Origin of the sequence: Variovorax sp. KBW07, from assembly GCF_003852515.1 — a bacterium.
In the GTDB taxonomy this organism is placed as follows: Bacteria; Pseudomonadota; Gammaproteobacteria; order Burkholderiales; family Burkholderiaceae_C; genus Variovorax.
In genome coordinates, this window is the sequence record NZ_QAJK01000072.1 from 1 (window position 1) to 45,613 (window position 45,613).

General features: G+C 66.6%; 31 protein-coding genes. 9 read left to right on the forward strand and 22 right to left on the reverse strand.

The features are described 5' to 3' along the window. Positions 1-81 precede the first annotated feature (81 nt). The 8 genes from DBV14_RS15675 to DBV14_RS15710 all read right to left on the reverse strand — a co-directional run bounded on the left by DBV14_RS15675 (position 82) and on the right by DBV14_RS15710 (position 12,177). Positions 82-1,041 (reverse strand): ABC transporter permease, encoded by a 960-nt coding sequence (locus tag DBV14_RS15675; protein WP_124460083.1) that lies wholly within the window; start codon positions 1,039-1,041, stop codon positions 82-84. A 40-nt stretch (positions 1,042-1,081) separates the two neighbouring features. Then, the gene (locus DBV14_RS15680) at positions 1,082-2,086 is read right to left on the reverse strand and encodes a sugar ABC transporter substrate-binding protein (protein WP_124460084.1); all 1,005 of its coding nucleotides are present in this window, start codon (positions 2,084-2,086) and stop codon (positions 1,082-1,084) included. Positions 2,087-2,281: 195 nt separating this feature from the next. Further along, a complete protein-coding gene (locus DBV14_RS15685; RefSeq protein WP_124460085.1) occupies positions 2,282-2,548 on the reverse strand; it encodes a hypothetical protein in 267 nt (88 codons plus the stop codon). Positions 2,549-2,573: 25 nt separating this feature from the next. Continuing rightward, positions 2,574-3,071 carry a pentapeptide repeat-containing protein gene (locus tag DBV14_RS15690; protein ID WP_124460086.1) on the reverse strand — a complete coding sequence of 166 codons (498 nt, stop codon included), beginning with the start codon at positions 3,069-3,071 and terminating at the stop codon, positions 2,574-2,576. 285 nt (positions 3,072-3,356) lie between these two features. Next, positions 3,357-3,887 (reverse strand): hypothetical protein, encoded by a 531-nt coding sequence (locus DBV14_RS15695; protein ID WP_124460087.1) that lies wholly within the window; start codon positions 3,885-3,887, stop codon positions 3,357-3,359. Positions 3,888-3,982: 95 nt separating this feature from the next. Then, positions 3,983-4,261, reverse strand: a complete 279-nt coding sequence (locus tag DBV14_RS15700) for a hypothetical protein (protein ID WP_124460088.1) — start codon at positions 4,259-4,261, stop codon at positions 3,983-3,985. Further along, entirely contained in the window at positions 4,258-9,108 is a 4,851-nt protein-coding gene (locus DBV14_RS15705; RefSeq protein WP_124460089.1) for an RHS repeat-associated core domain-containing protein, read from the reverse strand. The genes DBV14_RS15700 and DBV14_RS15705 overlap by 4 nt, the downstream gene beginning before the upstream one ends. A gap of 51 nt (positions 9,109-9,159) precedes the next feature. Next, positions 9,160-12,177, reverse strand: a complete 3,018-nt coding sequence (locus tag DBV14_RS15710; RefSeq protein WP_124460090.1) for a type VI secretion system Vgr family protein — start codon at positions 12,175-12,177, stop codon at positions 9,160-9,162. A gap of 217 nt (positions 12,178-12,394) precedes the next feature. On the opposite strand from DBV14_RS15710, the gene aspT (DBV14_RS15715) reads away from it, so the two are divergent. The 3 genes from aspT (DBV14_RS15715) (at position 12,395) to DBV14_RS15725 (ending at position 17,500) form a co-directional block, all read left to right on the forward strand. Beyond that, complete coding sequence (gene aspT, locus DBV14_RS15715) at positions 12,395-14,059, forward strand: aspartate-alanine antiporter (RefSeq protein ID WP_311732839.1); 1,665 nt, start codon at positions 12,395-12,397, stop codon at positions 14,057-14,059. 28 nt (positions 14,060-14,087) lie between these two features. Next, on the forward strand, positions 14,088-15,776 hold the full coding sequence (gene aspT, locus DBV14_RS15720) for an aspartate-alanine antiporter (RefSeq protein ID WP_124460092.1): 1,689 nt from the start codon (positions 14,088-14,090) through the stop codon (positions 15,774-15,776). Positions 15,777-15,844: 68 nt separating this feature from the next. Continuing rightward, positions 15,845-17,500: a bifunctional aspartate transaminase/aspartate 4-decarboxylase gene (locus DBV14_RS15725; protein ID WP_124460093.1), complete on the forward strand. Its 1,656-nt coding sequence runs from the start codon at positions 15,845-15,847 to the stop codon at positions 17,498-17,500. A gap of 27 nt (positions 17,501-17,527) precedes the next feature. Here the strand turns inward: DBV14_RS15725 and DBV14_RS15730 are convergent, their stop codons facing one another. The 7 genes from DBV14_RS15730 to DBV14_RS15760 all read right to left on the reverse strand — a co-directional run bounded on the left by DBV14_RS15730 (position 17,528) and on the right by DBV14_RS15760 (position 24,789). Next, on the reverse strand, positions 17,528-19,687 hold the full coding sequence (locus DBV14_RS15730) for a metallophosphoesterase (RefSeq protein WP_124460094.1): 2,160 nt from the start codon (positions 19,685-19,687) through the stop codon (positions 17,528-17,530). Positions 19,688-19,831: 144 nt separating this feature from the next. Continuing rightward, positions 19,832-21,007, reverse strand: a complete 1,176-nt coding sequence (locus DBV14_RS15735; protein ID WP_260397061.1) for an MFS transporter — start codon at positions 21,005-21,007, stop codon at positions 19,832-19,834. Positions 21,008-21,024: 17 nt separating this feature from the next. Then, complete coding sequence (gene aroC / locus DBV14_RS15740; protein WP_124460096.1) at positions 21,025-22,137, reverse strand: chorismate synthase; 1,113 nt, start codon at positions 22,135-22,137, stop codon at positions 21,025-21,027. 33 nt (positions 22,138-22,170) lie between these two features. Continuing rightward, positions 22,171-22,368 carry a hypothetical protein gene (locus tag DBV14_RS15745; protein ID WP_124460097.1) on the reverse strand — a complete coding sequence of 66 codons (198 nt, stop codon included), beginning with the start codon at positions 22,366-22,368 and terminating at the stop codon, positions 22,171-22,173. 47 nt (positions 22,369-22,415) lie between these two features. After that, the gene (locus DBV14_RS15750) at positions 22,416-24,020 is read right to left on the reverse strand and encodes an MFS transporter (protein ID WP_124460098.1); all 1,605 of its coding nucleotides are present in this window, start codon (positions 24,018-24,020) and stop codon (positions 22,416-22,418) included. Then, positions 24,017-24,412, reverse strand: a complete 396-nt coding sequence (locus DBV14_RS15755; RefSeq protein ID WP_124460099.1) for a YciI family protein — start codon at positions 24,410-24,412, stop codon at positions 24,017-24,019. The genes DBV14_RS15750 and DBV14_RS15755 overlap by 4 nt, the downstream gene beginning before the upstream one ends. Then, the gene (locus DBV14_RS15760; RefSeq protein WP_124460100.1) at positions 24,409-24,789 is read right to left on the reverse strand and encodes a YciI family protein; all 381 of its coding nucleotides are present in this window, start codon (positions 24,787-24,789) and stop codon (positions 24,409-24,411) included. The genes DBV14_RS15755 and DBV14_RS15760 overlap by 4 nt, the downstream gene beginning before the upstream one ends. A gap of 310 nt (positions 24,790-25,099) precedes the next feature. Here DBV14_RS15760 and DBV14_RS15765 point away from each other — a divergent pair, with 310 nt between their 5' ends. Then, the gene (locus tag DBV14_RS15765) at positions 25,100-25,522 is read left to right on the forward strand and encodes a cupin domain-containing protein (protein ID WP_124460101.1); all 423 of its coding nucleotides are present in this window, start codon (positions 25,100-25,102) and stop codon (positions 25,520-25,522) included. A 4-nt stretch (positions 25,523-25,526) separates the two neighbouring features. Here the strand turns inward: DBV14_RS15765 and DBV14_RS15770 are convergent, their stop codons facing one another. Genes DBV14_RS15770 through DBV14_RS15785 form a run of 4 tightly spaced genes read right to left on the reverse strand, consistent with a single transcriptional unit; the run spans position 25,527 to position 31,948 of the window. Further along, positions 25,527-28,511, reverse strand: coding sequence for a bpX6 domain-containing protein (locus DBV14_RS15770; protein ID WP_124460102.1), 2,985 nt, complete (start codon positions 28,509-28,511; stop codon positions 25,527-25,529). Next, positions 28,498-30,381, reverse strand: a complete 1,884-nt coding sequence (locus DBV14_RS15775) for a hypothetical protein (RefSeq protein WP_124460103.1) — start codon at positions 30,379-30,381, stop codon at positions 28,498-28,500. The genes DBV14_RS15770 and DBV14_RS15775 overlap by 14 nt, the downstream gene beginning before the upstream one ends. Continuing rightward, on the reverse strand, positions 30,378-30,824 hold the full coding sequence (locus DBV14_RS15780) for a hypothetical protein (protein ID WP_124460104.1): 447 nt from the start codon (positions 30,822-30,824) through the stop codon (positions 30,378-30,380). The genes DBV14_RS15775 and DBV14_RS15780 overlap by 4 nt, the downstream gene beginning before the upstream one ends. After that, positions 30,821-31,948 carry an AAA family ATPase gene (locus DBV14_RS15785; RefSeq protein WP_124460105.1) on the reverse strand — a complete coding sequence of 376 codons (1,128 nt, stop codon included), beginning with the start codon at positions 31,946-31,948 and terminating at the stop codon, positions 30,821-30,823. Before DBV14_RS15785 ends, DBV14_RS15780 begins: the two co-directional genes overlap by 4 nt. 329 nt (positions 31,949-32,277) lie before the next feature. On the opposite strand from DBV14_RS15785, the gene DBV14_RS15790 reads away from it, so the two are divergent. The 3 genes from DBV14_RS15790 to DBV14_RS15800 are packed head-to-tail and all read left to right on the forward strand — an operon-like array spanning position 32,278 to position 36,420. Further along, positions 32,278-34,599, forward strand: coding sequence for a TonB-dependent siderophore receptor (locus DBV14_RS15790; protein ID WP_260397062.1), 2,322 nt, complete (start codon positions 32,278-32,280; stop codon positions 34,597-34,599). A gap of 31 nt (positions 34,600-34,630) precedes the next feature. Continuing rightward, positions 34,631-35,317 carry a Fe2+-dependent dioxygenase gene (locus DBV14_RS15795; RefSeq protein WP_124460106.1) on the forward strand — a complete coding sequence of 229 codons (687 nt, stop codon included), beginning with the start codon at positions 34,631-34,633 and terminating at the stop codon, positions 35,315-35,317. Between the two features lie 53 nt (positions 35,318-35,370). Then, positions 35,371-36,420 carry a DUF2167 domain-containing protein gene (locus DBV14_RS15800; RefSeq protein WP_124460107.1) on the forward strand — a complete coding sequence of 350 codons (1,050 nt, stop codon included), beginning with the start codon at positions 35,371-35,373 and terminating at the stop codon, positions 36,418-36,420. A gap of 9 nt (positions 36,421-36,429) precedes the next feature. Here DBV14_RS15800 and DBV14_RS15805 read toward each other — a convergent pair whose 3' ends face one another. Next, entirely contained in the window at positions 36,430-37,221 is a 792-nt protein-coding gene (locus tag DBV14_RS15805; protein ID WP_124460108.1) for an enoyl-CoA hydratase/isomerase family protein, read from the reverse strand. 135 nt (positions 37,222-37,356) lie between these two features. Between DBV14_RS15805 and DBV14_RS15810 the strand changes: the two genes are divergently transcribed. Further along, positions 37,357-38,484 carry an AraC family transcriptional regulator gene (locus tag DBV14_RS15810; protein WP_124460109.1) on the forward strand — a complete coding sequence of 376 codons (1,128 nt, stop codon included), beginning with the start codon at positions 37,357-37,359 and terminating at the stop codon, positions 38,482-38,484. Here the strand turns inward: DBV14_RS15810 and DBV14_RS15815 are convergent. Together DBV14_RS15815 and DBV14_RS15820 are read right to left on the reverse strand one after the other, a co-directional pair. After that, positions 38,450-44,557, reverse strand: a complete 6,108-nt coding sequence (locus DBV14_RS15815; RefSeq protein WP_124460110.1) for an autotransporter-associated beta strand repeat-containing protein — start codon at positions 44,555-44,557, stop codon at positions 38,450-38,452. The genes DBV14_RS15810 and DBV14_RS15815 overlap by 35 nt on opposite strands. Positions 44,558-44,593: 36 nt before the next feature. Next, entirely contained in the window at positions 44,594-44,845 is a 252-nt protein-coding gene (locus DBV14_RS15820; RefSeq protein ID WP_124460111.1) for a hypothetical protein, read from the reverse strand. Here DBV14_RS15820 and DBV14_RS15825 point away from each other — a divergent pair. Then, positions 44,844-45,428, forward strand: a complete 585-nt coding sequence (locus DBV14_RS15825) for a GbsR/MarR family transcriptional regulator (protein ID WP_124460112.1) — start codon at positions 44,844-44,846, stop codon at positions 45,426-45,428. The two genes, DBV14_RS15820 and DBV14_RS15825, sit on opposite strands and share 2 nt — an antisense overlap. The last annotated feature ends 185 nt before the right edge of the window (positions 45,429-45,613 follow it).

Consider the following 45,613-nt stretch of genomic DNA (forward strand, 5'->3'; position numbering starts at 1 on the left):
CGGCGCGAGCGTCGCCCCGAACAAGCAGCGCAAAACACGCGCACAGCAACGATGCGAAGTGCGTAGAAGCGGTGCGTCATGCTAACGAGCCCCCCGGCGCGACAGCTGGTCCGCAGCCACGGCCAAAATCACGAGCACGCCCGTCACCAGCACCTGGTAGATCGACGACACGCCCATCAGCGTCAGACCGTTGCGGAACACGCCCACGATCAACACCCCGATCAACGAGCCCAGCACAATGCCGCGTCCACCGAACAGGCTGGTGCCGCCCAGCACCACCGCCGTGATGGCGTCGAGGTTCTCGGTCTGGCCCGCGTTCGGATCGCCCACGCCCGTGCGCGCCACCGACAGCAGCGACGCAATGCCGTACAGAACGCCCGCCGCCACGTACACGCCCAGCAGCACGCGCTGTGTCGGAATGCCCACCAGCCGTGTCGCTTCGGCGTTGTTGCCGACCGCGTAGATGTGCCTCCCCGCGGCCGTCTCGCGCAGCACGAACCAGGCGAGCGCATACAGCGCCACCATCAGCACCGAACCCCATGCCACTTCGGCGCTGCCGATGGCGAAGGTGGTGCCCAGGCCCGTGAGGCCGCTGGGCAGGTCGGTGATGGTCTGCGACGACGAATACAGCTGCGTGATGGCGAACGCGATGTTCAGCGTGCCCAGCGTCACGATGAACGGCGGCAGCTTGATGCGCGTCACCAGCAGGCCGTTGAGCAAACCGAACAACGTGGTCACGCCGATGCCGCAAAGAATGGCCACCGGGACCGGCAGGCCGAGCTCGGTCGCGAACTTGGTCATGATGATGCCGCCCAGCGCCATCACCATGCCGCACGACAGGTCGATGCCCGCCGTGAGAATGATCAGCGTCTGGCCGATGGCGATGACGCCGACCACCATCACCTGCTGCAGGATCAGCGAGAGGTTGCCGCCCGTCAGGAAGCGGTCGGACTGGGTCGCGAAGAAGATGCATGCGCCAAGCAGGGCCAGCCACGGCCCCAGGGCGCCCCACGGAATGTGGTGCGTTGCGGATTTCGCCATCGATGTGTTCTCCCTGGGGCTCTCTGTTCTGTTTGCCTGCTTACTTCTTGCCCCAGCACAGCTCGGCGCCGGTCTTGGTGTCCTTGCTCTCGACGCCGGCCACGCTCTTGCCGGCGATCAGCGTCACGCCGGTGTCGACATAGCCCGAGGCCTTCTTGCCGGTCTTGGCGAACTCCACGCCCGCTGCCACGCCCATCGCGGCCATCTTCAGCGGGTACTGCTGCGAGGTCGCGGCGATGATGCCGGCGTTGGTGTCCTTGATGCCCTGGCAGCCACCATCGACCGAGACGATCATCACGCCCTTCTCCTTGCCCGCGCGCTTGAGCGCGTTGTAGGCACCGGCCGCGGCGGGCTCGTTGATGGTGTAGACCAGGTTCACGTCGGGCGCCTTCTGCAGGCAGTTTTCCATCACCGTCTGGGCCTTGGCCTGGTCACCGAAGCTGTCGGCCATGCAGACGATTTCAGGTGCCTTCGACAGCTCGTTCGACTTGGCGTCGTTCGCCGCCAGCCCGAAGCCCTTCATGAAGCCGTTGTGGCGTTGCGCGCCCACCGGGTGGCCCGGCAGCAGGTCGAGCGCGACGATCTTCGGCGTCTTGCCGGCCATCGCGGCCTTGGCGTATTCGCCGATCAGCACGCCGGCCGTGTAGTTGTTGGTGGCGAACAGCGCGTCGGTCGCTTCCGGCGGATCGGCCGGGCTGTCGAGCGCGATCACCATGATGCCCTTGTCGCGCGCCTTCTTGATCGCCGGCACGATGGCCTTGGCGTCGCTCGGCGTGATGAGGATGGTCTTGGCACCGGCGGCAATCATGTTTTCCATCGCCGTGATCTGGCCCGCGTTGTCACCGTCGGCCTTGCCCGCGCCCGACAACAGCTTGGCGCCCAGCTTCTTGGCCTCTTCCTGCGCGCCCTCTTTCATCTTCACGAAGAAGGGGTTGGTCTCGGTCTTGGTGACCAGGCCGATGACCGGCTGGTCGGCCGCGAAAGCGGCGCCCGATGCGGCAAGGGACATGGCCGCCATGGCCAGGAGGGTGCGGGAGCTGAACATGGTTTGTCTCCGTGGGCAGGCGGCCATGCGCCTGCGGTCTGTTGAACCGGATGCGTGCCCTGCATGCAAGACAGGGCGCGGCCTCCGAACGCAGACGGACTATCGATCAGCGAAGCGACTAAATCAAGTGGCTTTAGTTATCGAAAACCCGGAGGCGGGAGACGCGAATCTGCAGAGGCGCGGCATCGTTCCGGCTCAGCGCGAGAAGTGCTGCTCGACGATGGCGCCGGAAGATTTGTCGATCTTGAATACAGGCTCGGGCAGCGCCGCCAAGGCGCCTCGATGGCCTTGCGGCTTGTCCTTTGCGATCAGTTGGACCACGTAGATCGCCGGGTTTTCTTCTTCCGTGATTTCGGCGCGATAGCGTGTGAGGTCGAGGCCCAGCGAAACAGCGCGCGCCTGGGCAATGGCCACCGCCGCCGCATGGGTTGCGGGGCCGGTGCTTCGCGCCTTGGAAGTCATCTCTCCCCTTCGCTCTGTTTATCTCTCAGTTGTTGATCACGGCGTTGCTGAACTCGAGGTCTTCGAATTGGCTGCCGGTGAAGTTCACGCGCTGGCCCCGCAGGTTGCTCGCGTTGATCCGTGTGCCACGGCAGTCGAGCACATCGACCTGCGACCACGAAGCGCTGTCGAAGCTGAGCCCGGTCCATATGCATTGCCTGAACGTCGAACCGCTGAGCCGCGCGGCATTGAACTTCGAATCGCTGAAGGTGCAGCCGACGAAGGTGCAACCGGTAATGCCGATGCTCTCGAAATCGCAGGCGCTGAAGGTGCAGTTGCTGAACTGGCAACCGGTCCAGCCCGCCTGCTTGAACGTGGTGGAGGCAAAGCTGCTGCCGGCGAAGGTGCTGGACGCAAATTGGGCGAGGTTCAGGTCGAGCCCGACATAGGCAAAGCTGTCGGCCTGCCCCGAGAGTCCGGCCGGTGCACCGCCCGCGCCTTTGCGCCAGCGGTCGTGGTCGAGGATGATGATTTGAGAAGTCACTGGCAGCTCCCATTCGTGTTATCTGGATATCGAAGGTATTCGAGACACTGTTCGTATTGCTCGATTTCCTGAAGAGGCTTTTTCTGAAGCTCTTCAGGACTTGCCAGTGTGCTTCGAACGTTGATGAAATCGCTTCCACTGACGGGAAATATCCCGAAATACCGGTACTGATTCATCTTGTTCGGGGTCCAGTTGCCCCAAAAATCAGAAAGCTCTATTTTTTGCAGCAGGAATCCCCGCCAACAGTCGATTGCGCACTCCTCGAGTCATGCAGGCATGACAACTTCACCCTGAAACTGCAAGACCCCAAGCAGACCAATCACTTATTTGCACAGCAAACTTTCGATCTTCCGCTTGAGCCGAAATCTCATCTTTTATCTCTTTACTTCCTTCTATCTCGTCCTCGTCTCGAGAAGAAAAAATCATCGCGCGACTGCCGCGAGAAACAAGATAGTCTTGGGCAACCTTGTACCGATATATCTCAACAACATCCTCCGTCGTCGCATTCAGGGATTCGACGTCGTTTTCCAAAAAGAATAAATTGAAACTGGAAAGAGCAAAGTACAGCTTGTTCTCAAGAGCCTGCTCAAAGCCAGCATCCTGCTCGTCAACGATGGATTCTTCGATATTTCTATCGAATTTCTTGAAGTCAAAGCTTGTGGCTTGACCTTGCAATAGCGCCACGCAACTTTCAAAGCAGGCATCAAGCTGCACGCGAGGCGACGCATTGCCGCTCAGCAAGAAATCCCTGCCACGAATCAATGCCTTCAGTGCAACATAAAAAGGCGGCTTCTGACTATCTTCCAGATGCATCACGCCTGATCAATTCCACCTGGCGGCCGTTCGGCAGTGCGCCCCTTGCGCGTCGCAGTCGAGGCTCTCGATCTCGTCATACGCCGTTTTGGGAGAAATCAATCGAAAACTCCGTCTTCAAAATGCATATGCTCCTGAGCCGCACTCGAAAATTTCCCAATGAATTCAGGTGTTGAATCCCTCTCCGACTTCACCTTGAAATTACCGCTCTCGACAGCCCAGTCGTAGACAGAAATTCCCACCGGATATTTTGTCAAAACACCGGTTAGTCCATGCTTTTCTATCCAGGCAAAAGCATCTTCCTTGGCCTCAAAAACCGCCGAAGGAAACTTCGAATTTGCCCCATTGAAAATCCAGACCTCCTTGATTTCTTTCATTTGCAATCCTCAGGTAAATTACTGTATCGATGCCACCGCTGAATCCTGTCGACGGATGATCTCAACTTTGCCTTGTTGTTTTCGATGAAACCACGTTGAGCAGCGGTCAATTCTTCGGAGTTGTTGATCGGCTTTCCGTTCTGCCCTATCTGGATATTCAAACCACCCTCGCCTCTCAAATGAAAATGAGCAGGCGCGTGATCTCCGCTCCTGACATAGTGCTCCAGCCGCAACCCGCCATCTTGAGCAATTATCTTTTCCGGCAGCTTTGGCTCAGTCGAGTTTCTCTTGCTTTGGCATGGCTTTGGTCCTTTTTTATTCAGCCCTAGCGGATCTACCCATTGATTGGGGTTCGGCGCGTATTGATGGAGATGATTCCCCCCCTCCAGGCCAATGGGATCACGACTTGCATACCGGCCACTGCTCGGGTCGTAGAAGCGATGGCGGTTGTAGTGCAACCCGGTTTCGACGTCGAAATATTGACCCTGAAACCGAATCGGACTGGAGATGCCCGCGCTTCGCCCCGCCTCGCTGATCGCCTGCCTGGCCTCGCCCCACGCCTTGTACTGCGCGGACCAGGCAATGCGCCCTTCATGGTCCGTCAGTTCCTGCGGCGTGCCAAGGTGGTCGCACTGGTAGAACGCCATCTCCCTTGGCTCGAAGGCCGCGGGCGCCGGCTGCTGCGCCTCGTTCCACAGCGGGTCCCGCTCGATGTCGTATCGCCCGCTGTTGCCGGCCATCAGCGCCTTCACATCCGTGGTCTGGTGCAACGCAACGGCCTGCGCCTGCCTGATCTGCATCAGCGGCACGAACGAGCCAGGCTCATGGATGTAGTGAACGCTCTCGCCGCGCCCTGCCAGCTCCTGCCGGCCCTCGATGCTCTGCGTGCTCTCGAACGCCAGCGTGTCTCCATCCCAGCCGAACGACGTGACCGCCTCGCGCGACCGCTTGGCAATGCGCCGCCCCAACGCGTCGTAGTCGAAGCGCGTGGTCTGGTCGTAGGTCGTGGCACTTCGCATGCGGTTGAAGCCGTCCCACGTGAACACGGTCTTCTCGCCGTTGCGCAGCCGCTCGATGAGGTTGCCGCGCTCGTCCCACTTGTAGTGGGTTCCCGCATAGTCCTTCAGCAGGTTGTCCATCAGCTTGCCGGCCATGCTGCGGCCATCGCCGTCGAGGCGAACGGCAACGCGGTTGGTGATGCGGCCCGCGGCCTGCGTGTCCGCGCCCGCCTCGTCGGAAGGATTGCCGATGTTCCCCGCCGGGTCGAACGCAAAGGTCTCGCGCCCCAACCGGCTGTTGGCTTCGAGCAGACGCCCGACGGGGTCATAGCGGTAGTTGAGGCTGCCGCGCCGGCTGTCGCCGATGGCAACCAGCTGGCCGGCCTTGTCGTAGGCATAGCTGCGGCGAATGCCCGCAACAGCCGCGGCCGAAGCCCCGGCCACCCCGGGCCCGGTCTGCGATATCTGCTGCTCGAGCAACCGGCCGGCCGGGTCGTAGCGCAGCTTCTGCGTCAGCCCGTTGCCCTGCTCTCGCGCGATCTCGCGGTGCAGGTCGTCGCGCTCGAAGCCGAGGATGTCCCGCCCATCGACGAGCAATCCGTGCACATGGCCTGAGCCGTAGGTGAGCCATTGGGTGGTGTGGCCATCGGGGCGGATGGTGCTCACGCGCTGGTTGAGTTCGTCGTACCCGTGGCGCCAGACGGCCGTGCGTCCGCTCTCCAGGTAGTGCTGGTGCTCGCGCGCCAGGTTGCCTGCGCGGTCGTAGAACCATTGCAATCGCGCATCGCCATTGACGGCTTCGACCAGGCGCCCGTTGCCGTCGTACGCGAAGCGCTCCGACTGCCCGGCGGCCTGGCGTTCGGCGAGGCGGCCCCGCGGATCGAATTCGAGCGTGGTGCCGTGGCCCGCATCGACCACCTCGGCCAGCACGCCGGTGCTTTCTTCATAGCGATACCGGGTGGCCTTGCGGTCGAAGCCGACTTCTTCGAGCAGCCTGCCGACGGGGTCGTAGCGGAAGTCGTAGCGGCTGCCGTTCTCGTTGTGCAGCTCGGTCAGCCGGCCCAGCAGGTCCCACTGGTAGCGCAGCGCGTGGCCGGCGGCATCGACGCGTCCGGCAACGAGGCCTGCGCGGGTGTAGCTGTAGCGCGTGCGGCGGCCCAGCGCATCGGTGTGCGCGAGCAGGCGGCCTTCGGCGTCGTGCGCGAAGTGCTCGCTGGTGTCGTCGGGCAGCACGATGGCTTCGAGCTGGCCTGCGTGGTTGCTGGCGTTGTTGTCGTCGTCGCTGCCATCGCCCTGCGCTTGCGCCGCCGCAACGGCCGCGCCCACCGGTGTGTAGCGGTAGCGCGTGGCATGGCCGGCTGCGTCGGTGGCCTTGACGAGCCGGCCGCGGCTGTCGTACGCCCAGCTGCTGACCTTGCCCGAGCAGTCGGTGTAGCTCGCCAGCTCGCCGGCCGGTGTGTAGGCGAGCGTTTTCACGCCGCCCTTCGCATCGGTGATGCGCACCGGCTGGCCGGCGTTGTCGTAGGCGTATTCGGTCTTGTGGCCGAGCGGATCGATCTCTTCGACGAGGTTGCCCGCGGCGTCGTGGTCGCGCTTCCAGACGCCGCCCTCGGCATCGAGGATGCCGGTCACGCGGTGGCGCGCGTCGTATTCGTAGTGAACGCTGCTGCCGTCGGCGCGCGTGTGGGTCTTCAGGTTGCCGTTGGCGTCGTAGACGTAGTCGTCGGTGGTGCCGTCGGTGTGGATGTGGCGGGTGATGTTCTTGTGGCTGTCGCGGAAGAACCATTCCTCCAGCTGGTCGGGATGAACGATGCGGTAGGTGTAGCCCAGGATGTCGCAGTAGTACCAGGTCTCGTGGCCAAGGGCGTCGGTGAGGTAGGTCAGCCGGATGTTCCTGTCCCACTCGAGCTTGAGCGCAAAACTGCCGTCGTCGCTCCACTCGCGCACGGCCCTGGCATCGACGCCGGTGCCGTCGTACTCGAGGTTCATGCCGCGCCCGGTGCGGTCGGTGTAGCGGGTCACCAAGTGATGGCTGTAGCTGTAGCTCCAGCGCGCGCCGTTCTCGTCCTGCGCGGAAACCAGATCGCCTTCGGCATCGTGCACGTAGGCGGCCAGCTGGCGCACGACCTGGCCTTCCTTGATCTCCCACAGGCTTTCGATGAGCCCGCTTTGCGCATGCGGGCGCGTGCCTGCATGGGCGAGCGTGACGTCGCCGAGCTTGCTGACGATGTCGCTGAGCACCTGCTCGCCGGTGGCGGCGATCACATGGTCGTAGCGCAGGCCGATGGCGGCGCCGCCGCTGGCGTGTTGGGCCACGAGGCGAAAGTGCCGCTTGCCATGCGTCGCGACCTTGGCGGCCACGGTCTCGACAAGCTCGTAGGTTTCGCGCCAGTCGGCGGGCGTGCCGGCCGGCAAGGGCTTGCCGAAATCGAGCGTCAGCAGGGCCTCGCTCGGGCGGGTGAGCGTCACTTCCTCGATGGGGTCGTGGTGGCTCTGCCCCACCGCCAGCAACGGGTACGCATGGCTGCGGCCATCGGCCCCGTGATAGATCAGGCTGGGCTGCCCTTGCCTGGAACCCTTGGTGGGCGTGCCGACATCCACGCGCGTGCTGTAGGGCGTGATCCAGCGTGCGCCGAGCGCGCCCTGGTCGAAGCGCCCCAGGTTGCTGCGGTAGGTGCGCGTCCAGGCAATCGGCAACGGCGCGGCCAGCTCGAAGTCGGCATGCGTGAAGCTCTCGCAGCCGGTGGCAAGGCTGATGGCCGCGCCCCTGGCGGAAGGTGCGGGGCAGTTCTTGCAGCCGGGGTCTCCGCCGGGTCCGGCCTGCGCGGACGACAGGCCCAATTCACCGCCCGGATTCCTGCTGTCGACCCGCGTGCCACCGGAGGCATGCAACAGACCGCCCTTGCGGTTCTTGCGCCGCAGCAAGGCCTTCTTCAGGACCATGAGCAGCGACTTGATGCTGTTCCGCTCGGCCTCGCTGGCCATCGCCTGCAGCTTGCCGCGGGCCACCCGCTTGATGTCGAGCAGGTTCCCCATGGTCTCGCGGACCATGGCCGCCGCCCAATCGGGGATCAGGCCCGAGAGCTTTCCGGCGGTGTAGTTGACGCCCGCCTTGGCGGAGTTTTGTACCGAACTGCCCCACGAGCTCAGCGTGGCGAGCAACCCGCCCATGGTGGTCTGGGTGTCGGGGTCGTAGGTCTTGGCCTCCATCTGCACGGTGATGGTGAGCAGCGGCTTGTCGCCGAGCCCGCGCTGCATGACATCGACCATGGCGTTGACCACCGAGTCGACCATGTCGGCGCAGTCGTTCAACATGCCGTCGAGCGTGGCGATGGCTTCGTCGACGAACTTGTCGATCGATCCCGCGATGGTGTCGTGCAGGTGCCCAACGGCGACGGTGACCATGGCTTCGCCTGCGTTGGCAAACGCGCGCCCGGCCTGGTCCTTGATGACGCGCCCGACGTTCTGCCGGATCAACGCCAGCATGGGCCGCAAGCTCATGCGCGCCGCCGCCATGGTCGGCGGAACCGGAATGACGCCGATCACGTTGATGGCCACGGAAACCCATTCGAGGAACTGGTTCCAGCTCTTCTTCTGGACCATGCGAACCACGTCCATGATGGCGTCGGCGAGCGCCATGATGTTGCCGACCACGGGAATGGCGCCCGCAACGGTCGACAGGCGCTCCAGCGTGATCCAGTCGTCGCTGATGCCTCGCAGCCAGGCGTCCAGCTTGGCCGCGCCGGCACCGATGTCTTTCTGGTCGATGGTGTTCAGGGGCGCGACCGCCACCTGGGGCTCGCGTTCCTCTTCCGCGAGTTGATTCTGCTGCGGCGTTTCGCCTGCCATGTTTTCCCCCTGACCTGAATGTCTTGTTGTTGATCCGGCCCCGGGCTGGGCCTAGCCTGCGAAGCCTGGTGTCCTGCCCGGCATGCGATCCGGCAGCCCGGCGACTGCGGACACAGCGGGCATTCCCGGCATGGCCGGCAAGGACGGCAAGGACGGCATGTTCGGCAGCAGCCTGGACGCCATGCCCGGCGCAGCCTGGGCGACCTGGCCGAGCAAGGCCTTGGCGCCGCCCTGCTGCAGGGCCTGCACCGCACCGACCGCCTGTTGGGCAGTGCCGACCGCCTGCTGCGCCGTGCCTGCAACCTGGCCGATTTGCCCCATGAGGCCGTTGCCCTGCCCCAGCAAACCGCCCGCACTGCCGGCAAGGCCGCCGAGCAGGCTTGCCGTGCCGCCACGCCCGCCGACCAGGCTGGCGGCAGCGCCACCGAGCCCCCCGGCCAGCGCGCCCGAGATGCCGCCACCGCCCGCCCCGTCGCCCTCCGCCGCACTCGCCGGCCGGGCGGGCCAGCGGTCGGGCTCGCCGAAATAACTGCCCCTCACCCACGGGTCGCTCGGGTCTTCGCCGAAGGTGACCTTGGCCTGCCCGATAGGCAGCCCGGCCAGCGATGCAAAGCCGTTGCCGTCGAGCTTGCCGCTGTGCGTCGCGCCTTCGGAATCGACCACGGTGTAGTCGCCTTGCCGCACGCCCTGCCGCGTGGCGCCGTCGCCCTTCACGTATTGGTGGTACAGGTCGAGCTGCCCCTTCGGCAATTGCGTCGGCTGCGGCAGCCTCGGCGGGCCGTCGCTGTTCGGGCCCACCATCGAGTGCGATGCCGCGTGCGCGCGCCACAGGCCGTTGGTGCCGCTCTCGACACCGCCCGCGCTCCATCGCGTGTAGCTGGAGCCCCCGTTGATGAGGATCTCTTCCTTCGCGGTGATGGTGATGCGGTTGGCCTCCATCTTGATGTCGAGCTTGGCCAGCACGTTGATGCTGTCCTTCAGCGCGGTGATGTCGATGTCGGCCGCCGCGGCCGCCATGCGGATGCCCTTGTTGAAGGCCACCATGCGCACCGCGTCCTTGGCGCTGACCAGGAAGCTGTTGCCCGCCGCAAAGCTGGCGTGCGCGCCGCTGGTGATGGCGGTGTGCTCCACGCTCACGATGTGGGTGGAGCCCTGCGCCGTGGCCTGGATGCCCGCCGGGCTGGCCAGCGTGAGGTGCGGCTCCTGGAACTCGGGGAACTGGCCCTGCTCCTTGTTGCCGCCCTGCCCCTTGATCGCGTCGGTCTGCTCCTTCAGGCTCTTCGCCACTTCGTCCTGGTCGCCGGCCTCGTGCGCCTTGGCCGTGCGCGCCGCTTCGCCCAGGCTCTCGTGCAGGTCGCGCCCCTGCGTGAGCCGCGCCACGGTCTCGGCCATGTCGGTGATGTGCGCCTGCGCGTTGGCGCGGGCCTCGGTGCTCACCAGCAGGCCCTTGGCCGCGCGCACCACGCCGTGCCCGTCGGTGCGCAACTCGAAGCCCTGGCCGCGCATGTCCTTGCGGCCCGCCGTGTCCTCGATGCGCGCGATGTGCCCCATGCTCAACTGGCTGGCCTGGTGGTCGCTGCGCAGTTGCGCCTGGATCTTTCCGTTGCTGTCGTCCAGCACCAGGTGGTTGCCGCGCCCGCCACCCAGTTCGCGGCTGCGGATGCCCGACAGGTGCTTCTGCTCGGGCAGTTGCCATGCCGGCATGGTGTCCGCGTTGTGCACGCAGCCCGTGACGATCGGGTAATCGGGGTCGCCATTCAAGAAGTCGACGATTACCTCCATGCCGATGCGCGGCACCGAGGTCATGCCGAAGGTGGACCCGGCCCATGCCGTCGACACGCGCACCCAGCAGCTGGAGTTTTCGTTGTGCTGGCCGATGCGGTCCCAGTGAAACTGCACCTTGATGCGGCCGTACTGGTCGGTCCAGATTTCTTCGCCCGACGGGCCCACCACCATCGCGGTCTGCGGCCCACGGGTGCGCGGCTTGTCGGTGCTGCGCGGTGGTCGCCATGCATAGCTGGTGGGTTGCACCTCGAACGCGAAGCGCTGCACCGAGCCTTCGGTGCCGTCCGCGCCTTCGCTGGCCTGCAGGTTTTCTTGCAGGTGATAGGCCACGCTCAACAGCAGGTACTGCTGGTTCTGGTCGGCCTTCGGATGGCCGGCAAGCCGCATCGTGTGGCCGGTGGCCAGCGTGCGCAGGTTGGCGCGTCCGGTGGCGCGGTTGCGCTGGCTCAGTTGCTCTTCGTTGCGGATGCGCGCGTAGGTTTCGCCGTCGCCGTGCTGCACGAAGCCGCCCGGCCACTCGTACTGCTCGTAGCTGTCGTGGTCGTGGCCCGGTGGCATCTGCCGCAGGTGGGACAACTCGGCCTTGGGCTTCTCGAAGTCGTAGTCGTCGTTGTAGTGATGGCCGGGGCGCACTTCCTCGGCAATTTCCCACGCATAGATGCGCTCGCGTTGGCCCATGCCGGATTTTTCAAGCGGGTGGTAGCGCACCTCTTCGCCGCCGGGCAACGGGCTGTGGGCATTGCCGATGTCGTCGGCAAACACCAGCACGTGTTGCGTGGCCTCGTGCCTGAAGTAGTAATAAATGCCTTCGAGCTCGCACAGGCGCGAGACGAAATTGAAATCGCTCTCGTGGTACTGCACGCAGTAGTCCCAGCGGCGGTAATCACCGCGGCTCAACTTCTGCTCGATCGGGTAGCCGTAGCTGCCCAGCACCTCCATCAATATCTCGGGCACCGTCTTGCCCTGGAAGATGCGGAAATCGCTGCGGCGCGTGGCCAGCCAGAGCCATGGGCGCAGCCTCAGGCTATAGAAGGAATGGCGCGCGTCTTCCTGTTCCAGCCCGAACCGGGTGGCAATGCCGCCCAGGTAGCGCACGCCGCCGCTTTCGGTTTCCACCGACACGGTGGACGCCTTGCCCAGCAGCGCCTTCGGGTCCAGGCTGTTGCTGTTGCCCAGCAGGTCGATGTCGAATGCGTACAGCTGGCTCAGCGCCTCTCGCCCCACCAGCTTGCGAAATTGCAACGCCTCGCCCATGGGCGTCTGGATGGTGACGCGGCGGTTCATCGCGGTGCCGCGCCCGGCTCGTAAGCCGAATTAATCAATTGAAATTGGTTGATTAAATATATTGTTTTAAGAATAAGTTTCATCGATACCTCCCCTTGCACATTTTCACAATTATTTTAAATGTTGATTTATCGTAAGAGCCAATGCGGAATCATCAACAAGCCAAATCAATTGCAAAAATAGGGGCCAGGCAGTGGTTGGCGAGCTGATTTCGGTATTGAAAAACCAGCCCGAAATAGCGCTCTTCCTGGTGCTCGCCATCGGCTACGCCGTGGGCCAGATCCGCTTCGGCCCGATCCAGCTGGGCGGCATCTGCGGCACGCTGATCGCCGCCCTGGTCGTGGGCCAGCTCGGCATCCGGCTCGACGACAGCGTGAAGAACGTGTTCTTCATGCTCTTCATCTTTGCGCTCGGCTATGCGGGCGGCCCGCAGTTCTTTGCCAACCTCGATGCCAAGGGCTTGCGGCTCGGGCTGCTGTGCCTGGTCGAAGTCGTCGCGGTGCTGGCGCTGGTGCTGGGCGCCACCTTCTTCATGTCGCTCGACCAGGGCACGGCCGCGGGCCTGATGGCCGGGGCCGCGACCGAATCGGCGGTGGTGGGCACTGCAACCGACGCCATCTCCAAGCTGGCCTTGCCGCTGGCCGACATCCAGCAGTTGCAGGCCAACGTGGTCACGGCCTACTCCATCACCTACGTGTTCGGCCTGATCGCCATCGTGGTGGTGACCAGCCAGGTCTTTCCGCTGCTGCTGCGCGTCGACCTGCGCGCCGAAGCCGACAAGCTCTGGAAGCAGATGGGCGGTGGCGGCGACGACCCCGACGCCGCCAGCGCCACGCCCGAAATGGTCGGCCGCGTGTTCCAGGTCACGGTGGGCCGGGGCCGCACGATCGGCGAGCTGACGGCCATCTTCGGCGGCCAGGCCCACATCGAGCGCGTGATGCGGCGCGGCCAGAGCCTGGCCGTCGAGCCGGCCTTGCGGCTGCAGGCCTTCGACCAGGTGCTGGCCATCGGGCGCCGCGCCGCGCTGGTCAACGTGGCCGAGCTGCTGGGCCGCGAGTTCGCGGACACCACGGCCTTCGATGCGGTGGTCGAGACCACCGAGGTGGTGGTCAACCGGCGCGAATGGTTCGGCCGTGACCTGCGCGCGCTCGACGCGGCCCTGCCGCCCGCCGTGCAGATCGTGGGGCTGGCGCGCGACGGCAACGCCATGCCGCTGCTGCACGACGTGACGCTGCAGCGCGGCGACGTGCTCAAGCTCTATGCGCCCGTGCCCGACATGAACGAGGCGCTGGCGCTGGTGGGCGACCGCGTGGTGGTTTCCACGCGCAGCAACATCAGCTTCGCGGCCATGGGCATCTTGCTGGGCGTGTTCATCGGCACCTTCAGCGTCAAGCTCGGCGGTATTCCGTTTTCGCTCGGTACTGGCGGCGGCGCCCTGCTCACCGGCCTGGCCTTCGGCTGGTACCAGGCCAGGAACCCGCACCGCCTGAGCGTGCCGCCCGATGCGCTCGCGCTGATGAAAGACCTGGGCCTTGCCACCTTCATCGCCTGCGTGGGCCTGGCCTCCGGGCCGCAGGCGCTGGCGCTGGTGAAGAAGTTCGGCATTGCGCTGCCGCTGGTCGGCGTGGCCGTGGCGGTGGTGCCGGCCAGCATCTCGCTGTTCATCGGCCACAAGCTGCTCAAGCTCGAAGCGCCGGTGCTGCTCGGCGCCATTGCCGGCCAGCAATGCAGCACGCCCGCGCTCAGCGCCGTGCAGAACGCGGCTGGCAACGCCACGCCGCTGCTGGGCTACACCATCACCTATGCCATTTCGAACGTGGTGCTGCCGCTGATGGGCCCGCTGATCGTGGCGCTGGCAGGGTTGGTGCATGCGGCGAAATGAGAACCGAAACCTGAAAGGACGTTGACCTATGGAATGGCTGCATGAACTGTTCAAGAAGTCGCCGGAGATGGCGCTCTTTCTTTCGCTCGCGGTGGGCTACTGGATAGGCAAGATCAAGTTCGGCAAGTTCCAGCTCGGCGGCGTGGCCGGCTCGCTGCTGGTGGCCGTGATCGTGAGCCAGGTGGGCGTGCAGATCGACGCCGGCGTGAAGGCGGTGCTGTTCGCCCTCTTCATCTACGCGGTGGGCTTCGAGAGCGGGCCGCAGTTCTTCAGCTCGCTCGGCAGGCAATCGGTGAAGGAAATCATCCTGGCCGCGGTCATGGCCGCCACCGGCCTGGCCACGGTGGTGGTCATGGCCAAGCTGTGCGGGCTCGACAAGGGCCTTGCCGCGGGCGTGGCGGCCGGCGGCCTCACGCAGTCGGCCATCATCGGCACGGCCAGCGACGCCATCGGCAAGCTCGGGCTCGCGGCGGCCGAAACGGCGCGGCTGCAGAGCAACGTGGCCATCGGCTATGCGGTGACCTACGTGTTCGGCTCCTTCGGCGCCATCATCGTGTGCGTCAACATCCTGCCCAAGCTCATGGGCCGCAGCATCCGCGACGACGCCATCGCGGCCGAGACGGCCATGCAGGCCGGCGTGAAGGTGCTCGGCCCCGACCAGGAAGAAGCCGCGCCCTCGCTGGTCGGCCGCATCTACGAGCTGACGAGCGACCCGAAGCACACGGTGGCCGACATCGAGAACGCGAACCCCGCGACCACCATCACCATCGAGCGCGTGAAGCGCGACGGCAAGTTCGTCGAGGTGAGCCCCGAGCTGGTGCTGCGGCAAGGCGACGTGGTGCTTGCCGTGGGCCGGCGCGACGCGGTGGTGGCCAGCGCGCCGCTGCTCGGCAAGGAGGTGTTCGCGGTCGATGGCATGGAGCTCACGCTGCACAAGCGCGAGATCGTGCTGACCAACAAGGAGTTCGACCACAAGACCGTCGACGAAATCCGCAAGGCCACCGCCGGCGGCGTGCGCCACGGCATCTTCGTGACGGGACTCAGCCGCATGGGCAAGGTGCTGCCGATGCAGCCCGACACCGTGGTGCAGGCCGGCGACCTGGTGTCGATCTTCGGCGCCGAGCAGGACGTGAAGCGCGTGGCCGCCCTTGTCGGCGACGTGATCGTGCCGAGCGCCAAGACCGACTTCGTGTACCTGGGCGCCGGCCTCGTGGTGGGCCTGCTGGTGGGCCTGCTGAGCGTGAAGATCGGCAACATCCCGCTGACGCTGGGCGCCGGCGGTGGCGCGCTGCTGGCGGGCCTGCTGTTCGGCTGGTACCGCGCCAAGCGCCAGACATTCGGCGCGCTGCCGCCGCCCGCGGTGCAACTGCTCAAAGACCTGGGCCTGGCGGGCTTCGTGGTGGTGGTGGGGCTGTCTTCGGGCCTGCAGGCGGTGGAAACGGTCAAGCAGCTGGGCCTGACCATCTTCGGCGTGGGCGTGGTCGTGACCATTGTCCCGATGCTGCTGACCATGCTGTTCGGCCGCTACGTGCTTCGCTACGGCAACACCGCCATCTTCGCGGGCGCGCTGAGCGGATCGCGCAGCGCCAATCCGGCCTTCGGCGAAGTGCTCGACAAGGCCGAGAACACCGTGCCCACCGTGCCCTTCGCCATCACCTATGCGCTGGCGAACGTGTTCCTTACCCTGCTCGGCCCGCTGATCGTCGCGCTCGTCTGAGCGCGGCGCCTGCGCGCCATTCCACTTCATTCATTGATTCGTTTTTCTCTCAACCAGGAGCTTTTGCAATGGATTTCAGCGACGTGAAAAAACTCGGCGGGCTGAGCCCCTTCGAACTGAAGGATGCCCTGATCCAGGTCGCCAAGCAGAGCGATCGCCTCATGCTCAACGCGGGGCGCGGCAACCCGAATTTCCTGGCGACCACGCCACGGCACGGCTTCTTCCAGTTCGGGCTGTTCGCCATGACCGAGAGCGAGCGCTCGTACATCTACATGGAAGGCGTGGGCGGCTTTCCGCAACGCGAGGGCATCGAGTCGCGCTTCGAGATTTTCGCCAAGGCCCATGCGGGCGAGCCGGGCGTGCGCTTCATCGAAGCGGCGGTGTCGTACGTGCGCGACCAGCTCGGGCTGTCGGCCGGCGACTTCATCTACGAGATGTGCGAGGCCATATTGGGTTGCAACTACCCGGTGCCCGACCGCATGCTGCGCCTGAGTGAAATCATCGTGGGCCAGTACATCCACAAGGAGATGATCGGCACGCATCCCTTCGTGGGCAAGTTCGACATGTACGCGGTCGAGGGTGGCACCGCCGCCATGACCTACCTGTTCAACAGCCTGCGCGAAAACCACCTGCTGCAGCCCGGCGACACCATTGCGCTGGGCATGCCGATCTTCACGCCGTACATCGAGATTCCGCACCTGAACGACTACCAGCTGATCGAGGCGCTGATCGATGCACCGCCCGAGAACAACTGGCAGTTCACCAAGAAGGAGCTGCAGAAGCTGCTCGACCCGAAGGTCAAGGCATTCTTCCTGTGCAACCCGAGCAACCCGCCGTCGGTGAAGATCAGCGACGAAGTGCTGGGCTACATCGCCGACATCGTGAAGCAGCGGCCCGACCTCATCATCCTGACCGATGACGTGTACGGCACCTTCGCCGACAACTTTCTCTCGCTGTTCGCGATCTGCCCGCGCAACACCATCCTGGTGTATTCGTTCTCCAAGTACTTCGGCGCCACCGGCTGGCGCATGGGCGTGGTGGCCACGCACGAAGACAACATCCTCGACCGCCAGATCGCGGCGCTGTCCGAAGCCAGGCTGAAGGAACTCGACGCGCGCTACAGCTCCATCACCACCGAGCCGCGCAAGCTGAAGTTCATCGACCGGCTGGTGGCCGACAGCCGCACCGTGGCACTCAACCACACGGCCGGCCTGTCGACGCCGGTGCAGGCGCAGATGGTGATGTTCTCGCTGTTCTGCCTGATGGACGAACCCGATGCGTACAAGAAGTCGATGAAGCACATCGTGCTGCGCCGCAAGGAGGCGCTGTACCGCGAGCTGGGCATTCCGCTGGAAGCCGACCCGAACTCGGTGAGCTACTACCACCTGCTCGACCTGCAGTCCATTGCCACGCAGATGCACGGCGAACGCTTCGGCCAATGGATCGTGACCAAGCTGCAGCCGAACGAGGCGCTCTTCCGCATTGCCGAAGAGACGAGCATCGTGCTGCTGCCCGGCCGCGGCTTCGGCGGCAAGCACGCTTCGGGCCGCGTGTCGCTGGCCAACCTCAACGAGTACGACTACGCGAACATCGGGCGCTCGCTGCGCAAGCTGGCGTCGGAATACTTTGCGTTGTTCGAAAAAGAGAGCGGGGGTGGGCGCGCGGCCAAGGGCAGCGCGGCACCTGCGAAGAGCAAATCTGCCAAGGGCGGGAAGAAGAAGTAGCTCCCCGCCCTGCCCCGTGGTGGCTCGTCAGCTCGCCTTGCGAGCCGTGAGCCACTGCGACGACGCCAGCGCCGCGGCGACCACGCGCACCTCGCCGATGTTGCCGAAGAAGCCATCGGCGCGGTTGCCATCCCACGAACCGCCGCCTACCACCCACGGCGAGGTGGCCCCCAGCGTGGCCAGGCCCTTCGCGCCCGCCACGTTGCGCAACACCGGCGCGCCTTCCACGTACATCGTGGTGTCGTGCGACACCGGATCGTTGACGATCGCGATGTGCACCCAGCGGTCGGCAATCACTTCGCCCGACCAGTTGGTCACCGGGTCGGTGGTTCCGGCCGGGCTGGGCACCACTTCCCACTGCACTTCGCGCAGGCTGGAGATGGCGAACAGCATCGGCGGTGCTTCGCCGTCGCCCCCCGTGTAGCCCGACAGGTCGCCGCGCCGGCCGTCGCGCGTCATGATGTTCATCCATTTCTGGTTGTCGCTGGTCCAGCTCTTGTCGATCTTCATGAAGACCTCGACCGTGTAGCCGTTGTCCAGCGTCTGCGCATTGATCGGCGCAGCCGCGTCGGTGAGAAAGTAGCTCATCCGCGCCGGATTGCCGTTCTTGTCCCGGATGGTGTTGAGAAAGCGCACCGAGCCCGGCGCAGCCGACAGGTAGTGGCGGTCGTCGGTCCACACCACGTCGCCATCGACAGCGCCCACGATGCCTCCCTGGTTCAGCGCATCGCGATGCAGCGGGTTGGTTCCCGTGACGTCCGCGATCACGGTGCCCGGCAGCACCGGCTGGTTGACCGTGCCACCGAAGAAGCGCCAGTGCGCCAGCGTGTTGGCAACCTTCGGGTAGTCCTCCGAATTCGCGGCGGGCCGCTGCTCGGTCACCGCGGGCTCCTTGTAGTTGGCAAGGATCATCGCGCGGGCCTGATCGACCAGCGAACTGGCGACGGTGGCGCTGCCCGTGCCGAAGCTCTTGTTGAAGCCCGCGAAGCGCTGCGCGAAATCCATCTCGATGGTGAAGGCTTCGTTGGGCGTGGTCAGCACGGCCTGGTCGAAGGTGTTCAGCGTGGCGGCCGGCTTCTGCGGCACCCAGGGCGAGAACGACAGCACCTTGATCTGCTTGTGCGTCAGGTCGAATTCGTACAGGCGCATCAGGCCGTTGCCGCCCTGGTAGGCCATCTGGTAGTCGACCACCATTTCCTCGACCTTGTGGCCGAAGTCGTTGGTCTTCGTGAGGTGCGCGGCGCCGTGGTGGTGGCCGTTCAGCGTCATGAAGATCTGGTCGTTGTCGCGGACCAGCTTCTCCCACAGCATCTTGCCGTAGTCGGTCTCCAGCGGGCTCACGGCGTCGGGGGCGATGTTGAGCAACTGGTGGTTGACCAGGATCACGGGCAGCGTCGGGTTCTTCGCGATCACCTGGCGGGCCCATGCAATGCCGGCATCGGACACACGCCACGACAGCGACAGCACCATGAACTTCTGGCCCTGCGCCTCGAACACGTGGTACTCGTGAAAGCCGCTGGCATCGCGCGCGCCGAAGGTGGCCTGGCGCTTGGCGCGCTCGGTGCCGAACCACTTCAGGTAGGGCTCGGCGGCGAGCGTGCGCGTGGCATCGGTGCCGCCCACCGGGTCGACGCCGTAGTCGACGTCGTTCAGCACGTCGTGGTTGCCGGCGAGGATGCTGTAGGGCTGCTTCGCGTCTTCGAGGAACTTCATGGCGGCGTCGGCCACCTTCCACTGGTCGGGCTTGCCGACCTGGTCGACCACGTCGCCCAGGTGAATGGTGAAGGGGATGTTCAGCGCCTTGGCGTTGGCCGCGATCCACTTCGTCTGCGCCGCGAAGGGCTCGCTGCCGAAGCGCTTGTCGTACTGGCTGCTTTCGTCGGTGGTGGCATAGCGCGCATAGAACTGCGTGTCGGGCATCACGGCGATGGCGAAGCTGGAGATCTTTGTGTCGGCCGGTGGCGGCGGTGCAGGCGGCACGCCGCCGGGCAGCAGCGGAAAGCCCGAGGCACCGCCGCCACCACCGCCGCAGGCAGCGAGCAAGGCGCTGCTGCCGCCGACGGTCAGCAGCGATGCGCCGAGCTTGAGCATCTGGCGGCGGGGAGAAGACGTCGACTCGGAATTCGATTCGGCCGGGGAAGGAGCGAGCGGCGCGCGTGCGCCGCGGGGGTCGTCGGAAACAGACATGGTCAAGGGAAACGTTGCGAAGCGCGCAGCGTAAAAACATGCGGTGACGCAGGCGTGTAAGACCCATGACACTTTCGGCACGCGCCCCATGCGCGCCGATGCACACCCTCGACAGACCCTCGCGATGGGCCCTCTGAATATCCGTCAGGCCGCGGCCATGCGCTCCTGCTTGTCCAGCCTCACCACCTGCCACGCGCACAGGCTGCCCACCACCGCCAGCATGGCCGCCAGCGCGAACATCGTGCGGTAGCCGAACTCCTGCGCCACGGCCCCGCCGAGCAGCACGCCGAGTACGCCGCCGAAGCCATAGCCGATGACCGTGAACAGCGCCTGCCCTCGACCACGCAGCTGGCCGGGGAAGCGGCGCGACACCACGGCGATGCAGGTGGTGTGGTGCGCCGCGAAGCTCAGCGCATGCAGCCACTGCGCCACGATCAGCGCCGCGATGAAACCGCCAAGCCCCGCCGTGAGGCCGAGCCGCGCCACCGCGGCAATGCCGCACAACAGCATCCAGCGCGGCATGGGCAGCAGGCCGATGAGCCGGCCCTGCAGGAAGAACCAGACGATCTCGGCCACCACCGACAGCGCCCACAGCAGGCCGATGGTGCTCTTGCCGTAGCCGATGGAATCCAGGTAGAGCGAGAAGAAGGCGTACACCGAGAAGTGCGACATCACCTGGAAGAACAGCGCCGCGAAGAACCACTGCACCGCCGGGTTGCGCAGCACCGGGCCGATGGGCACCTTGACGGCGTCATGCGCGGCCGGCGGCTCGCGCAGGTCGGGCAGCTTCATGGTCGCGACCAGCACCACCGCCAGCGTGCCGGCGGCCCAGAACGGAAAGTGCTTCATGCCGAAGCGCTCGAACCATTCGCCCGCCACGAACACCGTGACCAGGAACCCGGCCGAACCGCACAGCCGGATGCGCCCGTAACGGCCCCAGTCGCCGGCCACCAGTTGCGCCATGGCCGCTTCGGTGAGCGACATCATCGAGCTGGTGTGGGTGAACATCACGAGCAGCACCAGCGCCAGCCACCACGCGCCGCCGTGCCACCACAGGCCGAAGGAGCTGGCCAGCGCCACCGCCGCGCTGAAGCGCAGCAGCTTGACGCGCTGCCCGGTGTGGTCGCTGAGCGCGCCCCAGGCATAGGGCGCGAACACCCGCGTGATCGACTGCACCGAGGCCAGCAGGCTGATGGTGAAAATCGGCAGCCCCAGGTCCTTGAGCCACAGCGGCAGGTAGGGGTTGAAAAAACCGATGTGCGCGAAATAGCTGGCCGACAGACCAGCGAATGCCAGCAGGTGGCCGCGTCCGGCGGCCACTGGTGGCGGGGCGGACACTAGAGGAAAGACGCCTGGGGCGACGAGGCTTCGGTCTTTTGCGCGTCGGCCTGCGCGTCGCCGCACTGCGCGCGGTTGCGCATCACGTGCTCCATGACCACCAGCGCCAGCATGGCTTCGGCAATGGGCGTGGCGCGGATGCCGACGCACGGGTCGTGGCGGCCCTTGGTGACCACCTCGACCGGGTTGTTGTGGATGTCGATGGACTGGCGCGGGCTGATGATCGAGCTGGTGGGCTTGATCGCGATGGACACCTCGAGGTCTTGCCCCGAGCTGATGCCGCCCAGAATGCCGCCGGCGTTGTTGGTGACGAAGCCGGTCGGCGTGATCGAGTCGCCATGCGTGGTGCCGCGCTGCGTGACGCTGTCGAAACCGGCGCCGATTTCAACCGCCTTCACGGCGTTGATGCCCATCATGGCGTAGGCGATTTCGGCGTCGAGCTTGTCGAACAGCGGCTCGCCCAGGCCCACCGGCACCTTCGTGGCGGTAACGCGGATGCGCGCGCCGCACGAATCGCCGGCCTTGCGCAGGCAGTCCATGTAGTCCTCCAGCGCGCTCACGTCGGCCATGGGGGCAAAGAAGGGGTTGTTGGGCACGTGGTCCCAGCTCTCGAAGGGAATGGCGATTTCGCCGATCTGCGTCATGCAGCCGCGGAACACCATGCCGTACTTTTCGGCCAGCCACTTCTTGGCGATCGCGCCGGCCGCCACCATGGGCGCCGTGAGCCGGGCCGAAGAGCGCCCGCCACCGCGCGGATCGCGAATGCCGTATTTCTTCCAGTAGGTGAAGTCGGCGTGGCCGGGGCGGAACTGCTGGGCAATCTGCCCGTAGTCCTTGCTGCGCTGGTCGGTGTTCTGGATCAGCAGCGCGATGGGCGTGCCGGTGGTCTTGCCCTCGTACACGCCAGAAAGAATTTGCACCGCATCGGGTTCCTGGCGCTGCGTGACGTGGCGGCTGGTGCCGGGGCGCCGGCGGTCCAGGTCGCCCTGGATGTCGGCCTCGCTCAGGGCCATGCCCGGGGGGCAGCCGTCGATGACGCAGCCGATGGCCGGGCCGTGCGACTCGCCGAAATTGGTGACCGCGAAGAGTGTTCCGAAGGTGTTGCCGCTCATGGTGGGGATTATCCCCACAAAGGGGCGTCCCCCTCAGTTGGTCGTGCTTTCGGGCGTGTTTTCCATGCGCCGGGTGAGCGTACCCAGCTGCAGCTCGATGGAAAACAGCCGCTCGTTCAGCACGGCCGTCTGCAGCCGGATCGCCTCGACGATGGCCTTGGTCTGCGGGTCGGTGGTGTTGTCGGACAGTTCCGCCAGGTCATGCAGCTTCTTGCGCAGTTCGTTGCTCATGGAAGGCTCCGGTCATTGCGTCGTGGAAGCTGCAGTATGGGGTTTCGTCAGCGCTCCGGCAATGCGGCGGCACCCGGTGTGGCGGGCGGCGATGCGTCCTCCACGCCGGCACTGCTGGCCCCACCGGTCCCGACGGTGCGCAGCCGCACCGCCACCAACCCGCCCACCAGCAGCAGCACCGCCGCGCAGATGCCGGCCGTCAGGCGCATGCCGTGCAGCAAGGCGTCGCGGCCCGCGTCCAGCAGCTCGGCGCCCGTGCTCCCGGCGAGTTGCCCCGCCAGCGCGACCGCGCCGCCGAGCGTGCTGCGTGCCGCCTCCACTTCGGCCGGGCCCGCCAGGCCTGCCGGCACGGCGTCGGCCATGGTGCCGCGGTAGATGGCCGCACCGATGCTGCCGAGAATCGCGATGCCCAGCGCACCGCCGAACTCCGAGCTGGTTTCGGAAATGGCCGAAGCCACGCCCGCGCGCTCCGGGGGCGCGCTGCCCACCACGAGGTCGGTGGCCAGCGTGAACACCGGCGCCAGTCCGAGCGAAGAAATGATGGCGCTGCTCACCATCCAAGCCAGGCCGTCTTGCGCGGGCAGCACGACGAGCATGCCGAAGCCCAGCGCCGCCACGGCCAGGCCGCCGCCCATCACGAAGGCCGGCCGCATGCGCCGCGCCAGCGCCGGCACCACCATGGAACCGACGATGAAGGCGCCCGCGCTGGGCATGCTCCACAGGCCGGCATGCAGCGGCGAGAGGCCGAGCACCAGCTGCAGGTACTGGGCGTTGTAGAGAAAGATGCCGAACATCACGAAGCACGCGAGCATGTAGGCGCCCAGCGAAACGCTGAAGGCCGGCAGGCTGAACAGCCGCAGGTCGATCATCGGATTGGGCAGCCGCCCCTGCCGGCGCGCGAACACCCAGCCGAGCACCGCGCCCACGGCAATCGACAGCAGCGACACCGCGTCGGGCCCGTGCTCCGCCACCTGCTTGATGCCGTAAATGACGGCCAGCACCGCGCCCAGCGACAGCGCCACGCTGAGCAGGTCGAGCCGCGCGGCGTCGGGGTCCTTGTATTCCGGCAGCAGCATCGGCCCGAGCACCAGCAGCAGCACCATCACCGGCACCCCGATCAAAAACACCGAGCCCCAGGGGAAGAACTGCAGCAGCACGCCGCCCAGCACCGGGCCGATGACGGCGCCCGCCGAGTAGCTGGAAATCCACACGCCGATGGCCACGGTGCGCTGCGCCGGGTCGAGAAACATGTTGCGGATCAGCGAGAGCGTGGACGGCGCCAGCGTGGCCCCCGCCACGCCGAGCAGCGCGCGCGTGGCGATGAGCATGTTGGCCGTGGTGGAGAACGCCGCCAGCACCGAGGCCACGCCGAACGCGGCCGCGCCGATCAGCAGCAGGCGCCGCCGGCCGATGCGGTCGCCCAGCGTGCCCATGGTGACCAGCAGGCCGGCCACGAAGAAGCCGTAGATATCGACGATCCACAGGAGCTGCGAAGCCGTGGGCTTGAGCTCTTCGCTGATCGACGGAATCGCCAGGTTCAGCACCGTGAGGTCCATCGAATAGAGCATGCACGGCAGCGCGATGACGGCCAGGCCGGTCCATTCACGCGCCGTGGCGCGGGCGGGAGGCGATGCGGGGGCGGCGACGCTCATCGACCTCCCTCGTTGCCGTGGCCGGGCTGCCCGCCTTGGCTGGCAGCAATCGACTTGACCGGCCGCACCTCGATGCTGCTGAAGCGCGCCGACGGAATGCCGGCCGCGAGCTCGAGCGCTTCTTCTTCGCTGTCGGCCTCGACAAGGTAGAAGCCGCCCAGCTGCTCGCTGGTTTCGGCGAACGGGCCGTCGGTGACCGACAGCTTGTTGTGGCGCATGCGCACGGTGGCCGCGGTTTCGGCGGGCTGCAGCGCCTCGGCGGCCACGAGCTTGCCGCGGGCGTGCAACCGCGCGTCGTAGTCGATGTGTTCGTTGATGTACATGTCCATGTCGTGCGACGAGAAGTGGCTCGTCTGTTCTTCGGTTCCGTAGATGAGGCAAAGGTATCTCATGCGGCATTCCCCTCCGGGTTTTCCATGATTTCCATGTTCTCGATGGGCCGGACCTCGATGGCGCCGTAGCGCGCCATCGGAATGCGGCCGGCGATCTGGATCGCGGCGTTCAGGTCGCGGGCCTCGACGAGGATGAAGCCGCCGAGCTGCTCGCGCGCCTCCGCGTAGGGGCCGTCGACGTGCGAGCGCTTGCCGTTGCGCACCTGAACGACCTTGGCCGACTTCACCGACGCCAGGGCCTCGGCGGCAATGAAGTGGCCGCTCCTTTCAAGCTCGCGGTCGTAGGCCATGGATTCTTCGTTCAGCGCCCTGAGTTCGTCGGGCGGAATCGTGCGGAACACCGCTTCGTCGCAATGAACGAGGCAGAGGTATTTCATGCGGGATCTCCTTGAAGATGGAATGGGAACACCCTTGGTCGAACGGCGATGGCCGAAATCGACAAAAAGGGCGCGGACGGCGTCAAGAAAATTTCTCTGGCGCCGGCGTCAAGCTGTCTTCCCTTTGCTTTGGAGGGGCGCTGGTTCACCGGCCTTGACTGTTTTGGAGAGCGCCCGGTACGCGGTACGGCGCATCCGGGCGCTTGCCGTGGGGTTTGTGCCGCTTGTGCCGCAGCCTCCCTTTTTTGGGCCGGGAACGCTTTATGCGTGCTGCAGCGCAGCACAACAACCACTTGCCAAGGAGTGCTCCATGCTGGACCGTACTGTCACCCAGTTTTCTCATGTGAAGCCCGGCGACACCGAGTTCGTGTCAGGCGGCCTGCGCGACTTCTTTCTCTATCGCGACCTCGGCATTGCGGAGGCCACCAACGGCAAGGTCATCGCGCATCTGGTCAAGGCCAACATGGCACCGGAAACGGGCACCGGCTGGCACCGGCACGAGGCGGACTTCCAGATCGTGATCATGGTAAAGGGCTGGGCGCGCTTCATGTACGAAGACAAGGAAACGCTGGTCGAGGCCGGCGACGTGGTGCACCAGCGGCCGGGCATCCGGCACTTTCTGTTCGACTACTCGCCGGACATGGAGTACCTGGAGATCGTGTCGCCCGCGGACTTCAAGAGCATCGACGTCGAGCCGGTGTGCGAGATTCCGCCGCCGACGCCCTGGAAGTAACAGGTCAGCGGATCGCGAAGCCGGTCGCCACGCTGCGCTCGGTGTCCAGGTGCAGCACGCGGCCCTGGCCGTCGAACACCAGCCAGCCGTTGGCGACAGCGCGCATGCCCGGCTCGCCGTCGGGCCACGCCAGCGTGGCGGCTGCACGGCCGCCGCCAAGGACCAGCCATTGCAGGGTGCAATTGCCGGATGCCGACCGCAGCATCACCAGCCAATCGCCGTCGACCCAGAAACCCAGCGCCGTGCCCTCCGGCGCGTCCGCATGGTCGGGCACGCGAACCACGCCTTCGATGCCGGCGACAACCCGCCACCGCAGGCACAGGGTTCCGCCCTCCTCGGTCTCGCCGAGCAGGCGAAACGCACCGAGCTGTGGATGCAGCATGTGCTTGGACATCGGGATCGCCGAGAAGTCCATGCGCTCGCGACTCAGCAGACGCCGCAGTTCGCACTGGTAGCGCCACAGGCTCGGGCCCAGCACGTCGTCGTGAACCACGAACTGCTCGAGGTGGCGCGTCGCGGTGAGCTCGACCACCTCGCCTGGCAGGTCGGCCACCTGCCACAGCACGTCCTGCAGTGAACGCCCGGTGTCGAGCACCTGGATGCGGTTGCCGCGCGCCACGGTCCAGCCGATGCCGTCGAACTCGGTCACGAAATGGTCGATGGCGGCGAACCCCAGGTCGTCGATCTGGCGCTGCACCAGGTCGAGCCGGCTCACGCGCCACAGGCCATCGCGCTGTGCGAGCGCCAATGCGACCTGCCCGCTGTAGGCGGGAACCAGCCGGTAGGCCGGCGCCGCGAAACGGGCCAGCACGTGGCCCGTGGTGTCGGTCATGACGGCGCCCGCTTCACCGAGCGCCAGCAGGTAGCGGCCATCGTCGAGCAGCGCCGCATCGTGCACCGCGTGGGCGCCGGCCGCGGGCGCATCGAGCACCAGGGGCCTTGGCTGCTTGACGAGTGGCCTGGCTTGAAAACCGGGCATCTCTCCGCCCGGCATGTCGGCCTGCAACAGAGGGTCGGCATTGAGGCGCAGCAGTGCCTGGAAGGCCTTTTTGTCGAGGCGGCCGTGCCCGCCCGCGTGGTCGGCGAGCAGCGCGGGCATCAGCACGGCCATCAGGCCGCGCGAGGTGGCGGTGTGGCTGGCCACGGCAAGCAGCTCGCTGGCAAGGGCGGCGCGCTCGCGATGCAGCAGCGGATCGTCGCGCAGGGCCCGCAGGCGCTCCGCGCAGGCATCGAGCGTGTCGGGCAACAGCAGCGCGCGCTGCACCAGCGCCCGGGCCGCCAACCGGCCATCGGCAGCCTCCGCGGCGAGCAGCCAGGCCACGGCCTTTTCGCGCGCGGCGGGCACGGGCCAGACAGCGTCCACGGCCTTCAGCCATTCGCCGCGCTGCGCCAGCGCCTCGCCCCATTCTTCACGCAGCCGGTTGGCCATCTCGGGCCACTTGGCCTGCAGTTGCAACACGGCGTTGGCAAAGGCGTTGTCGCGCCGCGCCACCGCAATGGCCCGGCGCCAGTCGCCGGCCAGGCACAGCAGGCGCACGATGACTTCGGACGGGCGGTCCCAGCCCAGCGCAAGCTCGGCGGCCTGCGCATGGCGTTGGTGCTTCTCCAGGTAGTCGAGCGCTTCCTGCCGTACCTGCAGCAACTCGGCCAGCACGAACACGGCCTCGTCGATGCGGCCGTCGCGGTCGAGCTTCTCGAAGCTCTTGCGATAGAGCTGCCGCAGGTGCTCCTGGAAGTTGTCGTCGACGTAGATGCCCGAACGCGGCCCGTTCGATCCGTTGAGCGACAGGCTGTCGCGCCGGCCCGGTGTGCCGAAGGCCTGCCCGACGTCGTGGCCCTCGCCGCCCAGCGGAATCGCGTGGCGCAAGGCCTCCATGAGATCGCCGTCGTCGAACATCTTGAGCATGCGCCGCATGTACGCAGCCTGCTGCCGGCCCAGCAGCTTCGAGAGCTGCGAAGCGATGGCCATGCGCGCCATCCAGTCGCGCCAGCGCGAGCGCAACGGCGTTGCATTGCCGCGAGGCTTCAGTGAGGGCGAAGGCGATGAAGGCGACGGAGCGGGCCGCGCGGATGTAGCAGGCTTGCTCGCGGGCCTGCCGCCCTTCGATTGGCGCGCCCGCCGCGCTTCGACACGGGTCATCGCCCAGATCACCAGGGCCACGATCAGCAGCGTGGCGATCGCAACCCCGATCGACGACGCGTCGAGCTGCATGGAGGGCTCGTGGCGCGAGGCGCTCGGCTTTGTCAGGTCCACCGACGAAGGCGCCTGCTTTCCGCCGGAAAGAAAGAACGCCAGCAGGGCCAGCGCGACCAGCGCCCAGCCCCACCATTTGTGGACATTGCCCGAGCCCGCCCAGCCCGTGGGGCCGCTGGCCCGCCGTGCGGGCGCACCGGTTTTCATGACGCCGCGGCGGGCCTCCATGTCGCGCGCGCGCTCGGCCATGGACTTGAGGAATTCCAGTTGCTCGTCGCTGGCCGGCGGAATCGCGTCACCCAGCACGTCGCGCACCGAGCGCCCTTCGGCATCGAGTACCACCGGTTGGGGCAAGGCCTCCCGGCAATCGAAGGTGTCGAGCAACGCCGGGCCGGCATCGAGCCACATCGAAACGTCGAATGGCGTGGCCTGCGAGAGTTGCAACGCCAGCACCTCGCCGCCCTGCACGAGCCAGATGTCGGCCATGGGCAATGCGGCGCGCTCGTTTCGGTCGAGCTCGGCCGAACACAGCGCGGCGCCTTCGCGCCGCAGCGGCCAGCCGGCGAGCCGGTCGCAATCGAGCGACACCGGAGCCGCAAAGCGCAGCAGGTCGCCCTCCGCGAAACGGAACAGCTGCGCCCCCACGCGCCATGCCTCGACGATGCGCCGCGCGCGCAGCGGCTCAGGGAGCCACTCCGACGAGAACCACAGCCCCGCCACCGACTGCCGGCCCTTGAGCACGGGGCGGTGAACCTGCGCGGCCGGCATGCGTTGCCCGGGTTCAGGCATTCGCATCGGACGCTCCTTCGCCATGCAGCACCGCGCGCAACGAGCGCTCGGGCACCACATAGAAGATGACCTTCTTGTGCACGGTCAGCATGACGGCCAGCCCGGTGTTCGGGCAGACGCTGATCTTCTCGATGCGCTCGGGCGCGACGTAGATGACTTCAGGGGACGCGTCTTTCGCATGCAGCACCAGCGCGGTCCGCTCCGGCGACAGGCTCAACATGACGAAGCGCGCCTTCTTCGTGTCGTGTACCAGCGCGACGCCGCGGTGAATGTTCAGCTCGAAGCTCGTCCAGGCCCTCGAAGCCTCGACGTGCCGCATGCCGGCAGTGGTGGCAAGCGGCGTGGGCTCGTACACCCGCCAGGTTTCGTTGCCGCTGGTGGTGCTGTAGGTGCGCACCGCGCAACTGCCGATGCCGCGCCGCCACTGCGTGCCGCCGCCGAAGAGAACCACGGTGTCGTCCGCGCCCGCGCAGACCGTGAGCACGGTCGAGGGCGACACTTCGACGCCCAGGTAGCACAGCACCAGTTGCTTCGACCGGATGGTCGCGTAGACCAGGCCGCCATCGGCCCACTGGAGCATGCCCACCACGCGCTGGTCGACCAGCTTCGGAGGGCCAGGCTCGAGAGACGGCGTGCTGTTCCTCAAAGCCTCCCAGGCCACCAACCGGCCGTCCCGATCGATCACACACACGCACTGCTTCTGCGCGCTGTGCAGCCAGACCGAGGGCAGCCACACGCCGAGCCCGGGCGGTGCGCGGAACACCTCGGGTTCGGGCGCGACGAAATTGCCCAGCCCCTGGACCTGCCAGAAATACATCGAGCGCTCGAAGCCCAGCAAGGCGCCAAGGCGCTTGCCCGCGAACATGGCCGTCAGCGGCTCCAGCCGGTCGCCCCAGCGTTGATACCTCGGCTTGCCGGCCTTGCGCTGCGCAAGGCTCGCAACGGGGAACACCACCACGCCGGGCTCGTCGAGCAACTGCACCGCCACGTGCGTGCCCTGTGAAGAGATCAACGGCGGCCGCTGCAGCGAGATGCGGCCACGATGGCGCTGGTGCACGGTGGCGGGTGCCGCCTGGGCGAACTCGCCCTTCAACAGCGGCACGGCAGCCTTCACCGATGGCAACGGCAACTGCGCGTGGCGCAGCGCATCGCGTCCGCTCAGGGAGACCTCGAGCACATCGCCCTGCACCGCGCGGCACAGGCGGATGCGGTGGCTGGTCCAGCGCTCGGCCATGGGCGGCTCCACCGGCGCGGCGCCGATCAGCCAGCTTTCGCCAGGTGGATGCGGCAGTTCGGCCAGCGCCTCCCGCCAGGCCTCGCCCTGCCCGGCATCGCCCACCACGAAGTTGCGGCTCTTCATCAACGCCTTGAGCTGGCGCGCGTCGTGCGCGTCGTGCAACTGGCCCGGCAACTGCAACACGCCCCAGCGGAGCGCGCCGCCGCTCAGCGCGGCCCGGCGCGCGAGCAGGATCCACAGCGCAAGTTGCCCCAGGCGCGACGCGCCGAGTTGCAGCGGCCCTGCGTCGAAGATCGCGACGATGCCTTTTTCGGCCTCGCGCGAACGCGGACGCGGCGCCAGGAAAAGATGTTCGCTGGAAGCCGCGCGGCGCAGGAACTCGTCGGGCAGCTCATCGGCCAGCAGCCACTCGGTGGACAGCAGGCGTTCGTAGCGGCCGCGTCGGCGCAGGTCGTCCAGCCCATCGGGCTCGGGCTGTCCGCCGCGCGTCTGACCCTGGAAGCGCCCCAGCAGCGGCTGCATGCGCTGGATGAGCGCGCCAAGTTCGGCTGCGATCTCCAGACCGAACCATTCGAGCCAGGGATGCCATGGCTTGAGCGCCTCGGGCAGTTCGGTGGCCGTTGCGGTCGTCGTGCTCATGCGGCGCCTCCCGCCCAGTGCGCCTCGATGCGTGCAAGCAGCGCGGGCGACAGCGGCATCAGCCGGTCCAGCGGCAGCACGGCTTCGGGCCTGGCCCACAGCAGCAAGGGCTGGCGCCCCGGGTGATGGCGCTGCAGGCTGCGCGCGATCAGGTCCGCGGGCAGGTCGGGCGCTTCGAGCGTCGGCAGCCAGAGGCCGGGCGCTTCGGCGCAAGGCGCTGCATAGGCGATGCCGTCGACCCAGGGCAAGGCACCGCCCTCGCCCACCACGACCAGCAACTCGCGGCTGGCCGTGGCCGAAAGACCGGCTTGCTGTTCGGGTTCGAGAAGACGCAACCGCGCATGGAGCGCGCGCGCCGCCGTGCCCCAGGCCACGGCCGCCTGCGCGGGCGGTGCTTCGGCGCGGGGCCGCCAGCGCCATTCGAACGTTGTCGCCAGGCTCATGCAGCCGCGGCGGCCAGACGTTCGACGAGCTGGCCGCGCAAACCGGTCAGGGGCTCGGGCAATTGCTCGCTGTTGAAGTTGGCATCGATCTCGCGCAGCACGCTCTCGGCCTGCGCGCGTGCCGAGGCGGGTTCGGCCTCGAGGCAGGCACGCGCGGTTTCGGCCAGCCGCGCGGCGCGCGACAGCGGCTGCAGCGTGGCTTCTTCCACCGCACTCAGCAGGTGTGGATGGTGGGCATTGGCGAAGGCGTCGCGCAGCACGTCGCGCGCGCTTTGCTGGGCCTCTTGCGTGGGCAGCACGTACAGCAGCGGCCACAGGTCGGCCTCGGTGGTTTCGAGCCGGCCCGCCAGCACGGCAGCCGCGGCCAGAAGGCGCTGCGACTTCACGATGCGCCGGTCCGACAGTTGCACGCCGGACTGGCGCAGCTTGCGGATGGCATTGGCCAGCGCCGGCTGCACACCACTCAGGTCGACCTGCCCGAGCTGCTGGCACAGCGTGTCGAGGTCGGCCAGCGCGGTGCCCGTGCCCACCGGTGCGTGGTCGGAACGCCAGCCGCCGCTGAGCATGGCTTCCAGCTGGTGGTCGGGCAGCGGCTCGATGAACACGTGCAGCAGAAAACGATCGGCGAAAGCCGCGAGCCCTTCGTCGTCGGGCAGCGCATTGGCCGCGCCCACGCACACGCGCAGCGGGCAATGCAGCTGCGTGTGACCACGCCGGAAGCGGCGCTCGTTGAGCACGCCGAGCAGCGTGTTCAGGATGGCGGTGGAGCCCAGGAACACTTCGTCGAGAAAGGCCACGTCGGCCTCGGGCAGCATGCCGCTCACATCGGTTTCGACCGTGCCGGCACGCAGCTTGTTCAGGTCCACCGGGCCGAACAGCTCGGAAGGCTCGGTAAACCGACCGAGCAGGTATTCGAAGTAGCGCCCGCCCAGGCTCTGCGCCACGCGCCGCACCACCGCGCTCTTGGCAGTGCCGGGCGGGCCGACCACCAGCAGGTGCTCTTGCGCCACGGCGGCCAGCACGATGAGCTCGGCCAGTTGCTCGCGGCCGACAAGGCCGGTGGTGGCGGAGCGGATGGCACGGCGCACGTTGTCCGCACAGGCCTGGAGAGAAGTGGTGGTCATCGGAAATCGCGGTTTGCGGATATCAACGGGCGGCCAGTGTGCCGCAGCGTTGTTTCAAAAAGAGACAAATGGCGGGCGAACGGCGATTCTGACCGAGCGCACGCCAAGTTTTTCGCACTCGCGCGACGGGGTACCCAGATGGCGAATCTGTCTTCCACCTGACCTGCCAGGTAAAGACGGGGCGCTGTCTCTCCGGCCAAACACCGGGCCAGTTAAAACTTCAAATAAGAGCTATTCGCAGCCAGAATTTGCGGCCAGTGGTGCTTTCGTTTGCATGCACTGCATTGCAACCGCACCGTCGCCCGCACATCTTCTGGAAAGCCTCTTCGATGACCCGCCCTCTTCACCTGGTACGCCCGATGCGCCTGATGCGCCGCCGCACGCCCGTCGCCGTGGCCCTGCTCGGCCTCTTCGCCTCGCTGCCCGCCGCCTTCGCGCAGCAGGCGTCCCAGCCCACGGCCCCGAGTGCCGCATCGTCGTCGTCGCCCTCGTCCGCCGCGGGTACCTCGGTGCCGGGCACGCTGCGCGAAGTGCAGGTGCAAGGCGCGCAAGACAAGACCGGCTTCGGCGCCAACCCGTCGTCGCTCAATCGCCTGCCGGCCGACCTGCGCGACGCACCGCAGTCGGTCACCGTGATCAATCAGGCGGTGATGCAATCGCAAGGCGCGACCTCGCTGGCGAGCGCGCTGCGCAACGTGCCGGGCCTCACCATCGGTGGCGCCGAGGGCGGGCAGATCGGCACCAACATCAACCTGAACGGCTTCTCGGCGCGCACCGACATCTTTCTTGACGGCGCACGCGACCGCGCGCAGTACTACCGCGACACCTTCGCGCTCGAATCGGTCGAAGTGCTGATGGGCCCCTCGTCGATGCTGTTCGGCCGCGGCTCCACCGGCGGCGTGATCAACCAGGTCACCAAGAAACCGTCGCTCACGCCCGCGGGCGAGGTCTCGCTGTCGGCCAGCACCACGGGCCTGGTGCGCTCGACCATCGACATCAACCGGCCGCTGTCGGACACCTCGGCCTTCCGCATCGCGGCCATGGGCCAGCAAGGCGACGCGAGCACGCGCGAGCAGACCAAGCTGAAAGACTTCGGCCTCGATGCGTCGCTGAAGTTCGGCATCAACACCCCCACGCAGGTCACGCTGTCCGCGCTGGTGCAGCACAACCGCGACCAGCCCGACTACGGCGTGCCGCCGCTCAACGGCCATCCGGTGAAGGTCGACCGCAACCTGGCCTACGGCTTCAGCGACGACCGCACGATTTCCGACATTCGGGCGTTCAGCGCGGTGGTGCAGCACAAGCTCACGGCCGACACGTCGATCCGCAACCAGACCCAGTACAACGACGTGACCACCGACGCGCGAGAGACGGCGCCGCAGAGCATCGGCACGCTGTCGGCCAAGGGTGTGTTCACGCCGTTTTCCACCGGTACCACCGCCGTGCCGGCCGCCGCTTTCACCACGCTGCCGCTCGAAAGCCTGTGGGTGCGCCAGCAAAGCCATGACCGCACGATCCACGACAAGTCGCTGTTCAACCTGACCGAGCTCAACACGAAGTTCCAGACGGGTTCCATCAAGCACACGCTGCTCGCGGGCTTTGAACTGGGCCACGACACCTACGACAACCAGGCCTACTACCGCAACGGCAGTTGCGCCGGCGTGGCGCTGAACCCCGCCGGCGGCACGAGCGGCTATGCCACCTGCTCGCCGCTGCTCGCGCCCTACCAGGGCAACACGCCGGTCACCGCGCCGTCGCTGCCCGGCAACCTGGCCACGGCCAGCGCCACCACGGTGGCGGGCTACGTGAACGACACCATCGAGCTGAACCCGCAGTGGAAGCTGGTGGGCGGCGTGCGGCAAGACCACTACCGCGCGAACATCCGCAACACGGTCACCAGCGCCACCACGCTCGCGGCAGAAAACCAGACCGTCGACTTCACCAGCGTGCGCGCCGGTGCGATCTGGCAACCGACGCCCGAGCAGTCGTACTACGTGTCGTACAGCACGTCGTTCAACCCTTCGCTCGAACAGCTGGTGGCCACCACCGGCAGCACGCAGCCGCTGCCGCCGCAGAAGAACAAGGCCTACGAGGCCGGCGGCAAGTGGGACATGAACGACGGCAACCTCTCGCTGACGGCGGCCGCGTTCCAGATCACGCAGACCAACGCGCGCTCGCAGAACAGCGACGGCACCTACAGCGCCACCGGCACCGTGCGCGTCAACGGCGTGCGCGCCGGCGTGGCGGGCCGCGTGACGGACAAGCTGCAGTTGTTTGGTGCCTACACGCACCTGGACGCCACCATCACGCAAGGCATCGCGCCCGGCACGCTCGGCAAGACGCCCGCCAACACGCCGAAGGACGCGGCCAGCCTCTGGGCCACCTACGCCATCACGCCCGAATGGGAAATCGGTGGCGGCACCACCTACAGCGCGAAGCGTTTCGCCAACAACACCGACCTGGTTCAGGTGGGCGGCTACGCACGGCTGGACGCGATGGTGGCTTACCATCAGCCCAAGTACGACATCCGCCTGAACGTGTTCAACCTGGCCAACCGCCATTACTACGACGCGCTGATTCCATCGGATGGCGGCCGTGCGGTGCCGGGCTCGGGCCGCGCCGCCACGGTGTCGTTCACCTATCACCTTTGATCGAGCCTACGGGCCGAAAGACCGATTCGCCATGCTGGTGTGCATTCCCGGTGTCCTGGATCGCGAAGCGCTCGCGGCGGTTCGCGCGCGCCTCGATGCGGCGGGCGATGCCTGGGTCGATGGCCGTGTGACCGCCGGCCACCAGGGCGCGCCGGTCAAGTTCAACCAGCAGATCGACGAAGGATCGGCGGTGGCGCACGAATGCCAGGCCATCGTGGCCAGCGCGCTCGAACGCCACCCGACCTTCATCAGCGCCGCGCTGCCGAACCTGCTGTACCCGCCGATGTTCAACCGCTACAGCGAAGGCATGCGCTTCGGCCTGCACGTGGACGGCGGCGTGCGCATCGACCCGCGCAGCGGACGCAAGCTGCGCACCGACCTGTCGGCCACGCTGTTCCTGTCGGATGCCGACAGCTACGACGGCGGCGAGCTGCAGATGGAAGACACGCACGGCATGCAGACCGTGAAGCTTGCGGCCGGCGACATGGTGCTGTACCCGGCCACCAGCCTGCACCAGGTGACGCCCATCACGCGCGGCGTGCGCGTGGCCTGCTTCTTCTGGGTGCAGAGCCTGGTGCGCGATGCCGGCGACCGTGCATTGCTGTTCGACATGGACAACGCGATCCAGCGGCTCAATCAGAGCGGCGCCGACGAATCGGCGCGCCGTACCCTTGTCGGGACGTACCACAACCTGCTTCGCAAGTGGAGCGACACCTGAGCTAGATAAACTCTCCCGGCTCGAAAAATCGATAACAACCGAGGAGAGAGAACTTGCGTATTCACACTGCCCGCCTGACGGCCGGCCTGCTGCTCGCGTGCGCCGCTTTCGTGGCTCCTGCAGGCCATGCGGCGTCATCGTCCGACACCACCGGCGCCACTGCATCCACTTCCGCCGCCAGCACACTGGAGGCCGAACAGGAAGCCGCCTTCAAGGCCGCGAAGGCCGTTCAAAAAATCGGGCCCGCCGAAATTGCATTGCGCGACCAGGCCCACCTGCACCTGCCGGCCGGCTACGTCTGGGTGCCGACGCCCGCCGCCGCGCAACTGATGCGCAGCATGGGCAACCGCACCGACGACACATTCATCGGCGCGATCTTTCCCGCTGACGACGCCGACTGGATGGCCGTCGTGAAGTTCGTGAAAGAGGGCTACATCAAGGACGACGACGCGAAAGACTGGAACGCCGACGACCTGCTCAAGAGCCTGAAGGAAGGGACCGAGGCCGCCAACGAAGAGCGCGCCAAGCGCGGCATTCCGGGCATCGAGGTCACGGGCTGGGCACAGAAGCCGCTGTACGAGGCAGAGTCACACCGCCTGGTGTGGTCGGCCCTGTCGAAAAGGAAGGGCGGCACCGATGGCAACCAGGGCGTCAACTACAACACCTACGCGCTGGGCCGCGATGGCTACCTGAGCCTGAACCTCATCACCAACGCCAACGACCTGGACAAGTACAAGCCCGACGCCGCCAAGCTGCTCGCCGCGCTGCAGTACGACGACGGCAAGAAGTACGCGGACTTCAACGCGTCCACCGACAAGGTGGCCGCCTACGGCCTGGCCGCGCTGGTGGCCGGCGTGGCGGTGAAGAAGCTGGGCCTGTTCGCGCTGGTGCTGGCCTTCTTCGCCAAGTTCGCAAAGCTCGCCGTCGTGGCGGTCGGCGCCGCGCTCTGGGGCATCGCGAAGGTGTTCAAGAAGAAGGAGCCGGCGGTCGTGGCGACGGCACCGGTGGCGGGCGACTTCAACGGCACAAGCACTGGTGGCAGCACCAGCGGCACCGGTGGCACTGGCAACGCCAGCGAACCGCCGAAGCCTCCGACAGCCTGAAGCAGCGCTTCAGCGGCCGGTGAAGCGTGGCGCCCGCTTGGCAACGAACGCCGCCACGCCTTCGCGAGCATCTGCGCTGCCCGCACGTTTGCGCAGCAGCTCATGCTCCATTGCCAGGTGCGCCTCGAAGGACCGGCCCGGCACACCGGCGCACAGCGCCTTGATGCCCGCGAACGATGCGCTGGCACCGCTTGCCAGCCGCATCACCAGCGCTTCGGCCGCGGCGGCAAGCTCGGCGTCCGGGTAGACCGCATCGACGATGCCCCATTCGAGACAACGCTTGCTGTCGACGGCATCGCTGAGCATCAGCAGCTGTTGCGCCCGCACCGGCCCCGCGCGCCGCGCCAGGAAGTAGGAAGCCCCCGCGTCCGGCGACAGCCCGATGGCCGCATAGCCCGTGCGTAGCTTCATCGACTCCGCCGCCAGCACGAAGTCGCCGCACAGCGCCAGCCCCACGCCCGCGCCGCCTGCGGGCCCGTTCACGGCCACGACCAGCGGCGCCGGACTGGCCGCCAGGCGCAGCAATGCCGGATGCAGGCTGTCGAGGATGGTGTCCACCAGCTCCGGCAGCTTCTCGCCAGCCGCCACGAACTCGTCGATGTCGCCGCCCGCGCAGAACACCCGCCCCTCGGCGGTCAGGAGAATGGCGCGCGGCTTGCGCTCCAGCAGCTCGTCGATGGCCCTCACCAACGAAGGGGAGTTTGTCGATGCGAGCACATTCGCGCGCTCGGGCCGCTTCAGCACGATGCGGCCGATGTCGTCCTGCAGGCTCCAGGCAATGCCTTCGCTGTGGTTGTTCATGTCGGTTGTCTCGTCTTTTTTTGATGGCGAAATGGTACGAGCCCTGCTCCGCCCCTGCGATGGCGTTTCGCATCGTTCGCATTGCCGAAAACATCAATCGACACGGTGGCATGCTTCGGGTCTGATCGCTGCGCCATGCTGCAACCACCCGTCACCATTCCCATCGCCTTCGTCCAGGGCATGCTTTCCGGCATCCGCGCCCGGGGCGATGCCGCGCCCATCGACGCCAATGCCGCGCTGGAAGACGCCGGCATTGCGCCGGCACTGCTCGAAGAAATGGGATCGCGCGTTACCGCCGAACAGTACGTCGCCCTGTTCGCGCTGTTGATGGACCGGCTGGACGACGAGGGCCTGTGCTTCCTCTCGCGCCGCATGCGGCGCGGCAGCTTTGCGCTGATGACGCGCGCCACGCTGGGCGCGCCCACCTTCGAGGTGGCACTGCGCCGCGTGGCCCACACCTTCAGCCTGCTGCAGGACGACCTGACGCTGGTGCTGCTGCGCGACGGCTCGCTCGCGGGCTTCGGGCTGCAAGTGAACGACCCGGCCGCCACGCACATGAACTTCCTGCACGAGCTGATGCTGCGCGTGTACTGGCGGCTCTCCGCGTGGCTGCACGGCGGCCGGCTGGCGGCGCGGCGCTTCGATTTCGGCTTTGCGCTGCCGCCCTATGCGGAGGGCTACGCGAAGGTTTTTCCCGGGCCGCTGAAATTTGGCCAGCCCTGCTCGGCCGTGTGGTTCGAGAGCAGCGCGCTCGCCACGCCGATGCACCGCGACATGCATGCGATGAACCTGTTCCTTGCGGAGGCGCCGGCCAACGTGATCCTGCCCCGGCTGGCGGAACAGGTGGTGAGCGCACGCGTGCGCGCGGTGCTGCAACAGAACCGGCCCGCCTGGGCCGACCTCGCGACCACCGCCAAGAGCCTCAACCTGTCCGTGAGCACGCTGCAGCGCCATCTGGCGACGGAAGGCACATCGTTCCAGTCGTTGAAAGACCAGTTGCGGCGCGACCTTGCCATCGTGCGGCTCAACACCAGCACCGTGCCGCTCGCGGCGCTGGCAGACGAGCTGGGCTTTGCCGACAGCGCGGCTTTCCAGCGCGCCTTCAAGACCTGGACCGGTGGCGCGCCGGGTTCGTACCGGCGGCGCCACGAACCTGGCCTGCCTGGGGCATCAGGCGCATCAGGCACGGCGGGTTCAGCAGGCTCCGGCGAGGAGCCCGCTCAACCGCTCACCACTTCACGCGAACGCCCAGCGAACCGTTGATTCCGCTCTTGACCTTGGCGTCGCCGCCCGAAGACCAGAGCTTGCCGACTTCGCCATAGAGGCTGGTCGTCTGGCTCAGTGCCAGCGTGAAGCCGCCTGCCAGCTCGGTGCTCGTGCCACCGGTGGGTGCGCCAATGTCGGTGGTGGTCGTGCCGGTCGTGAAGCGTGCGACGTCCATGCCGCTCGAAGTCTTGTAGACATTGAGGCGGCCGTACGGCTGCAGCGTGCCGACACCGGTATCGACCTGCCCCTTCACCCGAACGCCTGCGCGCACGAGCCAGCCGTTGTCCGCCTGCGGCTGCACCACGGCGCCGGAGATCAGCGAGTTGCCAAGGTCCAGGTGCTGGTGGATCAACTGCAGTTGCGGTTCCACGCTCCAGCCGCTGTTCCCGATCGCGAACGATTGGCCCACTTCGATGGAGCCCAGCAGGCTGTTGCCCTTGCCGCCTACCCCAGCGCCCAGGCTCGGCTCGACCGTGTAGCGATGGCGGCCCGACTGCACCACCGCATCGGCGTAGAAGCCGCTGTCGCTGGTGTAGGTGCCGTACACGCCGACGTACTGGCTGCGCAGGTCGTTGCGGCCCACGCCCAGGTTGCGGATGCCGCTGGCAAAACCGTTGACGCGTGCATCGCCATCGAGCTGGCCGACGTAGATGCCTGCGCGCCAGTTCGACGTGGCGAGCAAGTCGGTGCCGGCCTGGAAGCCGGTCAGGCGGCCCTTGCTCGTGGGCGAGACGGCGCCGCCCTGCTGGATGTCGATGTCGGTGGACAGAACGCGTGCCCACGCACGGCGGTCCGAACCCGTGGGTGCGGTGGCCGTGCCCTTCACATCGTCGTCGCCCACGCGCTTGCGCAGGTCGCCGAGCATCGCCAGGTTGCCCTGGCGCAGCTGGTTCGGCAGTGCGGCGTAGAGCGCCGCTTCACGGCGGTACGTGATGACCGGCAAGCCCGCCGGGTTGCCCGGAGACACCGCATTCATGGTGGAGCGCAAGTACCAGTTCTCGCCCGCGCCCTTGGCATCGGCTGCGTTCAGGCGGTATTCGTAGGCGCCCGCATCGACATGGCCACCGGCCAGCGAGAACGCGTCCTTGGTGGTCTGCGCGGTGGTCTTGGCACCGTTCTGCGCGGTGATCACCTCGATGCCGTTGCCGCTGGTCAATGCGCCCAGGCCACCGATGTTGGTGATCTGCACGGTGGTCTTGCCGCTGGCAACCGCCGTCGCGCCGTTGAGCACAAGGCGGTCCGATGGGCCCGTGCCGTTCAACGCGGTGCCCAGCTTCAGCACGCCGTTGTTGCCGACATACGGGCCATTGACCGTGAGCGTCGTGCCCGGCGTTGCGCCGGCCAGCGACACGGTGCCGCTGTTGGCCAGCGAAGCGATGCTCTGGTTGAAGCCCGCGAGGTCGAGCGTCGCACCGGCTGCCACGCTGTGCGCGGAGACTGCGCTCAATGTGTTCACCGCACCTGCCTTCAGCGTGCCTTGCGCCACGTTGGTGGCGCCGGTGTACGTGTTGGAACCCGACAGCGTCAGCGTGCCCGTGCCCTGCTTGGTGATGAAGCCGCCGCCGCTGATGCCGCCGCTCAGCCCGCCGTCGAACGCGCCCGTGTCGATGATCGGGTCCTGCTGGCCCGTGAGCTTGATCGCGTTGGCGATCGTCACGCCATTGGCACTGAAGCCCAGCGTGGTGTCGTCGTCCATCGTCAGCGTGCCGGTGCCCAGTGCCTGGCTGTGGCCGACGTTCAGGCGACCTTGGCGCAACGCGGTGCCGCCGGTGTAGGTGTTGGCGCCCGAGAGCGTCAACGCACCCGTGCCGACCTTGACCAGCGAACCACCGGCGCCCGAGATCACGCCCGAGACTTCGGTGCTGGTGTTGAGGTTGCCGGTGGTCAGCGCCTTGGCGCCCAACCGCACCTCGCCGCCGCCCGAGAGCGAGCCGATGGTGGTGCCGGCCGACGTCAGCCTGCGAATGCTGATAAAGCCGCCCGTCTTGTTGACGACCGTGGCCTGCGTGGCCATGCCGTTGTCCTGCATGTCGAGCGAGCCACCCGCCTCGTTGGTGATGACGGCCTGGCCGGCCGAACCGTCGTCCCAGATGTTGGTCGAACCACCCGCCGAGTTGACGATACGCGCATTGCCCGCGGTGGCGTTGTTCCACACCGTGACGCTGCCGCCGCGGTTGTCGAACACGGCGTCGCCCGCCGTGGAGTTGCCCGCAAAGGTGACGTTGCCGCCCTTGAAGTTGATGAAGCTCGCGTGTTCGGCGGAGGTGCTGTCCCTGAAGTCGATGCTGCCACCGTTGACTCCGGGGCTGGCAGCGGCGGTGGTGAAGTGCAGGTCGCCCGCGCCGGCATTGCCGGTGAACGCCAGGTAGCCGCTGCTGTTGACATCCACCGGACCGGTGCCCAGCGCGCCGGTCACGCTCGCGCTCACGCTGCCGCCATCGATCTTCGTGCCGCCGCTGTAGCTGTTGACGGATGCCAGCAACAGCTCGCCAGCACCGATCTTGCGCAGGCTCCCCGTGCCGCTCATCGTGCCGCCGAAGGTGCCGCTGGCCGACTGGTCGAAGGTGACGTTGGCGTTGTTGACGATGTCGCCCTGCAGGCTGGTGGTATTGCCCTGCAGCACGCCGGCCTTCACCTGCGTGCCGCCGGTGTAGTTGTTGGCGCCGGTGAGCACCAGCGTGCCGTAGTCGTCCTTGGTGAGGCCGCCCGCGCCGGTGAGCACGGAGTTGATGGTGGCCTTCATGCTCGCACCGGATGCGGTGCCGTCGCCGACCTTGACGATGGTGCTGGCGTTGCCGAGCGTGAGCGCGTCCCCGGTCACCACGTAGCCGTCGGTGAAGAACTGCGCGCCGCCGATGACGACGTCGCCGCCGCCGTTGTCCACCGTGACGGTGCCGGCCGTGCCGCCGAACATGGCGAAGCCGTTCTGCTTCCAGGCGACGTTGAGCTTGCCGTCGGCATCGGCCCAGCCGTCGTTGGGCGCGCCGAGGCGCCAGGTGCCGCTGCCGCCGCCGGCGGTGCTGTCGTTGTACTTGCTTGGGTCGCTGCCGTCCCAGAAGGTGAGGCTCATGCCCGTGCTGTTGATCAGGTTCACCTCCTTGGCGATCGAGGTCTGCACGTACAGGTCGCCCGGCAGGGCCGGCGTGGTGCCGAGGTTCAGGACGTTGTCCGTCAGCGTGCCGGTGTACTTGAAGAGACGGTACAGGCCGGGGCCGAAGCTGCCACCGGCCGACGGTGTCACGTTGAGCGTGCCGTCCAGCACCAGGTTGCCGTTGACCTTGACCAGGTCGCTCAGCAGGCTTTCGCCTGTGGCACCCAGCTCGTAGACCAGGAACGAGCCGCTGTTCAGGGTCAGGTTGCCGGTGGTCAGGGTGCCCGGGCTGTTGCCGGGGGCGAGCGATGCGCCGTCGGCGATGGTGACCGCACCCGTGACGATGCCGCTGCCGGCCAGCGTGGCGCCGCTTGCAACCTGCACGTTGCCGGTGCCGGTGGCGCTGCCGGTGGTGTTGTTCACGCTCAGCTTGCCGGCGTTCACTTGTGTGCCGCCGGTATAGGTGTTGGCGCCCGAGAGCGTCAGCGTGCCGGAGCCGGCCTTGACGAGGGAGCCGTCCACGCCGGAGATGACGCCGGAGACTTCGGTGTTGGTGTTCAGCCCGCCCGTGGTCAGTGCCTTCGTGCCGAGGAGCACATCGCCGGCGCCTTCGAGCGAACCGATCGCCGTGCCGGCTGCTGCGCTCAGGCTGCTGATGTGAACCTCGCCGCCCGCCTTGTTCACTATGGTGGCCTGATCGGCCGTGGCGCTGTAGTTGAAGCCGATCCGGCCGCCGGCCTCGTTGGTGATCGTGGCCTGGCCGGCCGAAGAGGTGTCCCAGAAGTAGGTTGCGCCGCCCGCGAAATTGGTGATGCGCGCGTTGCCGGCGGTGGCGCTGAACAAGAACGTGGTGTCACCACCGCGGTTCTCGAAGACGGCGTTGCCCGCGGTCGAGCCGTGATTGAAAGTCACGCTGGAAAAGGGGTTCGCGACGAAGGTGGCGTTGCCCGCCGAACTGTTGTTGTTGAACGCAACGTTGCTGATGTCGATGACAGGACCGACGGGCGCTGCCAGGGTGATCTGCAGGTTGCGCGCGTCCGCGGTACCGTTGAAGTTCAGCTTGGCGCCCGAGCTCACGGCCACCGCGCCGGTGCCCAGCGCGCCGCTGACCTCGGCGTTCACCGTGCCGGCGTTGACCGATGTGCCGCCTTCGTAGGTGTTGGCACCCGAGAGCGTCAACGCGCCCGCGCCAGATTTCGCCACACGGCCTGTGCCGCTGACGACGCCTGTGAAACTGGTGTCGTCCGACCGATTGAAGGCCAGCGTGCCGTTGTTCAGCACGTTGCCGACGATGCTGCCGGTGGTGCCGCCATTGCCGAGCTGCAGCGTGCCCGCGCTGACGGTCGTGCCGCCGCCGTAGGTGTGGGTGCCCGAAAGCGTCAGCGTGCCCGCGCCCGACTGCGTCACACGGCCTGTGCCGCTGACGACGCCAGTGAAACTGATGTCGTCCGACCGATTGAAGGCCAGCGCGCCGTTGTTCAACACATCGCCGACGATGCTGCCGGTGGTGGTGCCGTTGCCGACCTGCAGCGTGCCCGCGCCGACGGTCGTGCCGCCGCTGTAGGTGTTGGCGCCCGCCAGCACCAGCGTGCCGCTGCCGTTCTTCGTCAGCGAGCCGTCCCCCGACAACGCGCCGAGCATCGCCAGCGAACTCTTGCCTTGCAGCGCCAGATTCCCGCCGGCGGCAATGCTCACGTTGTTGTTCAGGGAATTCACGGCCGAAGTCCAGTCGAGGCCGCTGGCGCCCGAAACTGTCAGCGCACCGCTGCCGAGTGCGGCTTCATGGCCGAGCAGGAGCTCGCTGGAAGCCAGCGTGACGCCGCCCGCCAAGCCGGTGTTGTTGCCCGAAAGGCTGCTCGTGGTGAGGCCGTTCACCACCAGCGAGCCCGCGCCGCTGATCACGTTCGCGAGCTTGGCGCCTTTGAGTTCGAGGATGGCCCCCGAAACGACCTGAACGGCTGCAGTGGCGCCAAGGCTGACCGCGGCCCCGACGCTGAGCGTTCCCTGCGCAACCGACACGTTGCCCGGTGCGAACGACGAACTGCCCGGTGTGGTCGTGCGATCCAGTTCCCAGCGGCCGGCGCCGACTTTCACGAGATTGCCGGTGAACGTCGTGTCTCCAGTCACCGCATTGGAGTACACCCCGGTGGTACCGCTCGCGCCGTCGAGCGTGAGCAGCGAGTCGGCCCCCGCGATGTTGAGGTGACCCGCGATCTGCCCCCCGGCGGCCAGGCGGACGTCGTTGGCGCCGTTGGCGCCGAGGAGCACGTTGCCGCTGATCTGGCTCGAATTGATCAGGGTCGTGGAGCCGCTCGTGCCGATGGCGGTGTTGGGGGCAGAAATCAGCGACCCGCTCTCATTGGTGATCTTGGTGGGGCCGCCTGTCGACATGATGGCGCTCAAGGCGCCTCCCATGATCTTGCTGCTTCCTGTGTTCAGGATCTCCCCGCCGTTTTGCAGCAAGATGCCGTAGCTCCCCTTGCTGCCGATCGTGCCGCCCTGCTGGTTGATGACGGAGCTTCCCGTGTTGGCGAGGACAACACCGCCGTTGAAGCCGTATGCATAGCCGCCGAAATTCTGGAACTTGCTGTTGGCGCCGGTCAGGGAAACGATTGCATCGCTTTGAATGGTGCCGGTGGCGGTGTTGGTGACCGTCACGTTCGACTCGGTTGAATAGGCTCCGTACCCACTCTCCCCCAAGAGGCCGATGGTGCCTTGGTTGCGCAGTTCGGTGCCGGTCGTGACAAGGATGCTGCTGGGGGAGGCGCCGGTGCACACATTGATGCCGCCGCTCAGTGTGCAGTTGGCGAATGCAGGAGCGGCCGACCCGAACAGTGCTGCCGCCAGCAGCAGGCCGGACGCGCCGACCCTCGTGGTTGCGCTCGAGCCGCTGCGCTTGCCTCGCGCCCTGGTGGTTTCCGAAACGGCCACCCATGCGCCGATGGATGCATTCCACATGCTGCGGAAATTCTTGTTCATCTGATCTCCCCCGTCGTTTTTCTCTGCGCCCCAAAATCAGGGCAATGGCAAAAGCCGAATGCCGCATGGCTGATTCGCCGGCAACGTGCCATGTTTTGCCCCCTGACGCGCTCGCCGCGAGCGCCTGTCGCGCACCGAAACGGCGCAAGCAGTCAGGAAATGTTGATTTTTGTTAACTAAGTGTTTCAGCAACATCCCCAGAACAGGGTATTCGTCCGGTTTTTCTTTCTTCTGGAGTTTTCGGAAACTTCCGTACTTCCAGCAATCCGGCGCGACAATCCGGCGCATGCCCAACTCCTCCGACCTCCCCTCTCTCAACCGCCAGTTCGTCGCGCACTTCGGCGAAATGGGCAGCAAATGGGGCATCAACCGCACCGTCGGCCAGATCTACGCGCTGATCTTTCTGTCCGAGCGCGCACTGAACGCCGACGAAATTGCCGAACTGCTCGAGTTCTCGCGTTCGAACGTGAGCATGGGCCTGAAGGAGTTGCAGGCCTGGCGGCTGGTACACCTGCGGCATCACCCGGGCGACCGGCGCGAGTATTTCGAGGCGCCCTCGGACGTGTGGGAAATCTTTCGCGTGCTGGCCGAAGAACGTCGCCGACGCGAGATCGAACCGACGTTGTCGATGCTGCGCAGTGCGCTGCTCGAATCACCCACGAGCGATGCCGAGCGTCACGCGCAGGAGCGCATGCGCGAGATGCACGAGCTGATCGACCGGCTGATGAAGTGGTTCGACGACGTGCAGCGCCTGTCGCCCGAAACCGTCATGAAGCTCATGGGAATGGGCGCAACCGTGACACGTGTGCTGACGCTGAAGGACCGCATCACTGGCGGCGCGTCGAAGAAGAAAACTCCCGCGGAGGATTGATACGCCTTCGTGGCGGTCTGTTGTTGCTGCGTTGTGTTTGGCGTGTGCTGTTCAGGGCGCCGCTCACGCCGACGGTGTGCTCTGCTCCGCGAATGTCCCCCGCTTCGCTCCTCCTTTATTTCGCTGCGCAGAGCACACCATCCGCGTGAGCGTCATCAGAGTGGTCGTTGATCAGCGGTACACCA

Coding starts and splice junctions, on each gene's coding strand:
- DBV14_RS15805 (WP_124460108.1), bottom strand. CDS start 37,221: ATGAACAACCACAGCGAAGGCATTGCCTGGAGCCTGCAGGACGACATC.
- DBV14_RS15775 (WP_124460103.1), bottom strand. CDS start 30,381: ATGAGCACGACGACCGCAACGGCCACCGAACTGCCCGAGGCGCTCAAG.
- DBV14_RS15825 (WP_124460112.1), top strand. CDS start 44,844: ATGCCCAACTCCTCCGACCTCCCCTCTCTCAACCGCCAGTTCGTCGCG.
- DBV14_RS15760 (WP_124460100.1), bottom strand. CDS start 24,789: ATGAAATACCTCTGCCTCGTTCATTGCGACGAAGCGGTGTTCCGCACG.
- aroC (WP_124460096.1), bottom strand. CDS start 22,137: ATGAGCGGCAACACCTTCGGAACACTCTTCGCGGTCACCAATTTCGGC.
- DBV14_RS15730 (WP_124460094.1), bottom strand. CDS start 19,687: ATGTCTGTTTCCGACGACCCCCGCGGCGCACGCGCGCCGCTCGCTCCT.
- DBV14_RS15770 (WP_124460102.1), bottom strand. CDS start 28,511: ATGCGAATGCCTGAACCCGGGCAACGCATGCCGGCCGCGCAGGTTCAC.
- DBV14_RS15755 (WP_124460099.1), bottom strand. CDS start 24,412: ATGAGATACCTTTGCCTCATCTACGGAACCGAAGAACAGACGAGCCAC.
- DBV14_RS15785 (WP_124460105.1), bottom strand. CDS start 31,948: ATGACCACCACTTCTCTCCAGGCCTGTGCGGACAACGTGCGCCGTGCC.
- aspT (WP_124460092.1), top strand. CDS start 14,088: ATGGAATGGCTGCATGAACTGTTCAAGAAGTCGCCGGAGATGGCGCTC.
- DBV14_RS15745 (WP_124460097.1), bottom strand. CDS start 22,368: ATGAGCAACGAACTGCGCAAGAAGCTGCATGACCTGGCGGAACTGTCC.
- DBV14_RS15795 (WP_124460106.1), top strand. CDS start 34,631: ATGCTGGTGTGCATTCCCGGTGTCCTGGATCGCGAAGCGCTCGCGGCG.
- DBV14_RS15790 (WP_260397062.1), top strand. CDS start 32,278: ATGACCCGCCCTCTTCACCTGGTACGCCCGATGCGCCTGATGCGCCGC.
- DBV14_RS15815 (WP_124460110.1), bottom strand. CDS start 44,557: ATGAACAAGAATTTCCGCAGCATGTGGAATGCATCCATCGGCGCATGG.
- DBV14_RS15700 (WP_124460088.1), bottom strand. CDS start 4,261: ATGAAAGAAATCAAGGAGGTCTGGATTTTCAATGGGGCAAATTCGAAG.
- DBV14_RS15765 (WP_124460101.1), top strand. CDS start 25,100: ATGCTGGACCGTACTGTCACCCAGTTTTCTCATGTGAAGCCCGGCGAC.
- DBV14_RS15675 (WP_124460083.1), bottom strand. CDS start 1,041: ATGGCGAAATCCGCAACGCACCACATTCCGTGGGGCGCCCTGGGGCCG.
- DBV14_RS15685 (WP_124460085.1), bottom strand. CDS start 2,548: ATGACTTCCAAGGCGCGAAGCACCGGCCCCGCAACCCATGCGGCGGCG.
- DBV14_RS15705 (WP_124460089.1), bottom strand. CDS start 9,108: ATGGCAGGCGAAACGCCGCAGCAGAATCAACTCGCGGAAGAGGAACGC.
- DBV14_RS15680 (WP_124460084.1), bottom strand. CDS start 2,086: ATGTTCAGCTCCCGCACCCTCCTGGCCATGGCGGCCATGTCCCTTGCC.
- DBV14_RS15710 (WP_124460090.1), bottom strand. CDS start 12,177: ATGAACCGCCGCGTCACCATCCAGACGCCCATGGGCGAGGCGTTGCAA.
- DBV14_RS15810 (WP_124460109.1), top strand. CDS start 37,357: ATGCTGCAACCACCCGTCACCATTCCCATCGCCTTCGTCCAGGGCATG.
- DBV14_RS15780 (WP_124460104.1), bottom strand. CDS start 30,824: ATGAGCCTGGCGACAACGTTCGAATGGCGCTGGCGGCCCCGCGCCGAA.
- DBV14_RS15725 (WP_124460093.1), top strand. CDS start 15,845: ATGGATTTCAGCGACGTGAAAAAACTCGGCGGGCTGAGCCCCTTCGAA.
- DBV14_RS15820 (WP_124460111.1), bottom strand. CDS start 44,845: ATGCGCCGGATTGTCGCGCCGGATTGCTGGAAGTACGGAAGTTTCCGA.
- DBV14_RS15750 (WP_124460098.1), bottom strand. CDS start 24,020: ATGAGCGTCGCCGCCCCCGCATCGCCTCCCGCCCGCGCCACGGCGCGT.